This is a genomic window from Streptomyces musisoli (assembly GCF_016741855.1).
GTDB classification, from domain to species: Bacteria; Actinomycetota; Actinomycetes; order Streptomycetales; family Streptomycetaceae; genus Streptomyces; species Streptomyces musisoli.
This window is the reverse complement of sequence record NZ_JAERRH010000030.1, coordinates 1-46505: the sequence shown is the minus strand read 5'-3', so window position 1 is coordinate 46505 and position 46505 is coordinate 1. Positions and strand designations below refer to the sequence as shown.

Below are 46505 nucleotides of genomic sequence, written 5' to 3'. Positions count from 1 at the left end.
CAGCCTGCGCGCCGTGTACCGACCGGCCGCTGTGCCCGGCCAGGATGGGGGGCACACGGCAACAGCTCCAACAGACGGGAACCGCACACGTTGATCACCTTGGGTATCCAGCGCAACGGCGCATCCGTGCTGGCCCACATGGGCGGCCATCTCACCGACGAAGCGGGCGTCCATCTCCATGCGGCACTCGATCACCTCACCGGCGACGACAGGGACCTGATGGTCGATGTCCACGCAGTACAGGCCATGGACGCCGACGGCCTTCTCCACCTGCTCGACCTCCACCGGCGCGCCGAGCAACGCGGTCTTCGGGTCCTGGTGATCGGCTGGCAGGAGCAGCACCAGCAGCTCATGGCCAACATCGCAGGCATCCCCGGCCGCGGCCCCGCCACTGGCGAACGGTTCGCCCCTGGCCGGCTTCCGCCGCTTGATCGAGCAACGGGCCCGCCAGGCACGGGATGCGACCGACTTCGAGGCGGCATGGCTCCCCCAGACATGGCCGTGGGCAGGCGCCGCCGTTGATCGTCGTCAGTGCCTCGGCGAGCCTTTCGGCGCCGGGGGCGGGTCGAGCGGCCCGGGGGCGCTCCGAGGCGTACGAGCGCGCGGCTGCCGGCACCCGGACGAGCAGGTGCCGGCCCGGGGGCGCGGTCACTCGCCGTCCGGCGTCTTCGGATACCGGTCGCCTATCGGCAGGCCCAGTCGGATGGCCTCGCGTTCCCGGCGGTTCCTCCCCAAGCGGTACACGTACCTGTGTTCTGTGGACACACGCTGTGTTGCCTCATGTCGTGATGCGGCTGAGGGAATCAAGTGGCTTACGAATGACGGCTGTTCTGGGTAGGTGATGGGGACAATCCGGCAGCGTGCCACCCTCGACCGGCGTCGGGGAAAGCGAGCAGCTGTTCACCCGCACCCTCTACTGGTACGCCAAGGACACCTGCATGCCCCGCACCGGACTGTCCTGCGACACCGCCGTGGAACGGATCCGCGCCTTCACCGCCTGGGCCAATCAGCTCGCCACCGCCCACGACCGGCCCCACGACCGGCCCCACGAGCTGATCCCGCCCGATCCCGACGGCGCTGTCGCCCTGCGCCGCTTTCGCCGCACCATCGCCTGGTTCATTTACCGCCAGCCCGGCGGCCGGATCGCTCTCGCGGTGCAGTACGGCCACGCGGCGACCGCCATGTCGGAGTCCTACGCCGGCCGCTCGAAGGCCGACATGCTCGAGGTCCTGGACCAGGAGAAGGGCCATGCCCTGGCCGAGACCCTCACCGAGGCCAGCGAACGCATCGACGCCGACGAGAAGGTCTCCGGCCCGGCCGCCGACCGCTACCGCGCCGCGGCCGCCGAGTTCTCCGCCCGCTACGCCGGAACCTACCTCGGACGTCGAGAACTGCGAGCGCTGGTCGCCAACCCCCGCCTCCAGGTCTACGAGGACCCGAAAGCCTTCCTGACCTGCAACCACGACGCGTTCACCGCGCTGTGCAACCCCGACCGCGACCGGGCGGGCGACGGCGCCCGTCACACCCCCGACCACTCCCGATGCCACCCGGCGTGCGCGAACATCAGCCGCACCGACAGCCAGATCACCGCCCTGCGGGCCGAGGTCGCACGGATCGACGCGGAGGCCGACGCCAGGCTCGACCCCTACCCCATAGCCGCCCGCCAACAACAGCGCAAAGCCCACCTCACCGCCATCATCCGACGCCACGAGGCACAGCAGCCGGCCGACACCGAAGTCGAGGAGCGACGATGAACACCCCCGCGGTAGCCGCCACCGGCCCGCGCGACGGCGCAGCGCTGGCCCAGCTCGACGGCGAGCCAAGCAGCAGCAGGACCTGGCCCGCATCCGCGGCGAACGCGACGATCTGCGCGGACACGCCCAGCTCCTGGCCCGGATCGTCCACGTCCTGGAGATCGAGAACGGCAAGCTCAAAGAGGCCAACGCGGCCCTGGAGCAGCAGGTGGCCGCCCAAGCCTTGGTCCCGGACCTCACCCGCCGGCGTCGCCGGCCCTGACCCCGGTGTCAACGCGGAGCGGCAGCACCCACCCGGGTGCCGCCATCCTCAGCCCAAAGTTCCAGAGGCTGAAGGCGACGCCCCCGAGGAGGATGAGCCGATCGACTCCGATCAGAATGACCGGCAGCAGAATCGCGGCGGTGGCCGAGCTGCCGGCCCTGCAGCCGACCGGCGCGAGCACCAGGTACTGGACGTCGGCGGCCTGCCGACGGCGCACTGCGTTGACCCGGGTGTAGTTGCGCATCAACCTCGCGGGGTCGTGGCCGAGCCGTTCGGCGACCTCGTGCACGCTGTAGCCTGAGTCCAACAGGCTCGACGCCAGCATGTGCCGGACCTGGTGCGGTCCGAGCCCTCGCACGCTCGCCGCCAACAGGTTGTTGAACGGCCGGTGATGTTGTCCGGCCGCAGCGGCATACCTGTCCGTCCCGTGAACATGTACACGCTGTCGCCCGCACATCGCGACCGGCCGAGCAGCCTGGCCGTCTCCTTGTCCAGCATGATCGTATGGATGCTGTTGGACGACTTCGGGCGCCTCGCGGTGTTTCGCTGGATGACCCGCTACAACACCTGGCGGTACTACGCCCTCGGCCAGCACAACCCCGTCACCTACGAACAGCGATCAACTACGCCGGCCCTCGCCGCATGACAACGGGTGCCCACGATCACAGGGGAAGCCCCCTGCGTCCTGACGTACTCGGCGTGTTTGTCCCGATATCGGCGATGGCGTGATCCAATCAACCAACAAGCCGCCACATAGGCAGCCACCGCTTCCTCGCGGACCGCAGACGACCTCTGCGCTTCTACGCTTCGTCCGTCAAAGGCGACCTCGACTGAACCGAGAAGAGAGCACCATGGCGAAAGCAGCCACCACACTCGAGGAAGAGTCAAGGCGAGCGCTCGCCGACGCTCTTGATCCCATGAGCGACGAGGAACTGCGCGCCGAGTTCGAGCGACAGAAGGACGCGAAGCCCTCCGCGAAGACGCCGGCCAAAAGCGTTACCGACGTATTGGCGCAACTCGAGGCAGTGCGGGACGTTCGCCTCGAGTCCGACGGCGCCAGAGTCGCGACGTGCGGCGAGCTGACGCCAAGCGCGCTGCAGGACCTCTTCGCCAATCGAACGTGTGCCCTGCATGTGCCCGGGTTCGGCAACGTCGACATGTGCACGGAGCTCGCGCGTTGGCTCGCCGATCGACCCGCCCACACCTGGGGTGGCACCGATACGGCCTACACTGCCGGCATCCCGGTGAACGCCCTCTACTCGTCAGTCGACGAAGCGATCGCCTACTTCAAGGAAGCGCTGCCGGCCATGCGTGCGATCCGAGGCGCCGCGAATGGTCTCTCTCCGCTCGACAAGCTCCGACTCGAGCTCGACGAGCTCTGGCCCTCGGGGGCGACCGTGAGTCGGGACAACCCATACCGCCGAAAGATGCTCGCTGGTCTGGCCCGCGTGATGCGGCCTGAAACACTGCTCGACGGCATCACGCGCGTCGAGGGGATTATCCACACCGACTCGAGCATGTTTCTCGACTCCGAGCACGGCTTGTTCAGCGCGAACATCTACCTCGACGTCCCGACGAGCGGGGGCGAGCTCAACATCTTCCCGGTCGCGATGCAGCAGCCCGAGCACCTTCAGAGCCTCGTCCGCGTCGTCGCCTATTTCCTCCAGTACTCTTTCGACCCCGTTCACCGCGAACGCATCCAGCGGCAGCTGCACGCCCTTCTTCCTGCCCCCGTCACACTCACTCCGCGCGCAGGCGACCTCATCGTCCTGAATACGGGGCGACCACACGCGGTCCGAGGATTCACGGCAGGCACCCGCGTGACGCTGCAGGCCTTCGCTCTCCATGAGGGGACAAGGCCCCTGCAGTTCTACAGCTGACCAGGAGCTCCCTCCGGTCGCCAATCCGCCTATGACATGGAATCGAGCGAGCGCATCTGATGTTGCAGCGACTGGGTCGTCATGTCGGAATCAGTGTCGAGTACAGCGATCGGACCGCGTTCGGCAGCCCGGTGACGACACAACCGGAGCGGAGCATGCGCCGAATCTACGAACCGATCATGTCCTACGTCGAGGAGCACGGTGAGGCGAACCTGATCGGCGCCGGTCCTGCGATGCTGGCGGACGTGGTGGCGGGGCGGCGATTTCGGGAGATCGCGGAGCCCACGGCTGATGGTTCGTGGACGATCCGAGACGAAGTCTTGTTCCCCGCGGTATCGGATTGCTTCCCGCATCGTCTTCTGCTGGCCAACAGCGACCGGATGCGGGCGCTCAGCCAGCCCGTCCCGATGCCAACCTGGCCAGACGTGCATCGGCTAATCGTGCAGCTGACCACTACCGGCGTCGAAGTCGACCGATCGGTGGGCGCGGTGGCACGTCTGTTGGCTGCGATGGATCGTGAAGGCCTGCTCGAGCCGGTGTCTGAACCAGCGGCCGACCTTGACCACGCGCACATGACGTTCCTCGGGCATAGCACGGTGGTGGTTCGCTCGGCCACCGCGGCAGTCATTGTCGATCCATGGGTCCGTCCCGCCTGCGGCCATTACCCAGCGGACTACCAGCCGTTGCAGCTGCGCGACCTCGGTCGCATCGATGCCGTGGTACTGACCCACTCCCATCCCGATCATTTCGATACCGGCACGCTGCTACAACTGCCGTGTGACACCAGGATCGTCGTGCCGAAACTGGAGCGCGAAACGTTCTTGTCCGTTCGGATGTACGAACGCCTCCACGAGCTGGGCTTTGACGACGTCACCGAGCTCGAATGGTGGGACAGCGTCCAGGTGAAGGACATCGAGGTGACGGCCCTTCCCTTTCACGGGGAGCAGCCCACCGACGGCAGCCAGCTGCATCCCGACATCCGGAACGCAGGAAACACTTACTTCGTCCGTACGCCGCGATGCTCGGCGGCGTTTCTCGCCGACTCGGGCCGTGACGCCGCCGGGGATGTCCGTCAGGTAGCGGCTCGCGCCCGTCGTGACCTCGGCAGTCCTGATTATTTGTTTGTCGGGTACCGCGGATGGCTGATGTATCCGGTTCAGCTACTGACCTCGTCCGTTGGCCGCTACCTGCCGTTTGTGCCGCCAGAGTCGTGGGGTGTGCGGCAACGCATCATGACGACTGCTGACGAGGCCGTCGACATCGCTGAGATTTGGAAAGCCCCGCATCTGGTCCCTTATGCGGATGGCGGCGCGCCGTGGTACTGGCAGATCGGTCTTGGTCCTCGTCTCGACGAGGCGGCGTCGGAGAACCCCGTCTTCGACCCCTTCCCCGAGCGCGTCAGCGTGGCCGCCGCGACTAGGACGAAGACGGGCTCCGGGGTCCATCGATCGACGGTCAACGTTCTGCTGATGCGGCCGGGAGACTCGATCGTGTCCGGGGGGCCGCAACCGCGGATCGAGAGGATGCAGAACTTCGCCTGGCCCTACGGCGAGGCAACCGCGGCGGTCGCGGACGCGGCGTACCTCGGGTGATCCGGCCCGTCGAGCCGGGACGCTGGACCGCGCTGCTATCCGGACCGGCGGCGGCGAAGGCCGTCACCGTCGCGGTCGAGGTCGCCGAAGCGGTGGAGGCGCTTCCCCCCGCCGACGTCGGCCCCTCGCTGTGCGACGGTGCGGCAGGTTTCGCTGTTCTCAACGCCTACCTTGCGCTGGCGCTCGACGACGCCGCGGCCGCTGAGCGCGCCGAAACGTGGCTCCGGCGTGCGATGGCGGGGCTCCGGGTCCGGCCGAGGGCCGGGCTGTTCGCGGGCGTCGCAGGCGTGGGATGGGCCGCCTCGCACGTAACGCGCCTGCTGGGGCTCGAGGCGAAGTCTCTCGACCCGACAACGCACATCAATCGCGCGCTCCTGACGCAGCTCGCGCGCTCGCCCTGGTGCGCGCCCTTCGACCTCGTATCCGGCCTCGCTGGCTACGGTGTGTACGCGCTCGAATGCCTGCCGACACCGGGGGCACGCGAATGCCTCGAAGGGGTGGTGAGGCAGCTGGGCGAGCTTGCGATCCACACACCCGAGGGCGTGACGTGGCACACCGGGCCCGAGCTGCTGCGGGATCACCAACGCAGGCAGAGCCCCGACGGCCATCACAACCTCGGGGTGGCCCACGGGGTGCCCGGCGTGCTGGCGGTCCTGGCGCTGTCGGCCGCGGCCGGGGTGGCTAGACCTCAGGCTGCTGTGATGGCGTCTGGAGCCGTCGATTGGTTGCTCGCGCAGCGTCTGGACGACACCTCCCCGTCGCGGCTCCCGTACTGGCTGAACACCGACGGATCCACCGTACCGGCGCGCACCGCGTGGTGCTACGGCGATGCAGGCGCGGCGATGGCGGTGCTGGTCGCGGCACGGGCTCTGGGCGTGACGGCCTGGGAGGCCGAGGCGACCGTGCTGGCGCGAGCCGCCGCTGTCCGCGCGCCCGAGGACACGGGCGTCACCGACGCGTGGCTGTGCCACGGCAGCGCCGGCCTGGCCCACGTGTTCAACCGGACGTGGCAAGCAACTGGTGACGGGCAGATTGGCGAAGGGGCTCGGTTCTGGTTCATGCGCACTTTCGACTTTCACGAGCCCGGTGGCGGCGACTTCGCCGGGTATCCCAAGCCAGATCCGTGGGACGGCGACGGCTCATCGCTGCTGACCGGCGCGACCGGAGTGGCATTGGCATTGCTTGCCGCGGCCACCGCGATGCCACCATCGTGGGACCGGACGCTACTGGCCTCGCCGATTTTCGAGTAGGGCACGAGCTTCCGCCGGCCACTTGGACGTCATCTCATTTGGTAAGTCTGCGGTAGCAGATGAGGGTGCATGCGAGGCTCGTGAAGGCGAGGAAGTGCTCAGCCTTGCGCTCGTAGCGACGATGGAGGCGACGGCACCCAGCGAGCCAGGCCATCGTGCGCTCGATGGTCCAGCGGTGCCGACCGAGCCGCTGCGAGGTCTCGACTCCCTTGCGGGCTATGCGGTGCCGGATACCCCGCTGGGATAATCATCGCCGCAGGTGAGAGTAGTCGTAACCCTTGTCGGCGTGCAGTTTGCCGGGCTTACGCCTACGGGGACCTCGCCGGGATCGGATCGGCGGAATGCCCTTCACGAGCGGGATCAGGGCCTGGCTGTCGTGGACGTTGGCACCGGATATGCCGACAGACAGGGGCAGACCGGTCCGCTCGGTGATCAGGTGGATCTTCGAGTCGACTTGCCCCGGTCGAAGGATTCGGACCTGTCAGCTCCCCTTTTTCAGGGCCCTCATACTCACACCACCTTGAGGCCGCGATGGCGCCTCCGGCGCGACCCTCTGGAACAGTTCCCACAGCTCGTCCGGCACCAGCCGCTCAATGATCCCCACCACAGCCGACAGCCCACTCAGCCAAATGAGATGACCTCTTACTCGCACGTGACACGGCTCCAACTTTCCACCGGACGGAGCCTCTACGGAACCCAGCGCGGTTCAGCCCCCGCGCCCGCAGGGTCAGGCTCAACGTGAGGTTTCGCCTCTGGGGTTGAGCGGCCCGGACACCTCGGACCAGACGGGGGTAGCCAGGTTCGGCCGGCACGAGCTTTAGGGTGGCTCGGTCGAGCAGTTCGGCGAGTGTGGGATCGCGTTGGTCCCGGATCGTCTGGGGTGACGAGGTCGCGCTGGGTCGCGGTCCAGGCCAGCGAGCGTGCGAGAAGAGCGTGGCGCAAGCCTACTGTAACCACCAGAAGTGATAGAAAAACCGCATGAAACACCCGGCGCTGGCAAAGGTTCCGGCCGTCACCGCCCGCATCGCGGACAGCGTGCGGCGGGTTGCTGACAATGACGAGCGGTATGAGGCGGGCGCGGTCGTGCCAGACGGGGCGTGGATCAAGATCGACTTCTCCGAGCTCCCGTTGTCGGCTTGCGGAACATTCCACTCGGAGGCGATCGAGTTCGTGCGCGCTCCAGCTGGGCTGAACGAAGCCCGCGCATACATCAAAGACACCTTCCCGACCGGCGGTCCGGACCAGATCAGGCAATGGTGGAGTTCGGATGACACGCTCCAGTCCATGCGACAGCTGGCTCGGCAAAATCTCAGCCCGCTCGGTGACGGCGCATTCCTCGCCATCCGCCTCGACGCCCCAGGGCAGCTCACCACCACTGAACGCCGTCCCAGTGGCCAACGATTGGGGCTCCACGTCGACAACTGGGACCAAATGCCCATGCGCACCCGCGCTGCCAGCCGTCGGCGCCTCACCGTCAACCTCGGACCCGGGAGTAGGGCGCTTCTGTTCGCCAGCCCGAGTGCGTGTCACATCTGTCGCAGTCTAGGTAGGCCGGACGAGCATCTCCCGCATACCGACGACGTGCGAGCGTTCGTGGCGAACGGTGGACGTCTGCGCTGTTACTCGGTGGTGATGGAACCGGGGCAGGCCTACGTCGCGCCGACAGAGCTGCTCGTGCACGACGGCTCGACGCTGGACGCGAGGCTTCCGTCGATCGTCGCCTACTGGCTCGGTAGCTGGCCTGTAGGTGTGCTGGAGCCGGCCTGACCGCCGGATCGACGCGCCCGCTGCCGGTTGTGCAGATCGTGGCGGCCGGAATCATCAGACGTCCTTGTACACGCTATCGAATCAGATAGCCCTCGAGCAAAGTGCTGCAGCGTTTGTTTGGCTCCGCTCAGCATCGTGAGGGGATGTGGCTAGTTATGTGGTCCGGAATGGAAGGCCGCCGACCCGCCGTTGTTCTACCGACGTCGACCGTCATCGTCCAACCCAGCCCGTTCTGCAACATCGACTGCGATTACTGCTACCTGCCGGCGCGGCTGGATCGCACGCGGATGTCAATGGAGTCGGTGCGGTCGATCGTACAGTTCCTCTTCGGTGTCACCGAGTTTGCGCCGGTTGTTGACGTCGCGTGGCACGCCGGTGAGCCGCTGGTGGTTCCGCGCTCGTTCTACAGGGCCGCGTTTGCTGAGTTCGCCCGGCTCAGTGACCGAGGTGTGCGGTGCGTTCACCAGTTTCAGACCAATGGCACGTTGATCACCGAGGCGTGGTGCGAGTTCATGCGGGAGCACACCATGCTCATCGGTCTCAGCATTGACGGGCCGGCCGAGTTGCACGACCGGCACCGGAAGGACCGGTACGGACGCGGTACGTTCAACCGCGCCATGGCGGGTGCCAAATTGCTGGCCAAGAGTGGGATCGAATTCTCGGTGACATCCGTGCTGACTGTTGATTCGCTCATGCGGCCCGACTTGGTCTGCGACTGGATCGAAGAGTGTGGGATCACCAGCATCGGCTTCAACGTGGAGGAAATTGAGGGCGCGCATCTGACCTCCACGCTGGCCGGTGATGACGCGACGGCGTTGTATCGCCAGTTCTTCTCCACTCTCTACGAGTTTACGAAGACTCACCCAGAGGTGAGGATCCGGGAGATCGTCGATTCGCGAAACCTGCTTCTACGGCCGACCTCTTGCAGCTTTGTGAACGGGGAGAACGCACTCGGGTCGATCCTAAACTTCGACGTGAACGGTCGAGTGTCGACGTTCTCACCCGAGCTGCTCTCGATTGCGCCCACATCGCGGTATCGGAGCTTCACCTGGGCGCACGTGACTGAGGACGATTTTTCTACGTTCGTCGAGCGCGTAACAGGTTCTGCCTTTTATGAGGACCTCGCCGTCGGGGTGGCGGCGTGCGCACGCGAGTGTGAATATTTCGGGGTGTGTGGTGGTGGCGCGCCGGGCAACAAGTTCAGCGAGTTGGGAACGGTGACCGGCACCGAGACGATGACCTGCCGACTAAGAGTGAAGACGTTGATGGACGTGATGGCGGGGGTGCTCGAGAGGGAGGGCGAGCAATCGCACCGGCACATTCGTGGGCGAGCGCCTTCACGCCAGCAGCGAGTCGCCGAGCCCCACGGCCGGGGGTGAATCGTCACATCAGATCCACGGGCCGTCGGTGCCCTGCTTCTTCGCCCTCGACGGGCGTGACTCTACCGGGCGGGAGTGGGCGGCCCGGGGAAGGCTCGGCGCTGCGGGCACGCCGCTACTACCTGCTGGTCAGTCAACGGCTTCAGGGGTGAGCTTCGGCGACAGGGCGGCCGCAACCGTGGCCGCCAGCCGCTTCTGCGTTTCGAAGTCGAATGCCATCCGGTTCCAGTGGAACACCATCCAGAATGGGATGATCTCGCGCAAGCCCCATAGCAGTCGACCGGCGTCCACTGCGGCCTGAATCTCCGGACAGAGCTCGTCGAGAGCCGCGTCGTACCGGGCAAACAGCGTGCGCTCCGGCTCGCTGGCAGCGCCGAGGATCCGGGCCTGGTGGGAGAGCAGCAAGCGGATGGCTCGCGAGCGCGACAGATCGACCGCGCCGGCGGCATCGTCAACCAGGCGTCCGGTGAGCGCCAGCTTGCACCAGACGTCCCAGCGCTCCCAATCGTCACACAGGCGCCGGAGGAGACGGTCGATCAAAAGCAGTGAAAAGAGCTCCGATCCTATCCGCGCGGTGCCGTCGAGGCGCAGGCGGTGGTGCTCGAGTACCGCGAGACTCTCGGCGGTGAACCATCGGTGAGTCAACGACAGTCCGGTGGCGCCGCCGAACTGCATTACCTCCGCGTCGTACGGGCCGGCAGACCACGATGTGATCGTTGCCTCGGCCACATAGACGTCCAGTGCCTCTTTCAGTGCGTCGGCACACCGACCGTCGACGCCGCAGAACCTGACCCTGAGCCCTGGCGGCTTGTGCATGTAGAAGAATCCCCGGCCGGGGCCGCCCCGAAGCCACGCAAGGATCCGAGTGCCGATGTCGCTGCAGACGATCCGCTGCCAACCGTCCGGACCCACTGAAATCGAGTACTGAAGCCATCGCTGCTGGCGGTCCAGGCAGTGGATCGCGGCGGTTCCCCCTGAAATGAAGGCGTCACGCGCAGCCACAAGCACGTCGACGGGCATACCAGCCTGCGCTGCAACCCGCTCCAGGTTCGGCGCGGTGAGGCTTTCCATCACGGCCGCGGCAAGCTTGCGAGTCGGAACCGACGGCGTCGCGACGCTCTCGTGCGTCGACTCCGGGTAAGGGGTCATCCACTCATCCCTGCGCGGCTTTCGGGTCAGGACGCGCCGAGGCTGATCGAAGGTGTACCGACGCCTCATACAAACGCCTGAGCAGCTCATAGATCGCCCACTCGTGGGCGCGGTCGCGCGAGCGCATCACGCGGTTGACCCAGTCGCGCGCGAGCGAGATAGGCAGCTCCTGCCGGGCGCGCAACTTCTGGGTCGGATCCCCTGCGTCGGCGAGCTGCGCGAGGATCGACGCCGTCCCCGCCGTGCGGCGGTCCAGGATGGCCATACATGGCGCGAGCGGATCGCTTTCCTGCGGTGCCGTGAGCAATCGACCAAGCGTGAGCCTCTCCGCGCGAAAGCGTTCGCCCAGCCGCCGGGACGCACTGTCAGCGAGCTGCTGCCCCCGGGCGAGCGCACGGCTCATCGCCCTGGCATGGGCCAGCCGCTGGTCAAGATCGAGTCCAACATCGCGCAACCACCGGTCGACGCCGACCAGACAAACTCGCCAGCGGTCATCCTGGCGTCGATTGTCCGCGCCTAGCACCGACAACAGGTCGACCGCGGCGTTCGAGTCGGCCTGGGCCAGTCGGCCCGCAGCGGTCTGGTCGACGACCGCTTCGCCGACGCCCGCCTGCTGAACATGGGTCCTGAAGCTTGCGTCGCGGGCCATGCCGACGTCGAGGGCTTGGGCCGCCAGACCCCGCAGGGCGTGCACCAGCACATCGGGATTGCCATGGGCATGCACCGCGATACCGGGTGAACGCCCGTTGAACCGGGCGAAGTACCAACAGTCGGTGGTGCCGTCCGCGGCCAAGGCACCGAGCACTGGCGCAACCATCTCCAGGAGGAGGCGATCAGCCAGCGCCGTCCCCGAGTTGAGCTCGAGCGCAACCCATTCGCCGCAGGGGGCGAAGATCCGCGGAGGCGGAGATGGTCCCCCCGAGTCCACGGCGCGTGCACGTGCCGACTCGGACGCGCTGGCGGCCTTGGCAATGAACGGGACGATCAGCTGATGGGTATAGGCACCCTCTGCGCCTCGTGCCACCAACTCATCCGGGCTGGGGAACATCTCCTTGACGATCGTCCAGCCACGGCTTCGCAACAGTTGCGCGAACGAATCCACGCTGAGGACGTTGTCGAAGTCCACCAGGAGTTCCTTGTCTTCCTCGACGGCCACGACCCACCGCGGCAGGCCGCGAATAGCGCGCAGCGTCTGTACGGCACGCCACGGCTCGCGCTCGCCCGGATCCAGCTCTGATGAGGCCAGCAACCAACGAGCCCGCGACAACACCACACGGCCCCACGTCACCCGAGGAAGAAAGGCGGCGCTCAGAAGGGGGCCCCAATCCCAGTACAGCACGCTGGCGCTGTCCTGCTCCTGGAGCGCGCACAGAAAACGGTAGATCGGCAGGGTGCGGGATGATGTCCAGTTGTGAGCCGAGGTAAGGCGCGGGACTACTCGGCGACCCAGACTCTTCGCTCTCAACTCGACCCGGTCGTCACGGACCGACACAAGGAGGTCTGCGACCGATAGCCGCCGGTCCGGCGCCGCGCCCGATCGGCCGAGCCATTCGATCTCCCACTCGCGTAGCAACGGCCTGGCGAGGACGTTGATGCTGGAGCTCCCGCTCAGGTGGACGATCTCGGCGAACACAGCATCGGGATCGAGGGCAGCCTCAGCCTGCAGGTGGCGCTGAACGAGACCGGCGAGGTCGCGATCGGTATGACAGAAGCGGCCGAGTGCCCCGAGCCCGGAGGGGCCCGCACACGAGCTGAAGAGAATCCGTGGTCCGCCCGTCGTGTTCGCCAGGCTGGCGACCACAGCGAAGCTTGCCGGAGCCGAACGCGGCGACTCAGCCGCAAGCGCCTCGATGTCAGCCGACTTGAGCTCCACCTCGTGGCTTCCCGACTCGGCGGCGCGCAGAACCATTTTGAGCAGCGCCGCGTCGCGCCTCGTGGAGGGTGGGGGCGGGGGAGGCACTGGCCGATCGTTGCGCAGCAGTCCGTCGAGTAGTGACGCCCGTTCTGCCCTCGGAATGCCGAAACCAACGCCGATCCGATCGTCCAGCGCCTCGGCGAGTGGCACCTCCCGTCGGCCGTAGCGCTCAGCGAACGTTAGCTTGAAGTTGGCGAGTTCATCGGGCGCTGAGGGGGGTGCAATCCGCGCTAGCAGCCGCACGCCGTGTTCGAGCTCAGTCGCTGTTGCACAAGACAGGTTCAAGCCGCCTCGCGGGAGCGAGAGACTTGTACGGAACGGTTGCGTCGGAACCGCTACGGCGCGAATCTGGGCGAGCTGGTCCCTTATCGCATGGTGAATCTTCGGATCTTGAAGCCCGCCGACGTCGTCGAGCTGGTCCAGCGCGTCACGCACGGCGCGCAGGACCCCGGCCGTCGGGAGGCCGGCACCGACGTTCTCCAGATCGTCGATCAGCGCGTCCAACGGCATTGCCCCGGTGACCTGGAGTTGGAGGTCGGCGACCAGGATTTGCTCCTTGACAAGTGCTCGCACGAAGTCGAGCTGTCGTGGCGTCATCGGCCTGGGGGCTGCCACAGCGGCGGCAATCTCCGGTGCGCATGCACCCGGGCCCGCAGCATCCAGCGCACGCTCCAACTCCAGCGTGGGCCTGACCTCGATCGTCTGGTGCTGGCGCTCGTCTCCGGCGGCACGTCTCCTATGCAGCATAAGCCTGCCGGCCACGCGGGTAATCGTCTCGTTCGGTCGCAGCGTGAGCCGGTCTCGCAGCACGGGCGAGTCGCACAGTGCCATCAGCAGAGCGTCCAGATATGCGCCGTCGAGCATCGTTTTCTGGCGCCAACGGTTGCGTGGCGGGATCGACAGCGACGTCGTCGTCGGTCCGATCGTCCCCGCACCGCACGCGGCGAAGAGGCCAAACGGCGTCGGCCGCGACGCCATCCGGAAGAGATACCGCACCAGCGCGATCTGTGCTCGTGCAGGGAACGTGCCAGGAGCGTCACTGCGTGGCGGCGCACCGCCGTCAGTGGTGGCGCGCACCAGATCGGGTGACGCTTCGAATAGGGCACGGGCGATATCAGTACGCCGGCACAAGGCCTGCAATCGTGACCCCAGCAACGCTCGATCGCGCGCCAGCGCTTCATCGAGTTCGGCGGCGGGCGCCCCCGGCGCTTCCACACCGGCCGACCAATCGGTCAGCGTGGAGAACGGCAGCGCCGGAACGCGGGCGACGAAGAACTCACCGGGCTCAACCACGTGGACCCAACGAGAGCTCATTCGCCGTCAGATCAGCGTGCAAGCACCGTCGCGATCGAGGTTCGCGTCCGCCTCGCGTAGCCCGTCCAACTCTGTGCGTCATCAGCATTGAACACCACCGAAATATCAGCGGCCGAATAGGTGTTTGCACGCCGCGACCAAGCTGCCTTGATGATCTGTAATCGGGTCGACGAGTCGGCATGTCAATACAAGCACAAAACAAGGTCGGATTCAGTCGTAGATGAAGAAAAACATCGGCATCGTGCCGTACCGATGATCGCAATCAGTAGGCCGGTCTGATTCGATCGGCCTACTGATAGTTCCGGCACTTCGCCGGTCTCGGATGGAAAGTGGACGACGATCCTGCGGCCACTCACTCCAATTACCGGTGTCTTCTATTTCGTCTCCTTTCCTCGGTCTTGCGTCATGTCGGCCTCACGGCGCTCGGCCTCACGGCGCTCGGCCTCCACCCCCTCCTCGGCAAATTTGAATTCAGTGGTGATGCTCGCGACCGGCCGTGAGTACAGTCTGTCGATATCCGTCTCTTTGAATTGGATGACCGTGTCCCTGAAAGTGGTGCACATTGTGGTGTAGCGCGCCAAATCGTCAGTGCACTCAAGGTCATCCTCAGTGATCTCGAGCTCCTTAAGTGACTCGTCATTCGGCTCCATCGGTGCCTTTTCGGCTGCCATGATTCCCCTTGGTGTGTTGTGGTTTCCCGCGCGTCCTTCGATCTGGCGCCTGCGAAAGACCCTGCAAGCACCGTGACCACACCGTCCAGGAATACGACGACGGATGATATGACCATCAGACGAAAGGCGGTTGCGCCCGCGTAAGCCAACTCTGCCCTCCGACCCTCGCTGCGTCAAAGATCGCTAGGGCGTGTCCTGCAAAAAGGCCCGCGCCGTGCCCGGGCACTGGGAAGCATTGCGTGTCTGAGCCGGTGAAGGTTTTCCATCCTCAGGCTGAGCTGGCGAGATGCAGGCAGAGGACGGGCCTGGACGAGACCGGTGATCCGGGTGGTCGAGCAGCGGAGCTCGCGCAGGAGCCGCCAGCCTTTGAGGGTGGCGACGGCCTGCTCGACCAGGGCCCAGATCTTGGCATGGGACCGGCTGACCGCCTGCTGGAGGGTGTCTTGGACGGTAGTCATCAGATGCGAGCCCGTCGCCCTGTTAGCGTCGTCAGCCGAGCGGCAACACGCGGCAACTGTCCGCAGAACCGATGCACACCGCGGTGCCGCTGATTTCGGGCCCCCACCGCCACCAGCGCCTCCCGCAGTCAGACCTTCGGGTCCATGCCTGCACGAGGAGCCGGGGCGCCCAGCCTGATCAGCAGCTTTTCGGCATACTCGTGGCCCTGCTCTTGGCGGCGCACCTTCTGCGCCATGCGCCCGTTCAGTACGACGCCGTTCGGCAACAGCTTCACGGTCCGCGGCGTCGCCCATGGAGACGGCATTCGTGGCCTGGTAGATCGTGCCGACGTGCCCGAGAGCCACCAACGTGCCGGAGGCATCCCTGCGCGGCACGGGGTCGGCGAACGAGACGACCCCGCGCACGCCAAGCACCAGGAGCTCATCGAAGCAGCGGGCTAGGAACCAGCTCTCGGCGTTCGCCGGACATTCATCCGTGAGGACGAAGCGCGAGCACTCCACGGACTCGACGTACGGCTCCTTCTACGCACCGTCAGGCTGGCTTCTCTCTGGTCATGTGGTGTTCCACCTGTGGGGCAATGGAATGACCGACAGGTGCGGTCGGAGGTTGGTGCCGAGCGTATGGCCGGGAGGTCGGGCTCCGGCTCGGAGGTGCCGGACGCTATGTGGCCGCACCGCAGAGCCAGTACGGGTAATGCGTTTGCGGTCGTGCCCGGTCCGCGCAGGGCGCGCGCCCTTTAAAAAGAATCGAACACCGGTCGGCTCGTTCGGCGTTAGGGTGATCGGAGCCTCGGAGGGCGCTTCCATCCCCTGCGCGGCATTCAGTTTCTCCGGGGCACCGAACGCGTCAACTCCTCCCCGTGAAGCGGCGCATGCGCCTCACGGCTGTGTGAGGATGTCGCTCACCCGGTGGGCATAGATCACCCGTCCGCATGGCGTCGGGTCGGTCGTTGCACAGGAAGGGTCGTTGATGTCGGCGCGGTGCTCGCTCTGCGACCAGAGTAAAGGTGCCGCGCCGGTGGCCTGTCCGTGCTCGTAGTACATGTCCTCGGCGCCGACCGCTGTGCGGATCTCGCCACCGGTCACGGCCAGGACGCCGTCGCTTCCCACTGCTGCCCGCCACAGGCTGGCGTCGCTGTATCGGTGGCTCTGGTTGAGGTACCAGCGGCCAGCGTAACGGGAGGCCCCCTGGACCTGTTTCACTGGTAGCGCGTAGGTGCCGACCGCCGACACCAGGCCGTCGGCAGCCGACAGGAGGGATCCGTCCGCGTCGTCGACGGGCAGGGCGCCGATACGGCCGTTGCCGGGATGGGTGGAGTCGGTGGTGCAGTACTCGCCCATGATGAGCTGCGGGGGACTGCTGCTGCGGTCGACCGAGAGGTAGGATGCCTTGGGCGCCCCGTTTGACTCGCACGTGCCGGCCGAGCTGTTGTGCTGGGCGCTGACGAAATCGTACGAGGCGGCCTGCGGCAGGACGTAGCGATAGCCGTAGGAGTACCAGACGTTGCTCTGCCGTCCCACCTTGCCGTTGTCCTGGACGTCGCTGGTCAGGCCGTCGGGAGTGCTGTTGTTCGTGGCGGGATGCCGGTCCGGGTCGAGGTCGAGGATGTCGCGCAGGTCGAACACCCTCAGTCCGTGGAGGGCATCGGTGACGTAGAGGCGGTATTTGTACCAGGCGATCCCGCCGGAGTGGATGTCGATGGCACGGTACGAGATGTGCCCGTAAGAGTTGTAGTACGGGTACGCGAGCAGCACGTGGCGATACTTTCCGGTGGCCGGGTCGAGGAAGGACAGGCGCACCCCCTTGTCGGCACACGCGGGCGTACCGGACGGCGTGCAGGCAGTGGAGTCGTCGTACCAGGACGTGATCACGGGCCGCTTGGTCCCCCAGTACTCATCGGCTTGGGCATCCGAGACACCGGTGATCCCCTGTGGGATCCATTCCTTGCTCAGGGCGTCGTCGTCGCTCCAGCAGTACTTGACGGCGGGGCGCAGCGGAGCGATGCCGCCGTCGCCGGCGCCGAACGGATTGGTCGCGCAGGCAGTTCCGCTGCTGACGGACTTGTCGGCCTGGCTGAGCAGGTTCTGGACCCCCTGTGTGGGCAGCGCGGCGGTCAGATCGGCGGCGCGGTCACTCAGGTCGGTGGCCGCGAGGCCGAAACCGCTGTCAACCGTTGCGGCCGCGTGGGCAGCGGTCGCCTGCACGGCGGTCGGCGTCGAACCTGTCGACGTCGCCGCAGCCTGCCCCGGCTGCCACAGCAGTGCACCGGCGGCGAGGGCCAGGGCCAGGAGGCGGCCTGCCCGGCGTGGGCGGCGTCGATCGTTGGAGGGATTCATCGTGACGTCAGCTTCCGGGTCGAGGGTGGGCGAGCCGCGGACGGTGAGAGGAAGACGGTGCGCCGGACGAGGCTGCTCGGTCAACGGCCCGAAGTCGTCGCAGCAGTTCTCGTCAGCCACAACGCCAAGGGGCGGGAAAGGGGTTTCTCACCGCGGTCACGGCACGAACGCCGATGTGGTCGTTGCCGGCGCAACACCGACTCCAACTGGGCTTCTGTGCCGCCGTGGACCGGCGCCGACACCGAGATCCGGAGCCGCAAGCCGTGGTCGCCCGCCGCGGCACCGACCGGCCCGGATCCTTGCGCTGAGCAACAACGGTTTTGCGTTCACGGTCAATGCGTCGGGCCGCGCCCGGTGAAAGGCTCGCCGCGGTTCCACTGCTGAAGGTGCCCCGGCCCATGGCCGGCGGCTGTCCCGGACAGGCTGAGGGGGAGAGCCTTGTGAAGGTACGCAGACGACTGCCGTGGTGGCTGGCACTGTTGTGCCCGCCACTGATCACCGCCGGGCTGCTGCAGGGCGCCGTCCCGGCCCCCGCGCTGACCACCGTCACTGCGAAGACCTCCCCGATTGCCGGGACACTGCGCAAGGAGAAGTCCGTACCCGGTCGTCCCCTGCCCGCCGCGGCCGGACGCCGCGACCGGGAGGCCGTCTCATCCGCGTCACCGGCGGCGCCCACCTGGCCGGCGGCGCGTTCCGCGACCCTCGATGTCACCAAAGGACACGCGACAAAGCTGCCCGGAACCGGGCTCGCCCTGACGGCCACTGCGGACACCACGGCCCGGGTCGCGATGCGCACCTACGGCCGGGCCACGGCGCGGCGGCTGGGAGCCCTCGGATACGTCTTCACCGCTGCCCGCGCCGACGACGCCGCACGACAGGCGAGACCCGCGAGCGCGCCGGCGACCGTCACGATGGACTATGCGTCGTTCCGTCACGCTGCCGGCGGCGACCTGGCGAGCCGACTACGAGTGGAACGCCTGCCCCGGTGCGTACTGGACGCCAGACCGTGCCGAGGACGGGCGGCCTTCGTGCCTGCGGCCAACGACGTCGCCAGGGGGCGGATCAGTGCCCGGGTGCCGCTGGCCGACGACGCCGTGTACGCGCTGGTGAGCACCGCGTCCGGTGGCTCCGGCGACTACCGGGCGACCGATCTCAAGGCGTCCGGCAAGTGGTCCGTCGGACCCGAGTCGGGTGACTTCCAGTACTCCTACCCGCTCCCGTTGCCCCCTCCGCCCTACGGCAAGGCGCCGGACCTGTCGCTGGACTACTCCGCGCAGTCGGTCGACGGCCGCACCTCGGCCTCGAACAACCAGGCGTCCTGGGTGGGACTGGGCTGGGACCTGAACCCCGGATTCATCGAGCGCAAGTACCGGGCGTGCGTCGACGACGGAAGCCCGACCCTGTCCGACCTGTGCTGGCACTCGCCATATTCGGGCGCGGAGGACGGCGCGGAGTACGTCATCTCCCTGCAGGGCACGACGACCGAGCTGATCAAGGACGGCAACGGCAGATACCACGCCGAGGACGACCCGGGCTGGAAGATCGAGCACACCTACGACGGTGCCAACTCCGACAACAGCAAGGAAGCCTGGGTGGTCTCCACCGACGACGGCACCCGCTATTTCTTCGGCTACCACGAGGACTCCAACTGGACAGTACCGGTCATCGGCAACGACAGCGGCGAACCCTGCCACGGCGCGGCGCAGTCACTGTGCCGCCAGACGTACCGCTGGAACCTGGACGAGATCCGTGACCCCAACGAGAACGACACCCGTTTCTCATGGACCAAGGAGACCAACTACTACAAGCGCTTCTCCAACGGCGACAAGGAGTCCTACGACAGGGGCGGATACCTCAGCCGGGTCGAGTACGGCATGCAGACCGGCGAGAAGCCGGCCGACCGCGTGGACTTCACCACCGCCTACCGCTGTCTGTCCGACGTCACGAAGCAGAGCCCGAACTGCTCCGCCCCGACCTCCACCAGCGACAGCGACTACCCCGACGTACCCGTCGATCTGATCTGCACCAGCGGGCAGGACTGCACCAAGAACTCCCCGGCCTTCTTCGTCACGCGGCGCCTGGCGTCGATCACCACACAGGTCTGGGACCCGGCCACTTCGGCCTACCTGCAGGTCGACCGCATCCAACCCACCTACGCGATGCCCGACCCGCCCGGCGCGACCGACGCGATGCTGTGGCTCAACTACATCCAGGTGCAGGGCACATGGGCGGAGAACGTCACCCTGCCCGCCGTGGACTTCGACGGGGCCTGGCTCAACAACCGGGTCGATTACCCCAGCGGTGACACCACCAAGGCGATGCCCATGCGCCGCATCACCAGCATCCAGAACGGGCTCGGCGGCGCCACGGACATCCACTACGGCCACGGCTCCGCCGCCGCCACCTGTCCCAGCGACGGTTCCGACTCCACCTGGGAGTCGGGCAAGCACTGGGACACCAACGACCAGGAATGCTTCCGCGTCGACTACCGGCCCGAAGGGGCCTCCTCGACCGTGCACGGCGTCTTCCATAAGTACCTGGTGACCAAGCTCGACCAGGTCGACCTGATCGGTGGCTCGCCCACCAGGACCACCCAGTACGACTACCTGGGCACACCGGCCTGGCACTACGACGACGACCTCACCACACCCACCGACCAGCAGCAGTGGGCCGACTGGCGCGGTTACGCCACCGTCCGGCAGACCGACGGCAGCGGCCCGTCCGGGCAGCGCACGGTCACGGAGACCACCCACTTCCGCGGCATGGACGGGGACAAGCTCAAGAGCGGCGGCACCAAGAACGTCAGCGTCACCGACTGGGACGGCAACCAGTTCGCCGACAACCACGCCAAGAGCGGCGAGACGCTGCAGACCCGCCACTACCGTCTGAACTCCGACGGCTCACGGACCGAACTGGCCTCCGAGCGGTACACCTACTGGGACTCGGGCGCCACCGCGAACGGCCCTGGCCTGCACAACGCCCACATGATCCGTCCGTACCAGACGCGGGCCCGGCAGCTGAGGTCCGACGGGACCTGGCGGCAGACCGGCAGCGACAAGGACGGTTACAGCACCGCCAACGGTGGACTGCCCACCCGGACCGTCCAGTGGGGGGAGATCGGCACCGCGACCGACAACACCTGCAGCGAGATCACCTACGCGCAGAACACCAGTGACTGGCGCTGGATGCTGGACTATCCCGAAACCCAGGAGACGCACAACGGCGACCCCGACGCGAGCACCACGCAGTGCCCGGGGCCGGTGGTGGCCCGCACCGTGACCCTCTACGACAACGCCACCGCACCCGGCACCAGCGACCAGCCCATCGACGGCAACCCGACCGAGATCCGCCGGTACTGGAACGACACCTCCCACGCCGACGAGAAGAAGATCTACGACCAGTACGGCCGTGTCACCTCCGACACCGACCCGCTCAACCACACCACCACGACGTCCTACAACCCGGCCAGCGGCTGGCCGGTGAACGGCACCAGGACGACCAATCCGCTGAACCAGAGCACCACGACCTACACCAGCCGTGCATTCGGAGTGGTCACCCGCACCGTCGACCCCAACGGCCTGGCCACCACGACCGACTACGACGGTGCCGGCCGGTTGGTCCGGGTATGGCTGCCGACCGAACCCAAGCCGAACGGCGTGGACGTCCCGCCGCCGACCGGCGTGGTGCCCTCCTACGAGTACGGCTACCGCGTCACCGTCGACGGAACCGCCCCCAACTCGCAGCCGGACAAGCCGACGGTCGTGACCGCGCGCCAGCTGCAGTCGATCACCAACGGCACCCCCCAGTGGCTTCCGACCTACACCTATCTCGATGGCTTCGGCCGCACGCGGGAGGTCCAGGCGCCCAGCGCGGCCCGCACCGGCGGGCGAACGGTCACCGTCACCACGTACGACGACCGCGGCCTGGCCAAGGGCACCTCGGCAGCTCTCTACAACACGCAGGCCCCCGGCGACGACCCGGACCTGCTGCTCAACCCGGCTCCCACCGAGATTCCGTCGTGGACGGAGAAGACCTACGACGCGTTGCAGCGGGAGACTTCCAGCACGCTGTACGGCTACGGCGCGGTCGACCGGACGACAACGACCGCCAACTACGGCGACGGAAAGGTCGTCACCCCACCGCGCGGCGCCCGGACCGCCTACTGGAACGACGGCCTGGACCGACTCGCGAAGGTACAGGAGAACGTCCCCGCCGGCAGTGACGTGCCGCCGTCCGCGACCCCCACCACCAGCTACACGTACACACCTCGCGGAGAGACGGCCACCGTCACCGACGCGGCCGGCAACCTCACCTCCTACGGCTACGACTGGCTCGGCCACCGCACCAGCACCCGCGACCCCGACGCGGGCTCCTCGACCACCACGTACGACCCCGCGGGCAACGTCCTCACCACGAAGGACGCGGCCGGCAAGACACTCGCCTACACCTACGACGCGCTGAACCGCAAACGCACGGAATGGTCCGGATCGGTGGGTGACACCAAGCTCGCCGAATGGACCTACGACACCGTGCCCATGGCGGGCCAGACCGGCACTCCCACCAAATTTGTCCTCGGCCGTCCCGCCACGACCACTCGCTGGAGCGGAGGACAGCCCTACCGCGTCGACGTCACCGGCTACGACCTGCGCTACCAGGTCACCGGCCGCACATGGACCGTGCCCACCGCCGAAGGAGCGCTGGCCGGCAGCTACACCTACGGCTACGGATACGACCGCGCCGGGCACCAGACCTCGATGACCTATCCAGCGGCCGGCGGCCTGCCCGCCGAGAAGGTCACCACCGGGTACACGGACACCGGCCGGCCGGACACCCTCACCGGCGACACCGCCACCTACGTGAAGACCAGCACCTACTACGGCAACGGGGTGCTCGAGGGCAGGAGCTACGCGGCCGACGGCAGCGTGCAGCGGCAGTACGGCTACGAGAACTCTGGCGCGCAGCGTCTGTCGTCCGTACAGAGCTACGTGGCCGGAGACCGGGTGCAGTACGACACCTACGCCTACGACGACGACGGCGACCTGACCTCGGTCACCGACCAGACCCAGGCGGTACCGCAGAACCAGTGCTACGGCTACGACGCCCTGCAGCGCCTGAGCAACGCATGGACCACCACGGCGGCCTGTTCCACGGGGCCGTCGGGTGCCGACAAGACAGGCACGGACCCGTACAGGCTGGCGTACTCCTACGACGCCGTGGGGGACATGACCGCCGTCACCGACGCCGCCGCCACGCGCACCTACTCCTACCCCGACCCCGGACCGACGGCGGTGCGCCCGCACGCGGTCACCTCGGTGGGCTCCGACACCTACGGCTACGACGCCGACGGACGCCTCACCTCACGCTCGGTCGGCGGCACGGCGGCCACCCTGGCCTGGACCGACAGCGGTTCCCTCGCCTCGGTCACCAGCGCGGGGGCGACGACGTCGTTCGCGTACAACGCCGACGGCGACCGGCTGGTCCGCCGCACCCCGAGCGGCACGACGGTCTACCTGGACGGCATGGAACTGACCCGCACCGGCTCCACGGTCGGCGCGACCCGTTACTACACCGCGGGCGGCAGCGTCGTCGCGATACGCACGCCCGACACCCTGCAATGGCTGGGAAACGACCAGCAAAATTCGACCCAGCTGGCCATCGACGCCACCACGGGCAAGGTCTCGCGCCAGCGCTACCTCCCCTACGGCGCGCACCGCGGCGACACCGACGCCCTGCCCCTGACCGACCGGGGCTTCCTGGGCAAGACGGAGGACGCCGACACCGGCCTCGACCAGATCGGCGCGCGCTACTACGACCCTTCCCTGGGCCGCTTCATCTCCCCGGACCCCTTGTACGACAAGACCAAGCCCCAGTCCCTGAACGGCTACACGTACGCGGACGGCAACCCGACGACGTTCAGCGACCCGACGGGGCTGCGGGCATGTGAGGGGACGACAGGGGAGTTCGCCTGCGCTCCGGGGCAGCGGCCGGACGGCAAGAGCACCTCGGAGATCGGTCACGAGTACGGCGGCAGTCAAGGTGGGGGAAGCAACTTCGGCGGTGGAGGAGGCAGCCAGGTGTGCGGTCCCTGCCTTGGCGGTGTGGCTCCGCCACCGCAGTACCGCCTTCCCTGGTTCATGCACGGGTACGTTTCCTCTGAGGTATCCCCTGTAGCCCCTTCGGCAAGACCTTCGGATCTCAGGCCTGGCGAGGAATACTTCTGCGACGACCACGGCCACTGCCGAAGGCTGACGATCAAGAAGCCCGGGGAACGACTGGTGTGGAACACGGGTGTGTGCCTGTGGGTCTGCTTCAAGCTGGGGTGCGAGGCAAAGGCGAAGTGTGACGGCGGAAGCTTTGGTGCCGACGGCGTGGGCGGCGAGATCAAATCCCTGCGCGAGCGAAAAGTGGGGCTCGGCGGGTACACCAGTGTCGGCGTCTACAGCGCCCCGAGCTCCCAGCGAGCCTCCAGCCTTCGGCTGTGCTATTTCGAGGGCGGAGGCGGCTGCATTGCCTTCGGTAAACGCCCCAATGGCAGTTGGTGGGGCGGTTGGGAGCTGGGGGTCGGCAAGGGATCGACGCTCGACTGGAAGAACATCTGGTCGTTCTTCGGTCCGTAATGCGTGGCCTGACCATCGCGCTCTGAACCGATCACCAGCCCTGATTCGAGCTGAGGAGAAAACGTGCCCAGACGTCGATCCCGCTTCACGACGATCACGCTTGTTCTTGCCGTGGTCCTTGCACCCGCCGCCACAGCGCAGGGCAGCACAGACCGCGTGAAACGGACGAGTGAATCCGCTGCTGTAACAGATGCCCCACCGGACAGGACGGCCAGCCTGGCCCCAGGCGGCGCGGCCGCCCGAGCCGACGTCAACGGGGACGGCATTCCCGACATGGTCGTCTCCACCGGCGCCCGGCTCACCTTCGCCGGGGACCCGAACGCCGAGGGGCTCGACAAGGGCGGGTCCGTGTACGTGATACCCGGCGGCGGCACGCTGCCCGCCGGGCCGGCCGTGGCGGTCAGTCAGGACAGTCATGACTTCGTGCCGGGGACCGGGGAGTCCGACGACACCTTCGGGGCGTCGCTGGTGACCGGTGACTTCAACCGGGACGGCCTCGCCGACGTCGCGATCGGCAACCCCAGCGAGAGCATCAACAGCAACCTCGCCGTCGGCATGGTCACCATCCTGTACGGCAAACGTGCGTCGCCCTACCTGGGCCTCATCCCCAACGGGCTCGCCCAGATAGACCAGGGCGTGCCGGGCATCCCCGGTGACAACGAGGCCGGCGACCGCTTCGGCGCGAGCCTCGCGGTCGGCGACTTCGACGCGGACGGCTTCGCGGACCTCGCCATCGGCGCGCCCGGTGAGGCCATCGGCAGCACCCAGCGCGCGGGCGCGGTCACCGTCCTGTTCGGCAGCGGCAACGGGATCACGGCGAGCCGTTCCGTCGGCGTCTCGCAGGACACCTCCGGAGTTCCCGGGACACCCGAGACGGGGGACAAGTTCGGCTGGTCGGTCGCCGCCGGGGACGTGACCGGCGACGCCAAGGACGACCTGGTGGTCAGCGCGCCCGGAGAGGCGGTGAGCGGGGTGTCCGGCGCCTGGGGCGGCGTCGTGGTGGTCCCCGGCTCGTCGGGAGGCGTGAACGCGGCCGCCACCAGTTCCATCAGCGTCCAGGACACCCACACCCAGGACCACCTCCGTACGGTCGCCGTCGGCCGCTTCCACGGCGGAAACAACGCCGACGTCCTGGTGTTCGCCGACCGGGAGTCCGGCACTCCCCAGTACTCCGGTGCCCTCGTCGTCGCCCGTGGCGGCTCGGCAGGCATCAGCCCCAGCCGGGTGCAGACCATCAGTCAGAGCAGCCCGGGCATCCCCGGCACCCCTGAGGAGAACGACTTTTTCGGCGGCTCCCTCGCCGTGGGTGACTTGGACGGAGACGGCTACGCCGACCTGGCGACGGGGGCGCTGCGCGAGAACAACACCGGAACGGTGACGTTGCTGCGCGGCGGCAGCGCGGGCCTGCTGTCCGCCCCGGGCGCCACCTTCGACGAGAACGCCGCGGTGATCGGCGCCGGCGCCCAGGTCGGTGAGGGCTTCGGCTACGGTCTGCGAATTCTCGACGTGACGGGTGACGGACGGCCCGAGCTGCTGGTCACCGCTCCCTGGGAGGACGGCTCCTTGCAGGCCGGAGCCCTGTTCGTGCTGAACACCGCCCTCAGCGGGGACACTCTCACCGTCACCGGCTCGCAGGTCCTCACCCGCGGAGCGCTCGGCGGGGGATCCAACTTCGGCCCCGCCACACCGTTCGCGGGTGGCGCCGTCGTCACGCTCGACTCCAACGAGCAGCCGCAGCGCGCCCCGCGAGGCCTGCTGCCCGCCGCACGAGCGGAGCGTGGCGCCCACCGGTGAGGACCGGGGGGAGTGCGGGCGTCCCGGGGCCTACCGCAGCAGCCGCCTGCGGTAGGCCCCGGGCGTGACCCCGTACGCCGCCTTGAAGGCCCGGCTGAACACCGCCGGATCACGGAAGCCCCACCGCCTCCCGACCTGACCGACGCCGCGACCGACGAGAGCAGGGTCGGCAAGGTCCGCCCGGCAGCGTTCCAGCCGCCGTCGGCGCACGTAGGCGCCGACGGTCCGCCGGTCCCGCTGGAAGAGATGATGCAGATACCGCACGGAGATGTGGTGGGCGGCGGCTATCCAGGCCGGCGAGAGATCGGCGTCGGCAAGGTGATTTTCGATGAATGCCTTGATGTCCTGGAGCAGCCCGTCGACGGGTGACGCGCCGGGCCACGGCGCAGGTCTCGGACCGTCGTCCGTCCCGCGGGACGCCGCAGCGCCTGTGCCTCTTTGTCCTTTTGAGACGACGTGGCTGGCAGCGTTCACGTGAACCCCCGGAGTGTGTACGTACGGCAGGTCGGCCGGCCCGATGTACAGCGCAGCTGCTGACGAGTCTGGCCGGGGGCGATCGCGGCGGCCAACGGTGCCGGGCAACTGACCCAAATCCGGGACGCCCGGTCCGTGACCTGCGAGGATGCCAGAGACCTGGGCAACCCGGCGGGACGCTGGAAAGAGCCCGGGGAACGTTCGTGGCACGACGGACCGAGCAGGGAGGGGCGTTGTGGGCCGCTGGCGACCACTGCCGGGAGACCTGCCGATCGAGGTCGTCCGGCTGGTACGGGAGCTGCGCCTGTGCCTGGACAGATGTGAGGCGAGCGCAGCGACCGTCGCCGCCAGGACCGGGTACAGCCGCAGTTCCTGGCGGCGCTATGTCAACGGTTCACGGCTGCCGCCCTGGCCTGCCGTGGAGGCACTGGGCCGAATGGCGCATGCCGACCGGGAGCAGCTGCGGGTGCTGTGGGAGTCGGCTGCTCATGCCGGGCAGAAGAGACAGCCCCTGGACACCGGGGCGGAATCGCGGTCGTCCGAGGCGCGCCGCGCCCCGGACCTGCTCGGGCCCGCCGGAGAGCCGCCGCCGCACGCATCCTCGCCGTCGGCCGTCCGATCGCGCGGGCGACCCAGGGTAGTGGCCGGCGCGCCCATGCCCTTGGTCGGCGTCGCGGCGGTCTGTGTGGTTCTCGCCGTCGTCGTGCTCGTGTGGCCATGGCGCGCCGGGTCGGCCGACCGCCCACCGGAAGGCGTGCCGACGGGCGTGCCCGCCTGGCCGTACCCACTGGCGAGCGGGGTCGGTACCGCGGTGACCGGATGCCGGTCGACTGCCTGCGAGGGGCTGGATCCCGGCGGGGAGCGATGTGACGGCGACCGGGTGACCGTCCACCGCCTGCGGGCGTACGGTCAGGTCCTGGAGCTCTTCTACAGCCCGGCATGTCAGGCCAGTTGGGCTGAGGTCGAGCCGGCGGGGAGCACGGCCCGCCTGCGCATCTCCACGAGAGGCGGAGAGGAAAGGGCGGCCCCCGCTGGCGCGGTCCGCACCGCGATGATCGCGGGCGGTCCGGGATCGGCAACGGCGACGGTGGTCCTCCACGGTCACCAACTGGGGGTCACGCGGTTCGACAGTTGGATCGACCGCGTCACCGGCACAGGGTCAGGGTGACCTCGTCGGTCCGCAGTGGGCGGAACACACCGGCATCGTAGACCTCGAGGAATCCGTCCGCGTCGCGGCGCAGCGGAAGGTCGTACCGTTCACCCCGGTAGACCGTCCAGCGGCCCACCGGGGCCAGACGTGCCGCGGCCGTGCCCCAGGTGGCCGGACCCACTATGCCGTCCGCCGAGAGGTGGTGATTGCTCTGCCATGCGCGGGTCGTAACGGCTGTCGGACCGTCGTACGTACAGGAGATTTGTCTTCGGGCCATGTAGCCGTCGGCCCAGAGGATCGCCTGCCACAGCCCCACGACATCGCTGCGCGCCGTGCGGCCGGACTCCAGCAGGCCCGCCGCGTGCAGGTTGGACAGGAGTACCCGACCGCTCGGCTCCTGCTCGTCCTCCGGTCGGGTGGCCCCGGCGCACAGCGCTCCCAGGGCCAGTACACACAGCGCGGCACGCGCCGCGGTCTTTCCACGCATCCAACCGTCTTAGCCGCGTCCGCGGCCACCGGCCAAGGAATTTGGCGGAATTGGCGGTGCTGCTGGTCTATGCCCCGCCGATACGGTGGGGAGGCACGTGGGACAACTGGTGGTGGTGGGGGCCTCAGTGACCGACTGGAAACCACTGCCGGACGACCTCGCATCGGACGTCCGGCAACTGGTCACCGAGCTACGGACGTTGAAGATCCGCAGCGGAGTGAGCCTGGCGGCACTCGCCGAGCGGACCCCGTACAGCAAGTCCTCCTGGGAGCGATACCTTAACGGCAAGACGCTGCCACCACGGCAAGCGGTCACCATCCTGGGCAAGTTGTCCGACGCGGAGCCCGCCCGGCTCGAAGCGCTGTGGGAACTGGCCAACGCCGCCGCGCACGATCAGCAGGCAGGAGGCGGACGACCCGCACAACGCGCCCCGCAGCCCGCAACGCCCGCTGATGCCACCGAGGTTGCTTCGGCGCCGTCCGACGAGGGGCGTCGGCGTCGGCGCGACGCACGGCTGCTCTGGACGGCGGCCCTGCTGTTGGCCCTCCTGCTCGTGGGCACCGCGGTCGTGTTAGTCAACCGTGACTCGTCGGCCGGCACCGCACGGGCCGCCATATCGGCAACCGAGCCCGGGACCAGGCAAGTCGACGTCAACTGCTTCGCGGACAGCTGCGCCGGCAAGGACCCGAAAGAGGCAGGCTGCGGGGGCGACGCGTGGACCGCGGCCCTGACCAAGGTCCAGCAGGTCTATGTGGAGCTGCGATACAGCGACGCCTGCCGGGCCGCGTGGGCCCGCATCAGCTGGGGACGCCCCGGCGACATCGCCCGCATCGTGGGCCCGCGCCACAGCGTCCACCAGAACAAGGTGCACTACGACACCGACACCTACAGCGCCATGCTCGCCGCCCCCACTCCATCGGCCGTCAAGGCCTGCGCCGTCCTCACCTCGGGCCGGCACGGCTGCACGGGCCCCGGAGGGGACCAACGGCTCACCGAACCCCCGAACCCTCCTGCCCCCACACTGTCACCCACGGGATGACCCGTGACTACGCGCGGCGTACGGTGACGCCGCCGAGGAGGGCCCCAGGCGTCGATCCGGACCGCCGGCTGCCCGGCTCTGCGGGCGGGAGGCAGTCCACGCTTCTCGGTCCGAAACACTCAGCCATGCCCTCGTTCTCGGCCTGGAGTGTCGGTCAGAGGTCGGTCGGCGGCGGCTTCTCAAGGGCCGGGCGGCTTTCGGCAGCTGGGGCTGTCCGGGTTGGTTCCGGAGCGTCTGCGGCGATCAGTCGGCTGTTCTCGATCATCAGCCGCTGGTTGACGTTGCGGAGTGCCTGCATGGCGGTCTCTGCCTGGCGGCTGGCTGCGAGTGCTGCGTCTCGTTGCTCGCGCAGTTCCTCCATCTCCGTGTCGCGCAGTGAGAGGGCGTTCAGGCCGTCGCGGAGACGGGCGCCCAGTTCGTGAGCGCGTAGCGTGCGCAGCTCGTTCTGCACCTCGTGAAGGGTCCGTTGCAGGGCGGCGTTTTGTTCCAGGAGCATGCGGTTTTCGACTTCGAGGACCGCCTCTTTGTGGGCGGTCGCTGCTGCCGCCGCCCGCGGCGCGTCTCGGGCGAGCTGGGCGCGGACGGTCTCGGCTTCCGCTTTGAGATCGCGGTGGCGTTGAAGGTACTGCGGGTTGACGGCGGCCCGCCGGGTGATCTCCGCGTCGGAGAGGGCCTGGCGGCTCTTGCGCATCGCGGCCAGGACGGTGAGGACCCGCTGCTGGCACTGTTCGCTGTCGGCACGGCGCCGCTGAACGGCAGCCGCCCTGCCGGCATCGAGGACCTCAGCCCGACTGGTAGGGATCGTTGCCTGGCCGGGCTGCTTGCGCGGGGCGGCCGGGCGCGTCATCCGGTCGTCCTCTTGGTGAGGATCGGGTCGACGGTCGGCTGGTCCAGGCTCTGCCGTCCGGCCAGAACCGCCGCTACGGGGATGACGGTGAGGAACCGGTCCCGGGTGTGGAGCCAGGACTCCACCGTGGTCCGTTCCTCGGGGGTGAGGGAGCCGATGTCGGCTTCGCATTTGCCGACGAGTTCGTCGATCTGCTGGATCTCCTGGCGCAGCAGCTCCAGGTTCGCCGCGCTCAACGGCCCCGCGGTGAGCACGCTGCCGTAGGCGCTCTCCAGCGCGGCGAGCTGCTCCGCCTTCCCGGCGCGTAGTTGGCGCAGTTCGGGCAGGTGGGTGAAGTCGGTGGTGTAGAAGGTGCAGGAGAAGCAGCGGTTGTATACCGGGCAGCCGTGTCCGTCGGCGCGGACGTTGTTCATTTCGTGGCAGCGTCCCGCGGGGACGGGCACCGAGCCGACGCCTGCGCGGATCCGGTCGGCAAGGTCATCGTCGGGGGTGCGGGCGCGGATCCGGCCGCCGGTGAGGTCGAACTGGTACTTGGCGGCGATGGCGCGTACCGCTTCCACTCGCCGGGGGTGCGAGGGCCGGTAGTAGACCTGTGTGGTGGAGGGGTCCTGGTGGGCCATGAGGACTTGCAGGATGTCGAGCGGGACGCCGGCGTCGGCGCGGAGTTGGGCGTAGGTGTGCCGGAAGGCGTAGGGGAACACCCGTGCCGGGTCGAAGGGCTTCCCGTGTTCGTCGGTTACGGCGAACTGGTCGAGCCAGGTCTGAAGCCAGTAGCCGATTGTGCCGCTGTCGTACGGTCGCTCGCCGAGTGCGTTGGCACGGGAGCGGCGAGGGGTGGGGAACAGCAGCATCCGGGTGGAGCGGGGCCGACCGTCTTCGTGGAACAGGTGCGGGGCTTCGTGCCGCAGGTGGTCCTGCTGGCGGGTGATGACCTCAGCATCGCTGGGATGGAGCGGGAGTTTGTGCCGTCGTCGGAATTTCTGCATCCAGTAGGCGAGGAAGGGGTAGGACCGGCGGCGCACGGTCCCGTCCGGATCCTCCACGTCGATGTCGTGCCACTGGAGGCAGTGGAATTCCAGGTGGCGGAGCTCCCAGGGCCGCCGGCCCACGCGCATGGCCGGCTCGACGCAGTTGCGGCGGGTACCGGCCGGCAGCAGCGCGAGATTACGTTCGTCCATGAGCTGGAGGAAGACCTGTTCGGGCAGGGCGTCCTGGGAGCGGCCCTCCAGCTCGCTGGCCGTGTCGTCCCGTTCCGGGTACGGCGGCACGTCCATCTCCAGCAGATGGACGTCCGCAGCATGGTTGTCCGCGAGCCATGCCCTGCCATGCTCGAGGACCTCACGCAGCATCTTCACCAGCTCGTAGTGGCGCACCGGGGTGACCAGCAAAGGCCCGGTGGCTCGGCGCGACGGCAGGAGGCGCTCGGCGACGATCTGCCGTACCGGATCGTCATCGTTGAGGAGCAGGTAGTCGCTGGTGTCAGGGGCACGGTGCGTCAACCAGCGCAGGTAGGCGAGCATGCCATCCCGGCCGACGTCCCCCGGCCTTCGGCCCTCGCCGGGCAGGGTGCGAAGGAACATCGCGAACCACCGGGCGGCGTAGCCGACGAGCATCAACCGTGCCGACGAGGCGCCGGCGGCGGCGAGGCGTAGCAGGTACTGCTGGGCGAGGTGTGTGACCCAGGGCGCGTGGACGTCCCGCAGATCCACACTCCCGCCCTTGTAGCGGGGGTTGAGGATAGGCAGCCTGACCAGGGTCCGCGTGTGCTCCGTGGCCGGGTCGGCATCCAGGAGCGGCAGGGTTTGCTGCCACAGCCGTAGGTACGTCGTCGTCGCGCCCTTGGGCGGCAGTTCCGCGGCGGCCAGGTCGTCGACGGTGTGGTCGCACAGCCAGCGCACCGCCGACTTGACCTGTGCGGGGCTGATCCGGCCGCCTTGGCGGAGCTGGGCCTCGTACCCACGCAGCACCTGCACCACGACCAGCGGCGCAAGATCAGTGAGCGGGACCACGTCGACGGACGTGTAGATGGCGGCTGCCGTCAGCGCCCACGCCTCGCGGTCGGGCGTCCCCGCGTTGGACCACTGCCGCTGGTGCGGCAGGCACAGCCGGCTCCGCCGCACTACGGCCATGCGCGGGCACACGCGGACCAGGCACTTCCCGAAGCCCGGACGAGGGGCGCGGCCCCGGGCGAGGTACGCCTCGACGGTCAGCCCGAGCACCCGGCGCTCGGAAGCACAGCTCTTGCACAGGCCGCTGGCCTCCGCGGCGCGGTCGCAACCCACCCGGCACCGATGCTCGGCGTAGGTACGGCGGGCGAACGGGACGGGCGTGCTTGCGCACCAGCTGTCGATGTCGCCGGGGGCGCCGGCCTCCCGCCAGTCGGACGCGCAGCGGTGGCACAGCCACGGCCAGCTCGTGGCCGGCCGGTCGCACCCGGTGTGCCGGCAGCGGCGCAGCAAGTGCCAGTCGGCGCCCAGGGGGAAGCACAGCTGGAGCGGGGAGCGGTCGAGGCCGTGCCGGGCCAGGTAGTCCCAGTCCGGTTCCCACTCGGTCGCGGGGGCTGGAGCGGGCAGAGGTGCAGAAGTCGTCATGCTGGTCCGAAGATCTTGTCGTTCACGGCCTGGGCGGCGTGAGCGACCCGGGCGTCGGAAGGGTTTCGGTACACGTTCTGGCTGGCCACGTCACGGTGGCCGAGCAGGCGCTGAAGGACGTCGCACGCGACGTCGAGGTCGGCTGCGGTCTCGCCGAAGGTATGCCGCAGCATGTGCGGATGGATGTGCCGGATGCCGGCGTCCCCGGCGAGATCCGACACAAGGTCCTGAACCCGCCGCGTGCCGAGGACCTGCCCGCCCGGCTCTCCCGTGGGACCCGGGAACGACACGGAGGCCCAAATAGCCTTGCCCGCCCCGGGGATTCTGAGGCACTCGCGCATCCAGTCGGCGCAGAGCATCACCACGGGGCCGGGCACGGGAACGACCACGGTGCCGCGGTTCTTGTTCGCCGCCCCGCGCGGGTGACCGTCACGCTTCTGCAGGTGCAGGTGGGGGCCCAGGCTGTAGGGACAGCCCGGTACGGTACTGCCGGCCGGGACGAGGTGAATGTCCTCGTGGAGCAGGCCGACGACCTGGCCGACGCGCAGTGCGCACGTGCCGAGCAGGGCGACCATGCAGCGGTCGCGGGCGGTCTTCGCAGTGCGCAGGAGCGCGGCGAACTCCTCATGGCTGGCCGCCGGTGCCCGGCCGGAAGCGTTGCTTGGCCGTGGATCGACGCGGATGCGTGGCTCCAGGACAAGTTTTCCTGTCGCCGGGTGCGGAGCGGTGACGAACAGGGCGTCGACCGCCTTCGCGCTGATCCGGCGGAGGTCGGCCAGGTGGAGGTAGAAGCCGTGGATTGCCACCAGGGCGGGGGCGAGCGTGGAGTCCTGCGGGAGCTGCCCTTGGCCGCGGCCGCTCGTCAGCCGGGGCGTGGTCCTCAGCTTCATCAGATAGTGCGAGAGTTCGGCGGCCGCGTGTTCCCGCGACAGGTCGTGCTCGCCGCACCAGGCATGGAAGCGCTTGAGGTGACCGGCGTACGTCTTCGTGGTCGATTCCGCGCTGGCCCGGCCGAAGCGCAGGTGGCAGAGGAAGTCGTCCACGTCCTCGACGACCGTCAAGGTGGGCCCGGCAAGAACCGTCCAGTAGGCCAGCGTGTCAGTTACCTCGACCCGCAGGATCTCGGCAGTTGGCCTGTCCACAGTGAACACAAGCGGAATGTAGAGCTCGATCACACAGCGAAACAACCGATGTCGGGACTGTGCGCGAGTGCATCAAAGAGCGCATGGACGACTCGCCTCACTGGACCGCCTGCCCGCGAACGGTACAAGTCAGTCGATGCTCAAGCACGGTTCGCAGAAGGCTCCAGCGACGGGAAAACCCTGGTCAAAGCGCGGCGGCTCATCGGGACGCCCAGGACGACGACACCACCAGCAGTTGGCCGTCGACCACCTGGCCGTCGTCGCCCCCTGCGGACTCGAGGTCCACCAGCCCGAACCGGTGGACTGCCGGCGGCCACCCCGACAGGTAGTGGTTCGCCTGGATGTACTCCCGGGCGGGCGCCTCCGCCAGCTCGACCACCTCGTAGCGACGCCGGTCGAAGCCGCCCTGCGACGTATGAACCCACGTCGGCACACCGCGGCTCCACCGCTGAGCCCAGCCCTCGGCGCTGCCGGCAGCCATGGCCTCCCACTGCGCCGGAGCGGGCCCGAGCGGCGCGCTCACCGATCCTGCCCGGCTTCGGCCCGCGCGGCGAGACGGATCTGGGAGAGGCGTTGTTTCATCTCCCGATCCCGCCGGCCCCGGCGAGCGGCGCTTGAAGGTCCGGCCAGGAGTGCCGGGCGAGGACCACGTACTTGCTGCCGGCCAGCACTGTCACCTCCGCCGACTCGATGCCGCGTTCCCGGACCTGCGCCTGCACGAAGTCTGCGCTGACGCTGCCGGGGTCTCCCACGGTGATGTCATACGGGTCGATCTGCGTGGACAGGTCGAGGAGCCCGTGGGCGGCGGAGAGGATGTACTGGCGGCCGCCGTCCTGGAGCAGGGCTTTGGCCGTCTCCCGGCAGGAGCCGTGGAAGGTGCCGACGTACATCGCGCCGGCGGTCACGCGGCGGTCCTGCTTGGCCTTTCCGCAGCCGAAGGCGCGCGGGTTCCAGGATTCCTCGACGCCGGGTCGGGGGAACTTGTACGCGACTCCCGGATCCTAGGCCCACTGTTTACGGGTTCGGCCTAGGTACATCGGTAAATCGGTTATCGATGCGAACGATCATGGTCCGCCCGGTGGCCAGTGATAACGCCGACGTCGTCGGTCGCGGCCCTGGAGGCGTCCGCAGGCGCGTCGAAAGGCGAGGCGATTGCCGTGAAGTGGGGTTCTCGGGACCGTGGTGACACAGTCGGCGGGCGAGGGCGCCTCTCGCTTGCGCAGCCGGGCCAGTTACTCGGAAACGATGGGGCGGGCCCGTTCGGCGTTCTGCTTGCCGGCGGCGACACGCAGCGCTTCCAGGTTCGGTCGGGCCAGGTAGTGGACGGCGAGCGCGCGCAGTACGGCCGAGGCGCGGGTGCAACTCCGTGGCGATGCCGAGGCGAACCGGCCGGGGCCGGCCGGAACCTGGGCGGGTGCGGTCTCGGGGGTGGTAGCCGTGACGGTCGTGTTGCTGTGGCTCCAGCCTCCGTGCACTCTCACGCCGTTGATGAGCGGCATGTCCTCGCGGTCCTTGGTGAACCAGGCCTTGTCGGTAGGGGGCACCAGCCGGCGTAGAGGCCGCCGGGCAGCGGGGAGGAGCCGTATATGCCCGGTCCGAGGGTGACCAGGCCGCCGCCCACGCGCGGGCCGGCGACCTCGACACGAGCCGGCCGGGGAGCACGTTGACCTCCAGCTCCTGCACGGTCAGGGTGCCCAGGTCCTTCCCGTCGCGCTCGGCGAGAGGGAGGCGGACGGGCTCTGTGCGCGGGGTCTGAACGGCAGGCTGGCGACGTCGGACGAGGCCCGCCAGCGGGCGGCTGCGCTGCCTCACATCCGCCCGCTCGGCCTGAACCTCGGCCAGCTCGCCTGCCAGGCATGGTCTTGGCGGCGCTCGTGTGCGGCGTGGTCAGCGGAGCGGTGCCGGACGGCGGCGTGATGAGGTGCTCTCGCGGTCCGGGCGCTGCCGCCAGTGCCGGGCAACGGCCACGACCAGGGCCTCGGTCACGGTCCGGGCACCGTCGGGGATGCGCCGGGTCTCGTAGCCGTTGCGCAGGACGACTGAGCGGGAGGCGAGAAAGTAGTGGGACCGTCGTACGGTCGCGGGGTTGATCGACTCGGTGGCGCCGTGGATGCGTACGCCGTTGACGACGAGTTCGTCGGGGCGCGGGCTGAAGGTCTTGACCTGGTCGGTGCCGTCGCCGAAGTGGCTGCGCACGGTGCGCGGTTTGAGCGGGCCGCCGCCGTACGGCGTCTCGGGGGACGACGACCATGGTGCCGTGGATGCGCCGGCCCCGCACGACATAGCGGGCCTGGCCGTGCTCGAGCATCGTGGACGTCACCCACAGGGAGGGGCGTCCGGGCAATCCTGCCTTCGGCTTCTGGCTCGAGTCAGGGCGTGTGTTGTGCGTTGTGCGGGCTGGATCGTGGGGTCGCTGTTGGTCGGGTGTGGGGGTGGTCAGAGGGGGGTGAGGTAGGTCTGGTCGGTGCCGTCGAGGACGAATCCGTTGTCGAGTCGGACGCGGACGGTTGCGGGTGTTCCGCGCTGCTGGTGGGCGGTCCAGTGTGGTTCCAGGGTGGCGATCTCTTCCTCGAGCCGGCTTTTGCTGGCTTCGGGCATGGTGTGGCCGTAGTCGTGGAGGAGTGAGGTCAGCCGTTCGTACTCGCGGACCTCGTGGCTTTCGGGCGTCTGGTCGTCGATGCGTTCCACGGTGCCCGTGGTGCCGGCCGGCAGGGACAGGAATCCGATGACGGCCCCTGAGGGGCCTGCGACGGCGTCGGCGAGAGCGATGTCCTGCGTCAGCTTCACGCGTTGGCCTTGCGTCAAAACCATGGGTTCTCTGGTCCTTCGGTTCGTTGTCCGGCGTGGCCTGTGCGGCCGTGGCGGTCCCATTATCGGCTCCTACCGCCTGCTCACGGGGAACGCCGGTGCAGCGCTGCCAGCCGTCCTGCGCGAACATCGCCCGCACCGACAGTCACGCCGACCAACTCCGCCAGCACGCGCAAGAACTGGGAAAGCGGGCCGCCTCCGAGGCCCTGCCCGATCCGCTCGCCGACCGGCTCGCCCGCCGCTCCGCACACCTTCTGGCGTTGGCCGACCGGCACGAACACGACCGCATCCACCTTCAGGAGCCGACGTCATGAGCCCGGCCCCGGACGAGCGCGAGCGGATCCGTGCCGTGATGGACCGCATCCTGGATGGCACACCGCAGCACTCCAACGGAGCGCTGACGATCGTCGCCCTCGCCCTCGAGGCCAGCGTCCCGCGCAACGCTCTCACCCAGCGGCACACCGACCTGAAGGCGGAGTTCTACGATAAGGTCCGGGCCCGGGGCACCACGCCGGACAGCGAGCGACGTCTGCGCCAGCAGGTCCGCAAGCTTAAGGAGCTCCGGGCTGCCGACGCCGAAGAGATCGCCCAGCTCAGGGCCGTCGAGGCTCTGGTGGGCGCCCTGCACCTGGCCACGACAGAGAACAGTCACCTGCGCCGGCAGCTCGTCGACCGCCAGGCGGTCGTGCGCGTGCTGCTGGCGCAGGCGCCGCCCGTCAGGTAGCCGGTCAGCTGACGCAGGCGCACCCGGCGGCCGCCTTGGCCTCGGTCGGGGTCTGGGAGGAGTCGAGGGCCTGCTCCTCGGGAGTGCAGCAGGCGGTGGTGCCGCAGCAGGCGTCCGGGGCGGTGCCGGCCTTTTCCAGGGTGTCGGCGTCGGCCTTGACCACGTACACCTCCCATGGCTCCTTGCCCGGGCCGGTCACCCACGCCTTGTCCTGTAGGGCGTAGCAGCAGGAGGTGTCGTTCTCCTCGAACGTGGCCAGGCCCGCGTCCTTCAGCCGGGTCGTGGCGGCGGTGACGTCCTCGGTGCTGGTGACCTCGACACCGAGGTGGTCCAGGCGGGTCTCCTCGCCGGCTTCGCCCTCGATGAGGACGAGCTTGAGCGGGGGCTCGGTGACGGCGAAGTTGGCGTAGCCCTCGCGCCGCTTGGCGGGCTCGGTGCCGAAGAGCTGGGAGTAGAAGGCGATCGAGCCTTGCAGGTCGGCGACGCGCAGGGCGAGCTGAACTCGGGACATGGCGGTCTCCCATCACAGACGATGCTGTATCGACGGCTGTCGATTCAGCCGAGGTTGCCACCTGGATAGATAGACGTCAACATAGAGGCATGTCGAAACAAGCTGATCTGACGGTGCTCGGCCAGGACGCGGCGTGCTGCGCCCCGATGGTCCGCGAACCGCTGGGTGAAGTGGACGCCGCCGAGCTGTCGCGGATGTTCAAGGCGCTGGCGGACCCCATCCGGCTGCGGCTGCTGTCCCTGATCGCCTCCCACGAGGGCGGGGAGGCGTGCGTGTGCGACCTCATCGGCCCGTTCGACGTCTCCCAGCCGACCATCTCCCACCACCTGAAGGTGCTGCGCGAGGCCGGCCTGGTCGGCTCCGAACGGCGCGGCACCTGGGTGTACTACTGGGTGCTCCCCGAGGCCCTGGCCAAGCTGTCCGCCCTGCTTCAGACCCCCGCCGTGCCCGCGAAGGCGTCCGCGTGAGTGCCCTGGTGCCGCTGGTGCGGCGGGCGGCGGCCGAAGCCGTCGGAACGGCGGCGCTGGTGGCCGTCGTGGTCGGCTCCGGGATCCAGGCGACTGAGCTGACCCGCGACGTGGGCGTCCAGCTGCTGGCCAACTCCCTGGCGACCGTCTTCGGCCTGGGCGTGCTCATCGCCCTGCTCGGCCCCGTCTCCGGGGCGCACTTCAATCCCGTCGTGACACTCGCCGCTTGGTTCACCGGCCGCCGTACAGCCGACGGTCCCAGCCCGCGGGAGGTGGCCGCGTACGTGCCCGCCCAGATCACCGGGGCCATCGGCGGCGCGGTCCTCGCCGACGCCATGTTCGCCCGGCCGCTGGTGCAGTGGTCGACGCACGACCGGTCCGCCAGTCATCTGTGGCTGGGTGAACTGGTCGCCACCGCGGGACTGGTCTGGCTGATCTTCGGGCTGACCCGGGCGGGCCGGGCGCACCTGGCGTCGGTAGCGGTCGCCTCCTACATCGGCGCCGCCTACTGGTTCACCTCCTCCACCAGCCTCGCCCACCCGGCCGTGACCATCGGCCGGGCGTTCACCGACACCTTCGCCGGCATCGCCCCCGCCTCCGTGGCACCGTTCCTCGCTGCCCAGCTCGTCGGTGCCGGCGTCGGCCTGGCCCTGGTCGCCGTCACCTTCGGGCGTCCGGCGCCTTCGACCGGGGACGAGGTTGTCGTCCCGCACGGCGAGCAGCACCTCCCCGCCCCCGCCCGACCTGAAGAAAGCACCATGTCCTCATGAGCACTCCCGCCGTCCCGTCCGTGCTTTTCGTCTGCGTGCACAACGCCGGCCGCTCCCAGATGGCCGCCGCCTTCCTCACCCACCTCGCCGGCGACAAGGTCCAGGTCCGCTCGGCCGGTTCAGCCCCCGCCGACACCGTGAACCCCGCCGTGGTGGAGGCCCTGAAGGAAGTAGGCATCGACATCTCCGCCGAGACCCCGAAGGTGCTGACCGTCGAGGCGGTGCAGGCCTCGGACGTGGTCATCACGATGGGCTGCGGGGATGCCTGCCCGTACTTCCCCGGCAAGCGGTACCTGGACTGGAAGCTGGACGATCCCGCCGGTCAGGGCGTCGAGGCCGTCCGACCGATCCGCGACGAGATCGAGCGGCGCATCCGCGGCCTGCTCGCCGAGCTCGGCATCGAGGCGACGTCGTGAGTACGGCCACCGGCGGCGGTGACAGCGGAAGAGGTGCACCAGGACGGCGCACAGCAGACGATCACAGCGGATGCCGCCCATCTCAGCATCGGGAACGCACCGACCGCCCCGTCCGGCGACCTGACTCGCGGTCCGGACGGATCCTGCCCGCCGACCGACCAGCACCCCCGCGTCATCGTGGCCGGCGACCTCCGCTCCGCCCGCTTTCAGCGGATCATGACTGCTTTGGGCTCCGGAAGCGAGGCTGCACTGCACGCCTACTACGCGGCCAGGGAACTTCTCGCCAAGGGCTGAGATCACGTCGGCGGGATGCGACGGCGACGGCACTCAGAGGACATTCTGAACCGGTATGCCCGATTCTCGCAGTTGGCTTGGGCCAGGCACCCTCCTGGCGATCACGTGGCCCTTTCGGCGGCCTCTACAGTGTCCTGAGGTAACGGGGGCGGGCGGGGACGATAGATCAGAAGGGCCGACTCAAGAACGTGGTGCGGATCGAGCGATTGGCGGACCTGAACCCGTCCACCAGCGTCAGGCTGCCGTCCTGGCCCTGTGGCGGTGGCGCGCGCCGATACTCGCGTTCGAACTGGATGCAGCGTGGGGCGTAGACCAGTCTGTTCTGGAGTCGCTGTTTCGCCTGGCAGCATCACCCCCTGGTGACGAGTCGGATCGCGCATACCGGCGAGCAATCGCCGAGCTGTGCACGGCCCCGCTCTTCACGTCAGAAGTCGACCCGGACACGGTCCAGCTCTTCCAGTTGGAGACCATCAGCAACCTGCTGACCTTCGGCGAACTGCTGGACAAGCCTGGCGTGGACGAAGTTGAGCGAGTGGTCGAAGCCTCGGCCGGCCTGGCGAACTACCTCGACGGTCTCGTCGAGGGCTCCTTCTACTCTCACCCCTCGGAAGAAGCTCACCGCCAGTACCTCGCCGACCTGGCGGACCGGGCGAGCGAGGGCTATTTCACGTCGCGTCACTTCGCTGTCGAGACCGCCTGCCACGGTGCTCTCGGAGTTCTTCCCGATTCAGCAGGGCTGCTCGACTCGTCCACGGGGCGCGAGTTGCTCGCGCTCTGCGAGGACTTCGGCGAAGAGCTCGCCACAACGATCCAGTGGCTCCGCATGACGGGTCACTAGCGATCGCATCGTGAGCCGGATGGCACGTGCGGCAGCCGTGACGGACGGGTGGCCTGGAACGTAGGGCTGCTACGGGCGGTGCTGGATGAACAGGCCCGGTTCGGTCTCGGCGAGTATGCCCAGACTGACCAGGCGCTTGAGCTTGTGCCGGGTGCTCTCGATGTTCTTTGGCTTGAGCGGGAGGTCCAGGGCCTGGCACAGATCGCGGGCACGCATCGGTCCAGCAGCGTCGGCGAAGACGTCGAGGATCTGCTGGTAGGCCGGGTGGGCTGGCAGGACGGGCGGCTCCTCGGCTGGCTCCGGGGTCGTCGGCGGGAGCGCGAGGAGCGTCTTGCGGGTCACCGCCAGGCTCTCGATCTCCTCCTCGAGTTCACGCAGGCGCACGGTGAGCTCGTCCATCTACGCACGGATCTGCGCTGCATCGCCGACGACCTCGCGTTCGCGTGCGTCGATCCGCTCCACAAGCGGCGTGACCTGGGCGTCCACGCGGTCACCCGCGCCAGGTGGACGTGGTCTGGCCAATGAGGCGGCGCGCTATCACGTCGATCAGGGCCCAGCGCACCCTGGACTCCGAAGACTTCGGACGGCTCTCGTAGTCCCTCACGAGCAGCCGAAACAGCATGAGGATGCCGAGCGTCTGCTCCACGATCCACCTCTTGGCCTGCGGGACGAAGCCGACGTCTTTGTCGGTTGGGTTGCGTTCGACGATCTCGACGTCGATACCGACCGTGGTGCCGTGCTCGACGACGGTCTTCTTGAAGCCTTGGTCCACCAGCGCCTTCTTGATGGTGTCGATGGGGGCGACCTGGCCGAGGAGCGCGATGCCGAACGCGTTGGGGGACGTCTTCGGTGCCTTGGAGCGGGTACGCAGGCCCTCACCGCCGTCGGCTTGGTAGCGGCGGTACCAGGTGTAGTAGGCCTGTCGGCTGATCCCGAAGCACCGGCAGGACATCGCGACGTTCCCGCTGACCTCTTCGACGTGAGGTATGACGGCCAGGCGCCGCTTGGCCTCACGGTCAGGCGTCGGGGTGGCAGGGGTGGACTTCGGCGTGTGGATCTCCGTAGTGATCGGAGACTCAGGCGTAATCGGTGAACGTCAGTGGCACACCGACATGTTGTTGGATGACGGCTCAGGGCGAGGGTGGTTGATGCTGGTTCAGTGCTTGCAGCGCTTCGCCGGCGGTGAGCATGCGGACCGCGGCTGGCGCTGCCGCGATCAGGCAGCGGTCCTGGTGCTGAGCAGCCCAGCCCGGACGGGCGAGCCGACCGGCACACAGGGGACAGCGTCGGGCCTCTTCGGGAACGACCGACTGGAAGGCGTTGGCCTGCTGCCGGGGACGCATCTGGCGGATGGGCTCCGGCCGCAAGTGGGCATCCGGCAGAGGCGCGTTCGCTGTGGCCGAGCCGATGATCCAGCACGCCGGTACCCGCCGCAGTGAACAGTCTCCTGGGTGCCGGTAGAAGGCTAGGTCGGTCCGGCGGCTGCGCCCGACCGGCACATGGGTGGTCACCACTTGCGCCGCGCAGCCTGGACAGCAGGGCACGTCGTCCAGCGCCTGCTGCTGTAGCTCGGAAGGAATCGCATGAACTTCCGGATAGTGCAGAGCACTGTCCAAGACAACTCCTCCATCCCTTGCGGAGATACCCCCGAGCGTGTGGATGCCCGCGAGGCGCATTGTGCTCACTTGCGATGGCAGGGCGGAGGCGATGCACTGATCGTCGTGTCTGTCGCCGTCGTCACCCAGACGGTGATCACACAGGACACACCTCAACTCCTCGTATGCAAAGGAAGACCCGTACGACACATCCGCGTAGCCGCTCACTACTCTCCCCGCACCAGTCGGCGCCTACGGCGCCGCGCCATCAGCTGACGTGCCATGAAGATCAATTCCCAGCCTGTGCCGAGCACGGTGGCCCCGGCGGCGAGCCATCGCACTCCCGCGTGTGCCTCAGACGCCCCGGCAGGAGGTGCAAGCAGTCCGGCCACGCCGCAGCCCAGAAGAACGATGCCGAGGTTGTAGACAAGTGCGGCTCGGTTCACCCAGAGTCTCCACTGCGCGAAGTCCCAACGCTGCTCTTGCTGCAGCACCTCGTCGGACGGCGCCTGCTCCCCTTCCCACCAGTCACGCAACTCGGCCGGGCTGTACAAGTAGCTCCGTGCGCGAAACGCCGTCTGGATGCTGCCGATCAGCGCGATCGCCGCAAGTGTCAGGCAGAGCATGGCCGGACCCGGCCAGCGGAACTGGGCCCCATCTGCACCCAGCACGCCAACCGTGGCCACCGCCGCACCCGCCAGCAGCGGGGCGGCCACGAAGTATGCCTGTTCAGCAGCCTGCGGATCGCCGATCGGTCTCGGACGACTCCATCCAGCACGCGTCGGCAAAGCCTCCCCTTCCCCCAGGACGCTCAAAACGGTTCCAGTTTCCAGCCCAAAGTGGTCGGTCGGCCGGGTTTTGACCTGATCCGTGCCCCGCCAGTTACGCAAAGCCCGCGCTTCAGCGATGATGGCCTGTTCGTGGTCTCGAGCGGAGTGGATTCAGCCGTCCGGGTGTGGGAGGCCGCTACTGACCGTTGTATTCGAGGCCTGGACGGTCACCAGTCCGGCACAGCGGAACTCGCTATCACTCCCGATGCCAACTTCGATCTCACTGCGGACGGCGACCAGACCCTGCGCCTGTGGGAGCTCGACTGGGACCTCACGGCTCCCTGTCTGTCGGGATGAGGGTCAGTGCGTCGAAATCGGCTGGGTTCTTGGGGTTGCTCGCGAGTGATGTCCGCCTGGCTGGTCAACCAGTCGTCGGACTCGTCGTGAAGAACGACGGCGGACGGGGCACGGGTGCGGCTCCAAGTGGGTCACGGCGACGTTGGCGAGCCGGTGTGTGATCAGCGGGAGGGCACGCCTCCTGCACTGAAGGAGGCGGGGATGCCGCGGGGGTGTCCGTGATCGCCGCTCTGAATGCCTGGCGCATCTGGACCGCCACTTACGCTGGTGTTCATGGGTAGGGGATGGTCGCCAGCACGGTCAGCGTTGAGGGGGCCGTGCCGGCTGTGATCGGGCATGACGTGCTGGCGGCGGCTGCGGGACTGGAACGAGGCCGGCGTGTGGCAGCGGCTGCACGAGGTCTTTCCGGCAGAGCTGAACGCGGCCTCGCTGCTGGACTGGTCGCGATGAGCCGCATGTGACGCTCATGGTCAACCCGGCGGCCGGTGATGGCAAGGTGCACGCTCTCTACGGGTCGTGGGGTACGAGGGCATCGGCCAGAGCCAGCCTTCACCGGCTTCGCCCATCCTCACGGTTATGATCCGAACCATCCGCTAGGTCCACCCGCGGCAGCGGATCACCGAGCCGACTGCCTGCACCCGCCCGCGCCAGCCGGGACCAGGCCGACGCGGCCTCGCGGCGCTCAGGCGTTGAAGTCCTTCTGCTTCACACTGGGCCCCCAGGCCGACGGCTCCGTGACCGAGAGCGGTGAGCTCCCCGTCGCCTACGCAGAAGGTTCCGCCTCTGAGCACGGCGAAGAGGACGTCGACTCATCGTCGGGTGAGGCAGGGCAGAGACTTGTTGCGGGGCTTCCCTTGGTTGGCCTTCCTGTCGGTGCAGGCCCGCGAGCCCGGGTCACCCAAGGCCAAACACGGGCCTGTCCGGGCTACTTGTCTCCGCGCCTAACCGGGGACTGCCGGGGTGGGTGCTGGGACGGTGTCACCAGGTGCCGGACCGGACAGGTCTGGTAGCCAGCTGAAGCCGGACAGGTCTGGTAGCCAGCTGAAGGGCGCCTCGAGCAGCGCACAACCCGCGCCTACCGGGGATCAGGAATCGGAGGCCGGTGCGGTGTCGAAGGCTGCGAGGCCGTACTTGTCGGACGTGTTGACCTGAACGGCCAGACCTCCGGAGGCGAGCAGCCGGTCGGGGTGGTTCCGCTGTCGCCAGGCCTCGACCCCGCAGGCGCTCGAACTCGCCTGCTGTCTGATCACGCGCTGGCAGCTCACTGTGTTGCGTCGGCTGTTGTCAGTCCCACCAAAAGGACCAGAGGGGAGAGTTGAGGAGTGAGGCGGCGTAGTCGGGATACGGGGCGGTGCCGTCGTTGATGTTGTCGGCGCCTGTCAGTACGTGTTCGAGAGCGAGGTGGGTGGCGTGGTCGGTGTTGCGGGGTGGGCGGGCGACGGAGATGTGAATCGTTGCGCCGTCGAAGGCGACGGCCTGCGCGCCGTAGCGGTCTTCCCAGCTGCGGAGCAGGGCACACAGCAGGGGCAAAGGGGCCTCCGCCTGCCAGCCCATGACCGCGGGAATGTCGGCGGAGCGGGTGGCGGGAACCAGGGCCAGATGTGGTTTGGGCAGCGGGTAGGGGCCGGCCATGAGCCGGGCGACGGTGGTGCGGGCGGCGGCATCAGGGTCGGCTCCGGCCAGGGAAGGGATGCCGGCCGCGAGGCCGGGCCAGCGGTCGAACGGCGCCCCGGGATCCTCGTCCCAGGGTTCGACGCCCTTTGGCAGGTCCTCCGGTTCTTGCGGCGTCGCCAGTTGCCTGAGTTGGGAGGTTCGGTAGGAACGCCAGTTCCGTTTTAGCGCGTCGTGGAGGTTCAGGGCGTCGACGGCCGCGAGGGCGGTGGGCCGCCCAGGTCCGTAAAGGGTGGAGACGAGCAGTGGCCACAGTCCGGATTCCTTCCGTGCACTCTGGCAGTGCGTCCACGACCCCACGGGATCCGAAACTGGTTCCTCGGACAGCCACATGCGCGGTGATGGGGCGTCGCCTGGGACGATTTCGGGGAGGCAACGGCCTGGCGGAAGCCCATCGGGCAGTGATGAGAACATGCGCGCACGTTAGCCGCGGTCACTGACACCGCCCGTGCCTGATCCGGGAAGACGCGGTTTCCGAGGTGTGCCCGCACGGCAACGTCCGCAGCGTCGTGAGCTTCAGCGCGGTCTGAGCTGCCCCTCCGCATGGCCGTCGGCTTTGATCCACCCCATTGTGTCCGGCGGTGTGAAACGGAGCGAGCCCCACGTTGAAGGCAAGACAGTGCCCTCACACCCGGGCGACCCAGCCACGTTGTGCCTCCGCCTGCCCGCCCCGGTCGGGATCCCTATCGCCGATCAGTTGATCGAGACCGTGAGGGGTGGGGGTGGGGGTGGGGGAGGGGTGTCGGTCGTTGTGGTGCCGGTGGTGTCCCTGTGTGTCTTGGCTGGGTCTGCTGGTGTGGACGTGGCAGGGCGCCGCCTCGCGGTGTTGATTTCCGCGAGGCGCCGCCCTTTTCCTTTCCTGCTTGGCCCTGGGTTCCGCTTGGGCGTTGCCGCCTCCGCCGCCCTGGGTGTTGCCGCGGCCGTTGCCCTGGGTGCCGCCCTGCCTGTTGCTGCGGCCGTTGCCCAACGGAGGTGAGCCCCGTGTGCTGCGCCGCCTGAGCCGTAGTTCAGCCATGGCCGCGTGGGCTGTGGATCGTGTAGGCGTTTAGGCACTGGCCGAGGACGGGATCCAGGTCACGGGGATCGAGCTGTGGTGGTCCGGCGGGGGCCGCATGTCCAGCATGCGCGTACGGTTCGGCGGGGGCGGGGTGTTCGCCACCCGCGCCGTGGAAGTCTTTCGCTGTGTCGCCGAGTGGGGCTGGACCGTTGGCATGTCACAGCCCGAGTGCCCGGTGGTCCCCGGTGTCTCGTTCGGCTTGCCCCGGGCGGTCCTGCCGGGAGGTCGGGCGGGATACCGACCGGGGGTGGAGCTTGGGTTGGCTGATGCGGCACCGCTGCCTGGCGGGGGACTGCGAAGCCGACTCGTGGGGGGCGGGGGCGGGGGCGGGGGTGGGGGTGGGGGTGGGGGGTGTTGT

Annotated in this window: 41 protein-coding genes and 7 pseudogenes; 22 read left to right on the top strand and 26 right to left on the bottom strand. The window is 68.4% G+C overall.

Going from position 1 to position 46505, the window contains the following annotated elements:
* Nucleotides 1-138: 138 nt before the first annotated feature.
* Both JK361_RS42780 and JK361_RS37505 read left to right on the top strand, forming a co-directional pair.
* A complete protein-coding gene (locus tag JK361_RS42780; protein WP_504739918.1) occupies nucleotides 139-522 on the top strand; it encodes an STAS domain-containing protein in 384 nt (127 codons plus the stop codon).
* Nucleotides 523-860: 338 nt separating this feature from the next.
* A complete protein-coding gene (locus tag JK361_RS37505; RefSeq protein WP_201827009.1) occupies nucleotides 861-1754 on the top strand; it encodes a hypothetical protein in 894 nt (297 codons plus the stop codon).
* 236 nt (nucleotides 1755-1990) lie between these two features.
* On the opposite strand, the gene JK361_RS37500 is transcribed toward JK361_RS37505, so the two are convergent.
* A complete protein-coding gene (locus JK361_RS37500; protein WP_268983277.1) occupies nucleotides 1991-2473 on the bottom strand; it encodes a tyrosine-type recombinase/integrase in 483 nt (160 codons plus the stop codon).
* Between the two features lie 51 nt (nucleotides 2474-2524).
* Between JK361_RS37500 and JK361_RS37495 the strand changes: the two genes are divergently transcribed.
* From JK361_RS37495 to JK361_RS37480, 4 genes are all read left to right on the top strand, one after another.
* Entirely contained in the window at nucleotides 2525-2662 is a 138-nt protein-coding gene (locus JK361_RS37495) for a hypothetical protein (protein WP_201827005.1), read from the top strand.
* Nucleotides 2663-2867: 205 nt separating this feature from the next.
* Nucleotides 2868-3896 (top strand): hypothetical protein, encoded by a 1029-nt coding sequence (locus JK361_RS37490; protein ID WP_201827004.1) that lies wholly within the window; start codon nucleotides 2868-2870, stop codon nucleotides 3894-3896.
* Between the two features lie 179 nt (nucleotides 3897-4075).
* Nucleotides 4076-5488, top strand: a complete 1413-nt coding sequence (locus JK361_RS37485; protein ID WP_201827001.1) for an MBL fold metallo-hydrolase — start codon at nucleotides 4076-4078, stop codon at nucleotides 5486-5488.
* Complete coding sequence (locus tag JK361_RS37480) at nucleotides 5485-6738, top strand: lanthionine synthetase C family protein (RefSeq protein WP_201826999.1); 1254 nt, start codon at nucleotides 5485-5487, stop codon at nucleotides 6736-6738. The genes JK361_RS37485 and JK361_RS37480 overlap by 4 nt, the downstream gene beginning before the upstream one ends.
* 34 nt (nucleotides 6739-6772) lie before the next feature.
* Here JK361_RS37480 and JK361_RS37475 read toward each other — a convergent pair.
* Nucleotides 6773-7345: pseudogene (locus JK361_RS37475) on the bottom strand (IS5 family transposase).
* Nucleotides 7346-7716: 371 nt separating this feature from the next.
* Between JK361_RS37475 and JK361_RS37470 the strand changes: the two are divergent.
* Both JK361_RS37470 and grrM read left to right on the top strand, forming a co-directional pair.
* Complete coding sequence (locus JK361_RS37470) at nucleotides 7717-8505, top strand: hypothetical protein (protein ID WP_201826997.1); 789 nt, start codon at nucleotides 7717-7719, stop codon at nucleotides 8503-8505.
* Nucleotides 8506-8648: 143 nt separating this feature from the next.
* Nucleotides 8649-9884 (top strand): cyclophane-forming radical SAM/SPASM peptide maturase GrrM/OscB, encoded by a 1236-nt coding sequence (grrM, locus tag JK361_RS37465; protein ID WP_201826995.1) that lies wholly within the window; start codon nucleotides 8649-8651, stop codon nucleotides 9882-9884.
* Between the two features lie 129 nt (nucleotides 9885-10013).
* Here grrM and JK361_RS37460 read toward each other — a convergent pair whose 3' ends face one another.
* The 7 genes and pseudogenes from JK361_RS37460 to JK361_RS37435 all read right to left on the bottom strand — a co-directional run bounded on the left by JK361_RS37460 (nucleotide 10014) and on the right by JK361_RS37435 (nucleotide 17596).
* A complete protein-coding gene (locus JK361_RS37460; RefSeq protein WP_201826993.1) occupies nucleotides 10014-11033 on the bottom strand; it encodes a thiopeptide-type bacteriocin biosynthesis protein in 1020 nt (339 codons plus the stop codon).
* Between the two features lie 4 nt (nucleotides 11034-11037).
* Complete coding sequence (locus JK361_RS37455; protein ID WP_201826991.1) at nucleotides 11038-14262, bottom strand: lantibiotic dehydratase; 3225 nt, start codon at nucleotides 14260-14262, stop codon at nucleotides 11038-11040.
* A 374-nt stretch (nucleotides 14263-14636) separates the two neighbouring features.
* Complete coding sequence (locus JK361_RS37450) at nucleotides 14637-14933, bottom strand: hypothetical protein (RefSeq protein ID WP_201826989.1); 297 nt, start codon at nucleotides 14931-14933, stop codon at nucleotides 14637-14639.
* Between the two features lie 268 nt (nucleotides 14934-15201).
* Nucleotides 15202-15367: pseudogene (locus JK361_RS37445) on the bottom strand (IS5/IS1182 family transposase); the annotation flags it as partial.
* A 152-nt stretch (nucleotides 15368-15519) separates the two neighbouring features.
* Entirely contained in the window at nucleotides 15520-15666 is a 147-nt protein-coding gene (locus JK361_RS37440; protein ID WP_201826987.1) for a hypothetical protein, read from the bottom strand.
* 58 nt (nucleotides 15667-15724) lie between these two features.
* Nucleotides 15725-15892: pseudogene (locus JK361_RS42900) on the bottom strand (hypothetical protein); the annotation flags it as partial.
* A 378-nt stretch (nucleotides 15893-16270) separates the two neighbouring features.
* Nucleotides 16271-17596: a hypothetical protein gene (locus tag JK361_RS37435; RefSeq protein ID WP_201826985.1), complete on the bottom strand. Its 1326-nt coding sequence runs from the start codon at nucleotides 17594-17596 to the stop codon at nucleotides 16271-16273.
* Between the two features lie 572 nt (nucleotides 17597-18168).
* Between JK361_RS37435 and JK361_RS42515 the strand changes: the two genes are divergently transcribed.
* Both JK361_RS42515 and JK361_RS37425 read left to right on the top strand, forming a co-directional pair.
* On the top strand, nucleotides 18169-24345 hold the full coding sequence (locus JK361_RS42515; protein ID WP_201826983.1) for an RHS repeat domain-containing protein: 6177 nt from the start codon (nucleotides 18169-18171) through the stop codon (nucleotides 24343-24345).
* A gap of 273 nt (nucleotides 24346-24618) precedes the next feature.
* Nucleotides 24619-26139 carry an FG-GAP-like repeat-containing protein gene (locus JK361_RS37425; RefSeq protein WP_201826981.1) on the top strand — a complete coding sequence of 507 codons (1521 nt, stop codon included), beginning with the start codon at nucleotides 24619-24621 and terminating at the stop codon, nucleotides 26137-26139.
* A 30-nt stretch (nucleotides 26140-26169) separates the two neighbouring features.
* Here the strand turns inward: JK361_RS37425 and JK361_RS37420 are convergent, their stop codons facing one another.
* Complete coding sequence (locus JK361_RS37420; RefSeq protein ID WP_201826979.1) at nucleotides 26170-26613, bottom strand: helix-turn-helix domain-containing protein; 444 nt, start codon at nucleotides 26611-26613, stop codon at nucleotides 26170-26172.
* A gap of 148 nt (nucleotides 26614-26761) precedes the next feature.
* Here JK361_RS37420 and JK361_RS42775 point away from each other — a divergent pair, with 148 nt between their 5' ends.
* Nucleotides 26762-27781, top strand: coding sequence for a helix-turn-helix domain-containing protein (locus JK361_RS42775; protein ID WP_372448778.1), 1020 nt, complete (start codon nucleotides 26762-26764; stop codon nucleotides 27779-27781).
* On the opposite strand, the gene JK361_RS37410 is transcribed toward JK361_RS42775, so the two are convergent.
* Complete coding sequence (locus JK361_RS37410) at nucleotides 27759-28250, bottom strand: peptidoglycan-binding domain-containing protein (protein WP_201826975.1); 492 nt, start codon at nucleotides 28248-28250, stop codon at nucleotides 27759-27761. The genes JK361_RS42775 and JK361_RS37410 overlap by 23 nt on opposite strands.
* A 127-nt stretch (nucleotides 28251-28377) precedes the next feature.
* Between JK361_RS37410 and JK361_RS37405 the strand changes: the two genes are divergently transcribed.
* The gene (locus JK361_RS37405; protein WP_201826973.1) at nucleotides 28378-29289 is read left to right on the top strand and encodes a helix-turn-helix domain-containing protein; all 912 of its coding nucleotides are present in this window, start codon (nucleotides 28378-28380) and stop codon (nucleotides 29287-29289) included.
* Between the two features lie 154 nt (nucleotides 29290-29443).
* Here the strand turns inward: JK361_RS37405 and JK361_RS37400 are convergent, their stop codons facing one another.
* From JK361_RS37400 to JK361_RS37370, 8 genes are all read right to left on the bottom strand, one after another.
* The gene (locus JK361_RS37400; protein ID WP_201826971.1) at nucleotides 29444-30136 is read right to left on the bottom strand and encodes a hypothetical protein; all 693 of its coding nucleotides are present in this window, start codon (nucleotides 30134-30136) and stop codon (nucleotides 29444-29446) included.
* Nucleotides 30133-32727 (bottom strand): site-specific integrase, encoded by a 2595-nt coding sequence (locus JK361_RS37395; RefSeq protein WP_201826969.1) that lies wholly within the window; start codon nucleotides 32725-32727, stop codon nucleotides 30133-30135. The genes JK361_RS37400 and JK361_RS37395 overlap by 4 nt, the downstream gene beginning before the upstream one ends.
* Nucleotides 32724-33878, bottom strand: coding sequence for a tyrosine-type recombinase/integrase (locus JK361_RS42280; protein WP_201826967.1), 1155 nt, complete (start codon nucleotides 33876-33878; stop codon nucleotides 32724-32726). Before JK361_RS42280 ends, JK361_RS37395 begins: the two co-directional genes overlap by 4 nt.
* A gap of 190 nt (nucleotides 33879-34068) precedes the next feature.
* Complete coding sequence (locus JK361_RS37385) at nucleotides 34069-34392, bottom strand: hypothetical protein (RefSeq protein WP_201826965.1); 324 nt, start codon at nucleotides 34390-34392, stop codon at nucleotides 34069-34071.
* 55 nt (nucleotides 34393-34447) lie between these two features.
* Nucleotides 34448-34774, bottom strand: a complete 327-nt coding sequence (locus JK361_RS37380) for a DUF6884 domain-containing protein (protein WP_201826964.1) — start codon at nucleotides 34772-34774, stop codon at nucleotides 34448-34450.
* Nucleotides 34775-35101: 327 nt separating this feature from the next.
* On the bottom strand, nucleotides 35102-35413 hold the full coding sequence (locus JK361_RS41790; protein WP_236054433.1) for a hypothetical protein: 312 nt from the start codon (nucleotides 35411-35413) through the stop codon (nucleotides 35102-35104).
* 343 nt (nucleotides 35414-35756) lie between these two features.
* Complete coding sequence (locus JK361_RS41785) at nucleotides 35757-36065, bottom strand: hypothetical protein (protein WP_236054432.1); 309 nt, start codon at nucleotides 36063-36065, stop codon at nucleotides 35757-35759.
* 240 nt (nucleotides 36066-36305) lie between these two features.
* Entirely contained in the window at nucleotides 36306-36680 is a 375-nt protein-coding gene (locus JK361_RS37370) for a hypothetical protein (protein ID WP_201826962.1), read from the bottom strand.
* Nucleotides 36681-36775: 95 nt separating this feature from the next.
* Between JK361_RS37370 and JK361_RS37365 the strand changes: the two genes are divergently transcribed.
* Both JK361_RS37365 and JK361_RS37360 read left to right on the top strand, forming a co-directional pair.
* Nucleotides 36776-36991 carry a hypothetical protein gene (locus tag JK361_RS37365; protein ID WP_201826960.1) on the top strand — a complete coding sequence of 72 codons (216 nt, stop codon included), beginning with the start codon at nucleotides 36776-36778 and terminating at the stop codon, nucleotides 36989-36991.
* Nucleotides 36988-37401 carry a hypothetical protein gene (locus tag JK361_RS37360; RefSeq protein ID WP_201826958.1) on the top strand — a complete coding sequence of 138 codons (414 nt, stop codon included), beginning with the start codon at nucleotides 36988-36990 and terminating at the stop codon, nucleotides 37399-37401. The genes JK361_RS37365 and JK361_RS37360 overlap by 4 nt, the downstream gene beginning before the upstream one ends.
* 4 nt (nucleotides 37402-37405) lie before the next feature.
* Here the strand turns inward: JK361_RS37360 and JK361_RS37355 are convergent, their stop codons facing one another.
* Nucleotides 37406-37912 carry an ArsI/CadI family heavy metal resistance metalloenzyme gene (locus tag JK361_RS37355; RefSeq protein ID WP_201826956.1) on the bottom strand — a complete coding sequence of 169 codons (507 nt, stop codon included), beginning with the start codon at nucleotides 37910-37912 and terminating at the stop codon, nucleotides 37406-37408.
* An 89-nt stretch (nucleotides 37913-38001) separates the two neighbouring features.
* Here JK361_RS37355 and JK361_RS37350 point away from each other — a divergent pair, with 89 nt between their 5' ends.
* From JK361_RS37350 to JK361_RS41780, 5 genes and pseudogenes are all read left to right on the top strand, one after another.
* Nucleotides 38002-38379: an ArsR/SmtB family transcription factor gene (locus tag JK361_RS37350; protein WP_236054430.1), complete on the top strand. Its 378-nt coding sequence runs from the start codon at nucleotides 38002-38004 to the stop codon at nucleotides 38377-38379.
* Nucleotides 38376-39149: an aquaporin gene (locus JK361_RS37345; RefSeq protein ID WP_201826954.1), complete on the top strand. Its 774-nt coding sequence runs from the start codon at nucleotides 38376-38378 to the stop codon at nucleotides 39147-39149. The genes JK361_RS37350 and JK361_RS37345 overlap by 4 nt, the downstream gene beginning before the upstream one ends.
* The gene (locus tag JK361_RS37340; RefSeq protein ID WP_201826953.1) at nucleotides 39146-39565 is read left to right on the top strand and encodes an arsenate reductase ArsC; all 420 of its coding nucleotides are present in this window, start codon (nucleotides 39146-39148) and stop codon (nucleotides 39563-39565) included. Before JK361_RS37345 ends, JK361_RS37340 begins: the two co-directional genes overlap by 4 nt.
* A gap of 18 nt (nucleotides 39566-39583) precedes the next feature.
* Nucleotides 39584-39859, top strand: a pseudogene (locus JK361_RS37335) (pyridine nucleotide-disulfide oxidoreductase); the annotation flags it as partial.
* 460 nt (nucleotides 39860-40319) lie between these two features.
* Complete coding sequence (locus tag JK361_RS41780; protein ID WP_236054428.1) at nucleotides 40320-40697, top strand: hypothetical protein; 378 nt, start codon at nucleotides 40320-40322, stop codon at nucleotides 40695-40697.
* Between the two features lie 69 nt (nucleotides 40698-40766).
* Here JK361_RS41780 and JK361_RS37325 read toward each other — a convergent pair whose 3' ends face one another.
* The 4 genes and pseudogenes from JK361_RS37325 to JK361_RS37310 all read right to left on the bottom strand — a co-directional run bounded on the left by JK361_RS37325 (nucleotide 40767) and on the right by JK361_RS37310 (nucleotide 43182).
* Nucleotides 40767-41096 carry a hypothetical protein gene (locus JK361_RS37325; protein WP_236054426.1) on the bottom strand — a complete coding sequence of 110 codons (330 nt, stop codon included), beginning with the start codon at nucleotides 41094-41096 and terminating at the stop codon, nucleotides 40767-40769.
* A 403-nt stretch (nucleotides 41097-41499) separates the two neighbouring features.
* Nucleotides 41500-41754: pseudogene (locus JK361_RS42895) on the bottom strand (helix-turn-helix domain-containing protein); the annotation flags it as partial.
* 73 nt (nucleotides 41755-41827) lie between these two features.
* Complete coding sequence (locus JK361_RS37315; RefSeq protein ID WP_201826951.1) at nucleotides 41828-42313, bottom strand: hypothetical protein; 486 nt, start codon at nucleotides 42311-42313, stop codon at nucleotides 41828-41830.
* A 206-nt stretch (nucleotides 42314-42519) separates the two neighbouring features.
* Nucleotides 42520-43182: a hypothetical protein gene (locus tag JK361_RS37310; protein WP_201826949.1), complete on the bottom strand. Its 663-nt coding sequence runs from the start codon at nucleotides 43180-43182 to the stop codon at nucleotides 42520-42522.
* Between JK361_RS37310 and JK361_RS42770 the strand changes: the two genes are divergently transcribed.
* The 3 genes and pseudogenes from JK361_RS42770 to JK361_RS41770 form a co-directional block, all read left to right on the top strand.
* Nucleotides 43132-43419, top strand: coding sequence for a WD40 repeat domain-containing protein (locus JK361_RS42770; RefSeq protein ID WP_372448777.1), 288 nt, complete (start codon nucleotides 43132-43134; stop codon nucleotides 43417-43419). The genes JK361_RS37310 and JK361_RS42770 overlap by 51 nt on opposite strands.
* Nucleotides 43420-43749: 330 nt before the next feature.
* Nucleotides 43750-43866 (top strand): annotated as a pseudogene (locus JK361_RS37305) (IS5/IS1182 family transposase); the annotation flags it as partial.
* Nucleotides 43862-44016 (top strand): annotated as a pseudogene (locus tag JK361_RS41770) (GNAT family N-acetyltransferase); the annotation flags it as partial. The pseudogenes JK361_RS37305 and JK361_RS41770, both read left to right, overlap by 5 nt.
* A 488-nt stretch (nucleotides 44017-44504) precedes the next feature.
* Here the strand turns inward: JK361_RS41770 and JK361_RS37300 are convergent.
* Nucleotides 44505-44669 carry a hypothetical protein gene (locus tag JK361_RS37300; protein WP_201826947.1) on the bottom strand — a complete coding sequence of 55 codons (165 nt, stop codon included), beginning with the start codon at nucleotides 44667-44669 and terminating at the stop codon, nucleotides 44505-44507.
* A gap of 34 nt (nucleotides 44670-44703) precedes the next feature.
* Nucleotides 44704-45390, bottom strand: coding sequence for a DUF4253 domain-containing protein (locus JK361_RS42510; RefSeq protein WP_307787425.1), 687 nt, complete (start codon nucleotides 45388-45390; stop codon nucleotides 44704-44706).
* Nucleotides 45391-46505: the final 1115 nt, after the last annotated feature.

Bases quoted from the DNA above. Each gene is read 5' to 3' on its own strand.
- JK361_RS42780 (WP_504739918.1), top strand. From the start codon at position 139: ATGGGCGGCCATCTCACCGACGAAGCGGGCGTCCATCTCCATGCGGCA.
- JK361_RS37500 (WP_268983277.1), bottom strand. From the start codon at position 2,473: ATGTGCGGGCGACAGCGTGTACATGTTCACGGGACGGACAGGTATGCC.
- JK361_RS37495 (WP_201827005.1), top strand. From the start codon at position 2,525: ATGCTGTTGGACGACTTCGGGCGCCTCGCGGTGTTTCGCTGGATGACC.
- JK361_RS37490 (WP_201827004.1), top strand. From the start codon at position 2,868: ATGGCGAAAGCAGCCACCACACTCGAGGAAGAGTCAAGGCGAGCGCTC.
- JK361_RS37485 (WP_201827001.1), top strand. From the start codon at position 4,076: ATGTCCTACGTCGAGGAGCACGGTGAGGCGAACCTGATCGGCGCCGGT.
- JK361_RS37470 (WP_201826997.1), top strand. From the start codon at position 7,717: ATGAAACACCCGGCGCTGGCAAAGGTTCCGGCCGTCACCGCCCGCATC.
- grrM (WP_201826995.1), top strand. From the start codon at position 8,649: ATGTGGCTAGTTATGTGGTCCGGAATGGAAGGCCGCCGACCCGCCGTT.
- JK361_RS37460 (WP_201826993.1), bottom strand. From the start codon at position 11,033: ATGACCCCTTACCCGGAGTCGACGCACGAGAGCGTCGCGACGCCGTCG.
- JK361_RS37455 (WP_201826991.1), bottom strand. From the start codon at position 14,262: ATGAGCTCTCGTTGGGTCCACGTGGTTGAGCCCGGTGAGTTCTTCGTC.
- JK361_RS37450 (WP_201826989.1), bottom strand. From the start codon at position 14,933: ATGGCAGCCGAAAAGGCACCGATGGAGCCGAATGACGAGTCACTTAAG.
- JK361_RS37425 (WP_201826981.1), top strand. From the start codon at position 24,619: ATGGTCGTCTCCACCGGCGCCCGGCTCACCTTCGCCGGGGACCCGAAC.
- JK361_RS42775 (WP_372448778.1), top strand. From the start codon at position 26,762: ATGCCAGAGACCTGGGCAACCCGGCGGGACGCTGGAAAGAGCCCGGGG.
- JK361_RS37410 (WP_201826975.1), bottom strand. From the start codon at position 28,250: ATGCGTGGAAAGACCGCGGCGCGTGCCGCGCTGTGTGTACTGGCCCTG.
- JK361_RS37400 (WP_201826971.1), bottom strand. From the start codon at position 30,136: ATGACGCGCCCGGCCGCCCCGCGCAAGCAGCCCGGCCAGGCAACGATC.
- JK361_RS37395 (WP_201826969.1), bottom strand. From the start codon at position 32,727: ATGACGACTTCTGCACCTCTGCCCGCTCCAGCCCCCGCGACCGAGTGG.
- JK361_RS37370 (WP_201826962.1), bottom strand. From the start codon at position 36,680: ATGGTTTTGACGCAAGGCCAACGCGTGAAGCTGACGCAGGACATCGCT.
- JK361_RS37360 (WP_201826958.1), top strand. From the start codon at position 36,988: ATGAGCCCGGCCCCGGACGAGCGCGAGCGGATCCGTGCCGTGATGGAC.
- JK361_RS37355 (WP_201826956.1), bottom strand. From the start codon at position 37,912: ATGTCCCGAGTTCAGCTCGCCCTGCGCGTCGCCGACCTGCAAGGCTCG.
- JK361_RS37350 (WP_236054430.1), top strand. From the start codon at position 38,002: ATGTCGAAACAAGCTGATCTGACGGTGCTCGGCCAGGACGCGGCGTGC.
- JK361_RS37340 (WP_201826953.1), top strand. From the start codon at position 39,146: ATGAGCACTCCCGCCGTCCCGTCCGTGCTTTTCGTCTGCGTGCACAAC.
- JK361_RS37325 (WP_236054426.1), bottom strand. From the start codon at position 41,096: ATGGACGAGCTCACCGTGCGCCTGCGTGAACTCGAGGAGGAGATCGAG.